General features: G+C 53.0%; 44 protein-coding genes and 1 pseudogene. 25 read left to right on the forward strand and 20 right to left on the reverse strand.

The genetic code is table 11. The features are described from left to right. Positions 1-34 precede the first annotated feature (34 nt). On the forward strand, positions 35-925 hold the full coding sequence (locus tag ACRZ9U_RS20455; protein WP_480902878.1) for an AraC family transcriptional regulator: 891 nt from the start codon (positions 35-37) through the stop codon (positions 923-925). 734 nt (positions 926-1,659) lie between these two features. Here ACRZ9U_RS20455 and ACRZ9U_RS20460 read toward each other — a convergent pair. Then, the gene (locus ACRZ9U_RS20460; RefSeq protein WP_010442296.1) at positions 1,660-1,893 is read right to left on the reverse strand and encodes a hypothetical protein; all 234 of its coding nucleotides are present in this window, start codon (positions 1,891-1,893) and stop codon (positions 1,660-1,662) included. Positions 1,894-2,028: 135 nt separating this feature from the next. Here ACRZ9U_RS20460 and ACRZ9U_RS20465 point away from each other — a divergent pair, with 135 nt between their 5' ends. The 10 genes from ACRZ9U_RS20465 (at position 2,029) to ACRZ9U_RS20510 (ending at position 11,939) form a co-directional block, all read left to right on the forward strand. Beyond that, a complete protein-coding gene (locus tag ACRZ9U_RS20465; RefSeq protein WP_170403708.1) occupies positions 2,029-2,781 on the forward strand; it encodes a Crp/Fnr family transcriptional regulator in 753 nt (250 codons plus the stop codon). A gap of 445 nt (positions 2,782-3,226) precedes the next feature. Next, positions 3,227-3,535, forward strand: a complete 309-nt coding sequence (locus ACRZ9U_RS20470) for a hypothetical protein (protein WP_480902880.1) — start codon at positions 3,227-3,229, stop codon at positions 3,533-3,535. A gap of 3 nt (positions 3,536-3,538) precedes the next feature. After that, positions 3,539-3,892, forward strand: a complete 354-nt coding sequence (locus ACRZ9U_RS20475) for a hypothetical protein (RefSeq protein ID WP_170329075.1) — start codon at positions 3,539-3,541, stop codon at positions 3,890-3,892. Further along, positions 3,882-4,736, forward strand: coding sequence for a hypothetical protein (locus ACRZ9U_RS20480; protein ID WP_480902883.1), 855 nt, complete (start codon positions 3,882-3,884; stop codon positions 4,734-4,736). The genes ACRZ9U_RS20475 and ACRZ9U_RS20480 overlap by 11 nt, the downstream gene beginning before the upstream one ends. 201 nt (positions 4,737-4,937) lie before the next feature. Beyond that, a complete protein-coding gene (locus tag ACRZ9U_RS20485; RefSeq protein ID WP_480902886.1) occupies positions 4,938-6,029 on the forward strand; it encodes an N-acetyltransferase DgcN family protein in 1,092 nt (363 codons plus the stop codon). Next, a complete protein-coding gene (locus ACRZ9U_RS20490) occupies positions 6,026-7,147 on the forward strand; it encodes an alanine/ornithine racemase family PLP-dependent enzyme (RefSeq protein ID WP_170403720.1) in 1,122 nt (373 codons plus the stop codon). Before ACRZ9U_RS20485 ends, ACRZ9U_RS20490 begins: the two co-directional genes overlap by 4 nt. Positions 7,148-7,312: 165 nt before the next feature. Next, positions 7,313-7,447, forward strand: coding sequence for a hypothetical protein (locus ACRZ9U_RS20495; protein ID WP_269149748.1), 135 nt, complete (start codon positions 7,313-7,315; stop codon positions 7,445-7,447). Positions 7,448-8,654: 1,207 nt separating this feature from the next. Then, complete coding sequence (locus ACRZ9U_RS20500; RefSeq protein WP_170403722.1) at positions 8,655-9,287, forward strand: tyrosine-type recombinase/integrase; 633 nt, start codon at positions 8,655-8,657, stop codon at positions 9,285-9,287. 1,639 nt (positions 9,288-10,926) lie between these two features. Beyond that, positions 10,927-11,616: a hypothetical protein gene (locus tag ACRZ9U_RS20505; protein ID WP_170403725.1), complete on the forward strand. Its 690-nt coding sequence runs from the start codon at positions 10,927-10,929 to the stop codon at positions 11,614-11,616. Positions 11,617-11,690: 74 nt separating this feature from the next. After that, positions 11,691-11,939: a ParB N-terminal domain-containing protein gene (locus ACRZ9U_RS20510; protein ID WP_039524390.1), complete on the forward strand. Its 249-nt coding sequence runs from the start codon at positions 11,691-11,693 to the stop codon at positions 11,937-11,939. Here ACRZ9U_RS20510 and ACRZ9U_RS20515 read toward each other — a convergent pair. Further along, positions 11,931-12,944, reverse strand: a complete 1,014-nt coding sequence (locus tag ACRZ9U_RS20515) for a fatty acid desaturase (RefSeq protein ID WP_170403730.1) — start codon at positions 12,942-12,944, stop codon at positions 11,931-11,933. The genes ACRZ9U_RS20510 and ACRZ9U_RS20515 overlap by 9 nt on opposite strands. Before the next feature lie 72 nt (positions 12,945-13,016). Beyond that, positions 13,017-13,223, reverse strand: a complete 207-nt coding sequence (locus ACRZ9U_RS20520) for a cold-shock protein (RefSeq protein WP_170328727.1) — start codon at positions 13,221-13,223, stop codon at positions 13,017-13,019. Between the two features lie 633 nt (positions 13,224-13,856). Between ACRZ9U_RS20520 and ACRZ9U_RS20525 the strand changes: the two genes are divergently transcribed. Beyond that, positions 13,857-14,978, forward strand: coding sequence for a linear amide C-N hydrolase (locus ACRZ9U_RS20525; RefSeq protein WP_170403733.1), 1,122 nt, complete (start codon positions 13,857-13,859; stop codon positions 14,976-14,978). A gap of 261 nt (positions 14,979-15,239) precedes the next feature. Here ACRZ9U_RS20525 and ACRZ9U_RS20530 read toward each other — a convergent pair whose 3' ends face one another. Then, positions 15,240-15,683 carry a hypothetical protein gene (locus ACRZ9U_RS20530; RefSeq protein WP_170403736.1) on the reverse strand — a complete coding sequence of 148 codons (444 nt, stop codon included), beginning with the start codon at positions 15,681-15,683 and terminating at the stop codon, positions 15,240-15,242. A 37-nt stretch (positions 15,684-15,720) separates the two neighbouring features. Next, positions 15,721-16,089: an antibiotic biosynthesis monooxygenase family protein gene (locus ACRZ9U_RS20535; protein WP_170403739.1), complete on the reverse strand. Its 369-nt coding sequence runs from the start codon at positions 16,087-16,089 to the stop codon at positions 15,721-15,723. Positions 16,090-16,192: 103 nt separating this feature from the next. Here ACRZ9U_RS20535 and ACRZ9U_RS20540 point away from each other — a divergent pair, with 103 nt between their 5' ends. Together ACRZ9U_RS20540 and ACRZ9U_RS20545 are read left to right on the forward strand one after the other, a co-directional pair. Further along, a complete protein-coding gene (locus ACRZ9U_RS20540; protein WP_170403742.1) occupies positions 16,193-16,681 on the forward strand; it encodes a MarR family transcriptional regulator in 489 nt (162 codons plus the stop codon). A 186-nt stretch (positions 16,682-16,867) separates the two neighbouring features. Next, positions 16,868-17,326 (forward strand): hypothetical protein, encoded by a 459-nt coding sequence (locus ACRZ9U_RS20545; protein ID WP_170403745.1) that lies wholly within the window; start codon positions 16,868-16,870, stop codon positions 17,324-17,326. Between the two features lie 167 nt (positions 17,327-17,493). Here ACRZ9U_RS20545 and ACRZ9U_RS20550 read toward each other — a convergent pair whose 3' ends face one another. After that, on the reverse strand, positions 17,494-17,907 hold the full coding sequence (locus tag ACRZ9U_RS20550; RefSeq protein ID WP_170403748.1) for a VOC family protein: 414 nt from the start codon (positions 17,905-17,907) through the stop codon (positions 17,494-17,496). A 181-nt stretch (positions 17,908-18,088) separates the two neighbouring features. Continuing rightward, positions 18,089-19,021 carry a VOC family protein gene (locus ACRZ9U_RS20555; protein ID WP_480878263.1) on the reverse strand — a complete coding sequence of 311 codons (933 nt, stop codon included), beginning with the start codon at positions 19,019-19,021 and terminating at the stop codon, positions 18,089-18,091. Between the two features lie 190 nt (positions 19,022-19,211). Between ACRZ9U_RS20555 and ACRZ9U_RS20560 the strand changes: the two genes are divergently transcribed. Next, complete coding sequence (locus ACRZ9U_RS20560; RefSeq protein WP_170403751.1) at positions 19,212-20,522, forward strand: MFS transporter; 1,311 nt, start codon at positions 19,212-19,214, stop codon at positions 20,520-20,522. Between the two features lie 205 nt (positions 20,523-20,727). Here the strand turns inward: ACRZ9U_RS20560 and ACRZ9U_RS20565 are convergent, their stop codons facing one another. The 5 genes from ACRZ9U_RS20565 to ACRZ9U_RS20585 all read right to left on the reverse strand — a co-directional run bounded on the left by ACRZ9U_RS20565 (position 20,728) and on the right by ACRZ9U_RS20585 (position 26,302). Next, positions 20,728-21,279, reverse strand: a complete 552-nt coding sequence (locus ACRZ9U_RS20565) for a 2OG-Fe(II) oxygenase (protein ID WP_170403755.1) — start codon at positions 21,277-21,279, stop codon at positions 20,728-20,730. A 252-nt stretch (positions 21,280-21,531) separates the two neighbouring features. After that, entirely contained in the window at positions 21,532-21,801 is a 270-nt protein-coding gene (locus ACRZ9U_RS20570) for a hypothetical protein (protein WP_170403758.1), read from the reverse strand. A gap of 402 nt (positions 21,802-22,203) precedes the next feature. After that, positions 22,204-23,067: a LysR family transcriptional regulator gene (locus ACRZ9U_RS20575; RefSeq protein WP_170403762.1), complete on the reverse strand. Its 864-nt coding sequence runs from the start codon at positions 23,065-23,067 to the stop codon at positions 22,204-22,206. Between the two features lie 351 nt (positions 23,068-23,418). After that, on the reverse strand, positions 23,419-24,993 hold the full coding sequence (locus ACRZ9U_RS20580; protein WP_170403765.1) for a trypsin-like peptidase domain-containing protein: 1,575 nt from the start codon (positions 24,991-24,993) through the stop codon (positions 23,419-23,421). Positions 24,994-25,432: 439 nt separating this feature from the next. Further along, positions 25,433-26,302: a hypothetical protein gene (locus ACRZ9U_RS20585; RefSeq protein ID WP_480902891.1), complete on the reverse strand. Its 870-nt coding sequence runs from the start codon at positions 26,300-26,302 to the stop codon at positions 25,433-25,435. A 393-nt stretch (positions 26,303-26,695) separates the two neighbouring features. On the opposite strand from ACRZ9U_RS20585, the gene ACRZ9U_RS20590 reads away from it, so the two are divergent. Both ACRZ9U_RS20590 and ACRZ9U_RS20595 read left to right on the forward strand, forming a co-directional pair. Further along, positions 26,696-27,265 carry a peroxidase-related enzyme gene (locus tag ACRZ9U_RS20590; RefSeq protein ID WP_170403770.1) on the forward strand — a complete coding sequence of 190 codons (570 nt, stop codon included), beginning with the start codon at positions 26,696-26,698 and terminating at the stop codon, positions 27,263-27,265. A 68-nt stretch (positions 27,266-27,333) separates the two neighbouring features. Continuing rightward, positions 27,334-27,678 carry a cupin domain-containing protein gene (locus tag ACRZ9U_RS20595; RefSeq protein ID WP_170403774.1) on the forward strand — a complete coding sequence of 115 codons (345 nt, stop codon included), beginning with the start codon at positions 27,334-27,336 and terminating at the stop codon, positions 27,676-27,678. A 401-nt stretch (positions 27,679-28,079) separates the two neighbouring features. Here the strand turns inward: ACRZ9U_RS20595 and ACRZ9U_RS20600 are convergent, their stop codons facing one another. Together ACRZ9U_RS20600 and ACRZ9U_RS20605 are read right to left on the reverse strand one after the other, a co-directional pair. Then, positions 28,080-29,774 (reverse strand): adenylate/guanylate cyclase domain-containing protein, encoded by a 1,695-nt coding sequence (locus ACRZ9U_RS20600; protein ID WP_170403776.1) that lies wholly within the window; start codon positions 29,772-29,774, stop codon positions 28,080-28,082. After that, positions 29,771-30,253, reverse strand: coding sequence for a GFA family protein (locus ACRZ9U_RS20605; RefSeq protein ID WP_170746929.1), 483 nt, complete (start codon positions 30,251-30,253; stop codon positions 29,771-29,773). Before ACRZ9U_RS20605 ends, ACRZ9U_RS20600 begins: the two co-directional genes overlap by 4 nt. 239 nt (positions 30,254-30,492) lie before the next feature. Between ACRZ9U_RS20605 and ACRZ9U_RS20610 the strand changes: the two genes are divergently transcribed. Together ACRZ9U_RS20610 and ACRZ9U_RS20615 are read left to right on the forward strand one after the other, a co-directional pair. Further along, positions 30,493-30,987 (forward strand): DUF6714 family protein, encoded by a 495-nt coding sequence (locus tag ACRZ9U_RS20610; protein WP_170403783.1) that lies wholly within the window; start codon positions 30,493-30,495, stop codon positions 30,985-30,987. Between the two features lie 66 nt (positions 30,988-31,053). Continuing rightward, positions 31,054-31,293, forward strand: a complete 240-nt coding sequence (locus ACRZ9U_RS20615; RefSeq protein WP_170736348.1) for a hypothetical protein — start codon at positions 31,054-31,056, stop codon at positions 31,291-31,293. A gap of 83 nt (positions 31,294-31,376) precedes the next feature. On the opposite strand, the gene ACRZ9U_RS20620 is transcribed toward ACRZ9U_RS20615, so the two are convergent. Together ACRZ9U_RS20620 and ACRZ9U_RS20625 are read right to left on the reverse strand one after the other, a co-directional pair. Beyond that, positions 31,377-32,210 (reverse strand): alpha/beta hydrolase family protein, encoded by an 834-nt coding sequence (locus ACRZ9U_RS20620; protein ID WP_170403787.1) that lies wholly within the window; start codon positions 32,208-32,210, stop codon positions 31,377-31,379. A 328-nt stretch (positions 32,211-32,538) separates the two neighbouring features. Then, positions 32,539-32,973, reverse strand: coding sequence for a hypothetical protein (locus ACRZ9U_RS20625; protein WP_170736350.1), 435 nt, complete (start codon positions 32,971-32,973; stop codon positions 32,539-32,541). 346 nt (positions 32,974-33,319) lie between these two features. Between ACRZ9U_RS20625 and ACRZ9U_RS20630 the strand changes: the two genes are divergently transcribed. Then, positions 33,320-34,231, forward strand: a complete 912-nt coding sequence (locus tag ACRZ9U_RS20630) for a homocysteine S-methyltransferase family protein (protein WP_480902895.1) — start codon at positions 33,320-33,322, stop codon at positions 34,229-34,231. A gap of 323 nt (positions 34,232-34,554) precedes the next feature. On the opposite strand, the gene ACRZ9U_RS20635 is transcribed toward ACRZ9U_RS20630, so the two are convergent. Further along, positions 34,555-36,114, reverse strand: a complete 1,560-nt coding sequence (locus ACRZ9U_RS20635; protein WP_170403795.1) for a winged helix-turn-helix domain-containing protein — start codon at positions 36,112-36,114, stop codon at positions 34,555-34,557. 172 nt (positions 36,115-36,286) lie between these two features. On the opposite strand from ACRZ9U_RS20635, the gene ACRZ9U_RS20640 reads away from it, so the two are divergent. The 5 genes from ACRZ9U_RS20640 (at position 36,287) to ACRZ9U_RS20660 (ending at position 42,000) form a co-directional block, all read left to right on the forward strand. After that, complete coding sequence (locus tag ACRZ9U_RS20640) at positions 36,287-37,639, forward strand: tetratricopeptide repeat protein (RefSeq protein WP_480561244.1); 1,353 nt, start codon at positions 36,287-36,289, stop codon at positions 37,637-37,639. A 74-nt stretch (positions 37,640-37,713) separates the two neighbouring features. Next, a complete protein-coding gene (locus ACRZ9U_RS20645) occupies positions 37,714-38,259 on the forward strand; it encodes a GNAT family N-acetyltransferase (protein WP_170403801.1) in 546 nt (181 codons plus the stop codon). A 190-nt stretch (positions 38,260-38,449) separates the two neighbouring features. Continuing rightward, entirely contained in the window at positions 38,450-39,793 is a 1,344-nt protein-coding gene (locus tag ACRZ9U_RS20650) for a cytochrome-c peroxidase (RefSeq protein WP_480602072.1), read from the forward strand. A 254-nt stretch (positions 39,794-40,047) separates the two neighbouring features. Further along, the gene (locus ACRZ9U_RS20655) at positions 40,048-40,836 is read left to right on the forward strand and encodes a hypothetical protein (RefSeq protein ID WP_170403807.1); all 789 of its coding nucleotides are present in this window, start codon (positions 40,048-40,050) and stop codon (positions 40,834-40,836) included. Between the two features lie 144 nt (positions 40,837-40,980). Further along, a complete protein-coding gene (locus ACRZ9U_RS20660) occupies positions 40,981-42,000 on the forward strand; it encodes a peptidoglycan-binding domain-containing protein (RefSeq protein WP_170403811.1) in 1,020 nt (339 codons plus the stop codon). 270 nt (positions 42,001-42,270) lie between these two features. Here the strand turns inward: ACRZ9U_RS20660 and ACRZ9U_RS20665 are convergent. From ACRZ9U_RS20665 to ACRZ9U_RS20675, 3 genes and pseudogenes are all read right to left on the reverse strand, one after another. Next, positions 42,271-42,420 (reverse strand): annotated as a pseudogene (locus ACRZ9U_RS20665) (ISNCY family transposase); the annotation flags it as partial. 6 nt (positions 42,421-42,426) lie between these two features. Further along, positions 42,427-43,434, reverse strand: coding sequence for an oligopeptide/dipeptide ABC transporter ATP-binding protein (locus tag ACRZ9U_RS20670; RefSeq protein ID WP_170403814.1), 1,008 nt, complete (start codon positions 43,432-43,434; stop codon positions 42,427-42,429). Next, the coding region (locus ACRZ9U_RS20675; RefSeq protein ID WP_480902899.1) for an oligopeptide/dipeptide ABC transporter ATP-binding protein at positions 43,431-44,265 on the reverse strand (835 nt) is incomplete at its 5' end. The genes ACRZ9U_RS20670 and ACRZ9U_RS20675, both read right to left, overlap by 4 nt.

Genomic DNA, 44,265 nt, shown 5'->3' on the forward strand with positions numbered 1-44,265 from the left:
TCTCACCGAACGTAAGATCAATCAGGAACCAGCATTGGAACAGGTCGGCTTGAAAGCTGAACTTATGACTAACCCATCCGTGTTCGTTCACTCCGAGTTGGTTTACGGCTTGGTAAATGCTTTCTCAGAAGTATCAGGGGATCGATACCTAGGACTGAATGTAGGGGAAGCGTTTGACCTGCAAGAGTGGCCGCCCTTCGCTCAAGCCTTGCAATCTACAAAAACGCTGTTCGAGTTTTTTACCCGCTTTGTTGAGCTCGTGCCGCAGGAGTCCAATTCTGTGCGGCACAGCCTTGTCATTGAAGCAGACAAAGCGACTTATCGTATCGAGAGGCAACAGGAACCAACCGTCCCACCCATTCAGGTGACCGGTTTTGGTGCCGCAATCTATGTACGCCTATTGCAGACCGTCGTCGGAGAGTCCTGGGACTCTTCCCGTGTGCGATGGGAAAGCAGATACATCAATGGGCTGCCTATCGACTACAAAGGGATCGAGGTTGGCCTTGGAACCGATCCCGGAATGCAAATTAGTTTTCCTGTGGAATGGTTGTTTTTGCACCATGTCTCTGACGGCTCTGCCAAGCCGATGGCCTCACCGCGACAAGATGAAGAAGTAACTGTGGTGGCTGCTTTGCGCTCTGTGTTGCGCGGCAAACTGGATGAACCCGATTTGGGGCCGGAGATGGCGGCCGAGTTGCTGGGAATACAGCCGGAACGGTTCCTGAAAGCGCTTCATCAACAAGGCACAACGTTACCGCGCGAAATCAAACGGCTGCGTATCGATGTCGCCAAGGAGCACCTCAAACAAAACCAGATGACAATTGCAGAGATCGGACTGATGCTCGGCTATTCTGACAAGTCCCATTTCACTCGCTTTTTCCGAGGTCAGACCGGAATGACACCGACCAAGTTCCGAAGCAAGTAAATGTGGTCGAGCCAAATGAACGCTTCGAAGATTAGGTCCTCGTGGGATCAGTTCGGAGAAGTTGTAGTGCGACGTTGAACAGGTTAGTCGACGACATGAATGGTTGGTTGCCACCGCCGATACAACCTCTGCAACTGGCCGTTTCGTTGTGTATTTCGGAGTTAGCAAAGCTTGGTTGCGAAGGTCCGCTTCGGGCTGACTGCGGTTCTTTGGAGTAATATTGCGGATGTCCGCAGAATGGTCATTCGTCGCAACTCTGTTCAATGTCTGCTTCGCAGGACAAACCGGACTTGTGCGATTGCGGCAATTGCTGACGCGGCATTGATTTGCTGTCGCAGCACATTCATCGCTGCGTTGCAGCTGTTGTCGCCAGACCGGTCATTCAAAGCTATGATGATGCGATACTATCAAACTGTAGTTTCGAGGCACATAGGATCAGCAACTTAGACGCCGAACAAAGCCAACGTTTGCGTTGTCGCAGGCAGTGCAGCAGGACAGGCCATGCGGGCCTTCAGCCAGTAAGAAAATTCTCGTTGTGGCTCATGCAGGTGGCGGGGAAGAGGGAGTAATTCGCGGTCGTGGAATTTTTCATTAAGTTGAGATATTGCAGAGATTGGATCTTTGGTTCTTGCTTCGTGTTTGAATTGATCGGGAACGAAGCACCAATAGTGCTTCTATTTGTTGTTATGCTTTTTTGACGAGCGTATTCTTGTTTTTCTGACAGGAAATTAACGTTACTGCCGAACGCGATAGCCGGAAGCAATGATCTTGTTTATCAGAACAGCGGCGGCCTGGTGCATGTCCTTTTCATCGTTATTGCCGACCGCTGTTTCGTGGACAGCAGCTGCGTCATGCAGAACTCCCACAATTTCATGTTCGGGCAGAAGCTCACGATCTTTAATTGCAAGCAAAAGCGCTTCACAAATTGAGAGTGCGGCCATTCCTGAGTGGTCTTGCCGGTCAGCCATGGTAGACGTCCTTTTTTAACAGGCGTCCAAGCAAGGAAGCGCCACAATGAATTGCATCATACTGGCATAGATTGCTGTATACTTAACTGATCGAAAGCAGTCTTGGCGTCGGATAGTTTCGCGGGCTGCTCATCGATGAAGGAAGAACACTTGCGCACTATCAAAAACAGTCCACTCACCCGAAAGCTTTCAAACTTCGTCGCTCTGACTGAGGTTGAACTTGCGGCATTGGCACGCCTGCACAAGCGTCGCAGAACCTTTGAAGCCGGACGTGACCTTGTGCATCAAGGGCAATCAGAGCAGGCTGCCTACATTCTGGCCTCGGGCTGGGTTTGTTCCTACAAAACCCAGACTGACGGGTCGCGTCAGATCGTCGATTTCCAAATACCGGGTGACTTTCTGGGCTTGCGAAGCGTTCTGCTGCACACCTCGGATCACAGCATAGAACCAATCATGGAAATCCAAGCCATCGAAGTAGTAGTGGATGATCTCCTGGAAGCATTTGCGCAGACGCCCCGGCTGGCGACAGCAATTCTTTGGGCGGTCTCCCGAGATGAAGCGATGGTGGTTGAGCACCTGGTCAACATAGGACGGCGCGATGCGGGTGAGCGCATGGCGCATTTTCTTTTGGAACTTGGTGTGAGGCTGACTCAGGTCGGGATGGCAAACAAGACGGGATACACTTGCCCCCTGACACAATACCACCTTGCCGATGCGCTGGGACTGAGTGCCGTGCATGTTAATCGTGTCCTACGGCAACTGCGGGAGAAGGGGCTGGTTACTTTTCAATCCGGGCAAGTGGTATTTGATGATTATGAAGGACTGGTGACGTTGGCCGGTTTTGACCCCACTTATCTGGATCAGGCCGGGCCACTGTTGAAGCAATAAGTTCACCCCTACAGCGATGCCGGGATTTTGATGATCGTTGCCTGTTAGAGACGGAATTCGCTTCGGCAGATTTGGGATTTCACTGAAAAAGAAGCGCAAGATAAATACAGTCCGATTGCGGTACTGGATTTCCTGCGCTTCTTAAATACTCGTTAAGAACACGCTAGCAAATATCCCGCCAACACACATCACGTTGCCGGAATCCAAACATCGTTGCACTGACGCAGGTTAGTTCGTTTTCGGCGTCACCTGATCCTCGGACACCAAATGCATTTGAGATTCCAATAAAATCTCAGGTCATTGGCCGCCGACTAACATCGATCAGCGCGCGCCTGCCATTTGCACATTATTCTAAATTACAACGCCAGTACTACCGCGGCGCTTACGAGCGTGTACCGCGGCAGACTGCGCGGGGAAGATCCAACAAACTAAATGGAGGACAAAGGTGAGCACAAGATCGTCCAGTTCTTTGGTGACGTTTTCAAATCCGTTCTCTTTGTCCGGCTACCCGGATGTACTTCCTGCAGGCGAGTATGAAGTAGTTGTCGAAGAAGAGCTACTGCAGGGCCTGAGTTTCGAAGCATATCGCAGAACCGGAACCTACCTGACAGTTCGGGGCAAAGGCAGCAAGCCAGGCCGCACGGAAATGCGCACAATTGACCCAGAAGATTTTGAACTGGCGCTCAAGCACGACCAGACCTTGGCCACATCTAACAATGACAGCGATGCGGCGCTTTCACCGCAGGAGGAATAGATTATGAACACGCCCGAATGGCTTAAACCCGGAATCTACGGTGCTCTGATCGGCGGGGTTTTCGTAGGCGTCGTTGGATTTTCATGGGGTGGATGGATGACCGGCGGTAGCGCGGACAAGATGGCCAACGCCATGTCCCGCGATAATGTAATCGCTGCGTTGGTTCCGGTCTGCGTCGACATGGCGAGAACTGACGCCCAACGCGCCGAAAAAATAACGACGATCAAAGAGGCTTCTTCTTTCAAGCAGAAGGATGCCGTCATGGCGGCTGGCTGGGCAACGGTGCCGGGATCCCAAACTCCTAACAAAGACCTGGCGCAGGCCTGTATCGAGGGGCTGAACCTGGATGGATCGTAACTCAATCACTCAACATTCGGACAACGCCGTTTGCATCAGGGCAAATCGAAAAAATCAGTACCGGTTTTGCGCTCACTTAATGGCTGCGTTGTTTGTTGTCGTCTTCAGCAGTTTGGCGGGCTCCTTTATCTCATCAAGTCCCGCATCGGCCGAAACAGATTCGATCCCGGATAACGCGCATCCCAAAAAGCATGGCGACGGTTGGGAATGCGATTTGTCCTATCGGTTGAAAGGCGAAGAATGCGTGGCCATTGTCGTGCCGGGAAATGCCTACCCCACAAACAGAACCTATGGCTCAGGGTGGGCATGTATGCATGGCTTTGTTGAAGTTGGCGGCACCTCATGCACTGAAGTGATTGTGCCTGAGGGTGGATATCTCGATCCATCAGGTGAGAGGTGGCGGTGCCTGCGTGGATACACAAGAGTAGACGATAGCTGCGAGAAAATCGTGGTGCCGGATAATGCTTACCTAACGAATAGCACTTATGGATCTGCATGGCGTTGCAACCGTGGCTACGAAAAAGACGGAGAAGCATGCGTGGCAGTAGCGGTGCCGGAAAACGCTTTTCTGAACGCATCAACCAGCGGGCGTCCCTGGACGTGCGAGCGTGGGTATTTTGAGCGCGACGGACAGTGCGATGCCGTGTTTGTGCCTGAAAATGCTTTCTACGATGACGCGATCCATGGAGTTGGATGGAAATGCGAACGTGGTTACGAGGCGTCCGGTGATCGCTGCAATGCAATCGAGTTACCAGAAAATGCCCATATCGACCGATCCGGTAATAGGTGGGAATGCCACAGAAATTATCATCAGTCAGAAGGTCAGTGTGTTCTGAACAATTGAGGTTTCAGGCAGAGAGCCCATTTTTCCAAACTTCACAATTTGTGCCCGTTCTTACCAAGGACGGCGCGTTTCACACTCCCAAAAGGAACAGATATGAAACCCCTACCCATTGCGTCGGATGACAGGAAGTTCATTGCCAGCAATGCGCAAAAGCTGCCGCCTGAACAAGCAGTTTTTCCAGAGCTTCACCGCAAGACACTTGTGACAGATACACCGACTGCAATTGTGTATTGCGAAGGAAACTTCGCAAAGATCGATGGCAAGACGGCTAATGGTCTCGTTCGACATTCACAGGCCTATCGCGTTCTTTCGGTGATCGACAGCACGTATGGCGGTCGTGACAGTGGCAAAGTGCTTGATAATGTCGCAAATCAGGTTCCCATCTTCGATGATCTTGATGCCGCCGTCGCTAATGAAGCTACTATCCCCGACACGTTTATTTACGGAATGGCGCCGGCCAGCGGCAGAATGTCCCTTGAAGATCGCGAAGCTGTTGTGGATGCGATAACGCTCGGAATGAACATCGTCAGTGGGCTGCATGAATTTCTTTGCGATGACAAAGAGCTCGCCGGATTTGCCAAAATTCACGATGTCACGATACGCGACATTCGCAAGCCGCGGCCTAATCGCGACCTGCGCCTGTTAGATGGCAGTGTTGGAGACGTCCAGGCGATCCGCATCGCGGTGTTCGGCACCGATTGTGCAATTGGAAAGCGTACAACCGCGACAATCCTGACAAGTGCCCTTAACGCGCATGGGATCAAAACAGTTTTGGTCGGTACCGGCCAAACTGGTTTGATGCAGGGCGCCAAGTATGGTGTCGCGATGGATTCGGTGCCGCCGCAATTTTGCTGTGGCGAGCTTGAGCGCGCTGTTGTTGCAGCATCTGAAGATGAACACCCGGATGTCATAGTGATCGAGGGCCAGGGCGCGCTAAGCCATCCGGCCTTTTGCACATCAGCCTTCATTCTGCGAGGCAGTCAGCCACATGCAGTTATTCTTCAACACGCGCCCAAACGAAAACGTCGATGTGATTTCCCCAACATGACAATGCCCGACCCTTGCGATGAAATCACCCTGATCGAGGCTTTTGCGAACACAGAGGTAATTGGCATGACGATCAACCATGAAGGAATGAATGATATTGAGATTTCAAAGGCCATCACAGACTATAACCGCAAATTGTATCTCCCGGTCACTGACGCATTGAACCGTCCTCCAAAAAACTTGGTGAATATGGTTCTATCTGCCTTTCCGCGCTTGCAACCCGTACGTGCTACGACGATTGAATGAGCAAGCTGCGTATTGACGTTGATCTGGACAAAATTCGGTACAACACACGGTTCCTGGTCGACCACCTTAGACCCCGCGGAATTACGGTGACAGGTGTGACAAAAGCCGTTTGCGGTCATCCTGAGATTGCGAATGCTATGCTTGAAGGTGGCGCGACAGGGCTGGCGGACGCGCGGATCAGCAATATCATACGTATGCGCGATGCTGGGATCTCGTGCTCCATATCCTTGATCCGAACGCCCATGCTGAGCCAGGTCGCGCAAGTTGTTGATAACTGCAATGTCAGCTTCAACACAGAAATGGACATTATCGCAAGCCTGGCCGTGAGTGCGCTGGGAAAGAACATTACTCACAGTATTATCCTGATGGTGGAAATGGGGGATATGCGGGATGGCATCTTGCCTGAACACCTTGAGCGCACTGTGTCTCAAATTCTTAGAATGGAAGGGATTTCTCTGAAGGGGATTGGTGCAAATTTTGCCTGTCTGGGTCATGTGGCACCCTCTGCAGGAGCAATGGAATTGCTTTCGTCGCTTGCCGTCGATACCGAACTTGCAAGTGGACCCGCTCTGGAAACAGTGTCAGGCGGCGGTTCTGCCAGTTTGCCATGGGCGCTTGGCAAGGGGGCGACCGGAAAGATCAACAACCTGCGTCTGGGTGAGGCCATCCTGTTAGGTACCGATCCCGTTTCGGGATACGCGATCGACGGGCTTTACACAGATGTTTTTACGCTTTGGGCGGAAGTGATCGAAACGAAGACCAAATCAAATCCAAATCCCTTGCAATTGAATTATCCCATACCTTCAATGCAGTGTGTGACTTTAGACAGTCCTTCGAACACTCGGTCGATCCTTGCCATTGGACTCCAGGACACCGATGCGGCGGGTCTAATTTTCCCTGCTGGCGTCACGTTCGTCGGAGCCACCAGTGATCATATCGTTGTTGAAAACACCAATTGTCTGCTTCGCCCTGGTGGCGAGGTGAAGCTGAAATTGAACTATAGCGCGCTCTCGCGCGGCATGGCTGCACCCGATGTAGCAAAAGTCTTCCATGGTGATGGCGCATTGGTTGACTGCACCGCAGCGAACACTGATCGCCCATATTCGAAGCGAAAGTAGCGCGCCAGGGTTGCCGCCGCCTCGGTTCTGCTTCATCCACCCGTCTTATTCTACGGCTTTACGTAGTAAATTGGGCCACCAATACCTATATTGGTGGTACCCGCATTCACTTTTCACACCCTATCTGGGCTCGTGAGTGTTGCGGACAATCAAAGGATCAAAATGATGTCTTTCAAAGACCTTACGACCAGAGCGGCTGCCGCACTGAAGGAAAACGATGCGGACGCGTCAAAAAAAGAAGTGACGTCGAAAGGGCAGGACGCCGTCCCCGAAAAATCAAAGCCTAAACCTCAAAACTGATAATACCCTGCCGGGAGCGGGTGGCTTGTTCTTGTTTACATCTCCGAGCGAGCGGTATCAGCAAAGGAGAACTACCCAAATGAACCAACTAATCAGCAAGACAATCGCAGTCTTTTCCAGGCCGTTTACTTTCCCTGGCTTTGACGAATTACTCCCGGCGGGCGAATACGACATAGAAACTGAGCTTTCCGCACCACCAGATTATTAGGATCCAGAAGCCTGGAAAGCATCAGTGCTAATCTTTCTGCTTCCACGGAAATCTCACCCCGGTCTGGCGCGAACGTTGACCGTTTCTCTTACTGATTTGGAGAGAGCCCGCGCAAGGGATAAATTGTCTGCGAAGGAGTTGTCGCAATTCCTGCTCGACCAACTCTTGGCCGATCCGATGGTGCAACTGATCATGGAAGCTGACGGTGTGTCTGAGACTCAACTTCGGCACCTCTACTCGGAGTCGCTCATTTCTGAGGCAGACGACGGATCATCAGATCAACGAGCCATACCACGAGGATGCGCAAGCGGTTCTCGGTATGCTTTCGCTGTCCAAGCTGCTGAGAACGAAGGAATGCCAGTTCGTCCTATTAAAACCCCTCGGATTACAGGCCGTCCCATCGGACAGTCTGAACCAGGCAGCTCCTTCAATCTCAAGGCTTAGGGCTCGGAACTTTCTTTTCCAGTCGCTGTATAAACCAAAACAGAAATCGAGGCTAAGAACTGATGGAAGACTTCGACAACGACGCAGATACGATCATGGCTCGCGCCCACAATGACGTGCCGCAAGAACGCCCGTGTCTTCGTTGCAGAACGCCATTCTGGAGCGAAGGGTTCGGAGAGCGGATTTGTCGACGCTGCAAGGGGTTGAGCGCGTGGCGAAATGGCGTATCAGTAAGCCCTGGGTTAGCTCGGCGTCGCTGATAACCTGACGCCGGTCTTTCCAGCTTTTCTGATCATATCTCATTTTATCTTATTGGTGCTGACCCGGGCCTTTTAACGTGGAACCCGATCGTTATCGGTGCTGAAGACGAAGCGTACGCGCGGTTTGGACTCGAACCGTTCTTATGTGTAGTGATATGGGCTCAAGCCGCCTAATGCACACACTAAACCATGCCAGTATTCATAATCGGACAGCAGGCATTCACGCCGCTTGTACTATTCGGTGGTCAGCGCGGTGCTGTTGCTTGGGTGCGGAGGGTGGATCGGAGTGCAAAATATGCCAAGAGTCCAACTACCTGCAGTCACCCCAAAACCCAGAGCTTGGAACAAGGGGCGGATCATCGGTCAGAAACGACCGCTACTCCCAAAACAGGTCTGGGCGATCCGTGCCCGGCTCGAACTTTCTGGAAATCTGCGTGATCTCACAATGTTCAACGTCGCGATTGATAGCAAGCTACGCGGCTGCGATCTGGTCAAACTCGCTGTGACCGATCTTGTCAAAGACGATCGCGTCCGTGAGCGTGTTTCGGTGATCCAGAGCAAAACCAAGCGATCTGTTCAATTCGAACTGACGGAAAACACGCGAGAAACTGTATTGGTATGGGTAAAATCACCGGAAATGTTTGCTAGCCGGTTCATGTTTCCAAGCCGATTCCATGATCGACCACACATCTCGACGCGCCAGTATGGCAGGCTGGTTCGAGACTGGGTGACCGCAATCGGATTGGAACCGAGCGGATATGGCACGCATTCGCTTCGCCGAACCAAAGTAGCTGAGATCTACCGCAAGACAGGAAATCTCCGCGCGGTCCAACTTCTGCTTGGGCACACAAAGGTCGATAGCACCGTGCGATACCTGGGCGTTGAATTGGAAGACGCGCTAAGCATTGCAGAGCGCATAGACATCTGAGACAGTTTGGCGAGCGGCGCTGTCGGTCGCCAATCCATAGTGGTTCTAGTTCTTTTACGCAGGAGTGGGACGTAGCGTGCCCTGAGCGGAAGTGTCAAAATCTTGTTGCGTGCGCTCGCAGCACAGTTTTCTCGGCTCAGGCGCAATTTACAGGGTGCGGGACCGAGCGGCCATTTGATCACGCCGCGAGTACTTGTGCAGAAGCGGCGCGAAAATCGCTGCGTTGCAGCCAATGTTATCAGGCCAGTCATTCATAGTCACGGGGAAGCCTTGATCACATACTCCTCTTTCGCCGCACTCAGGCCAGACAATTTCTTTCGGTAGTTCACCAAGGATCTTGGTCACCGGCAGTTTCAAAAACAACCTGCCCTGGCGGTACTTGCATTGCGACAAGGGAAACTTCCTTGACTCTATTCTGGCTAAGGACCACAAAAGTGCATTGGTGAAAGTTACTCGTCGCCGCGATGCTGCCGGCTTCGATGATCCAATGGCCTTCAGACTAATTGTAGCATGTGCCCCAGCATAGGAACGGGTTTCGCTGGGGTCTTCGCTATGAGCTCGTTCCTCGCAAGCATTCGCAATTGTCACCTGACATGCATCAGTCATTGCGTGACCCATGAAAGAAGGCGCCGTATGAAGAGCACATGGCTCATAAATTGCGTGCCTAATGACCGATAGATCAGGTCTCAGGCTCCGTTTCAATCAGTCTTTCATCGTGTTTACGCGCCGCATTCTTTGTTTGATCCCGACACTTTTGGTGTTGCTCTCAGGAACGCAGCTTCCTGCTCAAACCGCAGGTAATACCGACGGATTAGTTTGTGACGAAGGTTTTGAAAACAAGAATGGATCGTGTCAAAGAACTGACATACCCGAAAACGCGTATTTGACGGGCAGTTCCTATGGCAGTGACTGGGAATGCAATCATGGATTCAAGCAAGTTGGGGAGTTTTGCGATGAAATCTATGTTCCTGAGAATGCCTATCTTGCATCGACCGGAGATCGATGGAAGTGCAATCGCTTGTTCCAACGTGTCGAGGATAGATGTGAAGAAGTGTTTGTGCCTGAAAACGGGTTCGTCGAAACACGATTTGGTGCTCAGGAAGCACATTGCCACTGGGGTTTTCGCAAAGAGGGCCGGGAGTGCGTTACAATAGAAGTTCCCGAGAACGGGCGCTTATCTGACAGGCGAAGCGCTGATGGCTGGGTGTGTCTGAGAGGGTTCAAAGCGACGGAAGGTGGCTGTGACTTTGTGATCGTTCCCGATCACGCATACCTCGCGTCTGACACATATTCTGGATGGAAGTGTGAGCGTGGTTTTCGCGCGAACCAGGACAGGTGCGTTGCGATCCTTGTCCCTTTCAACGCTCACTTAAATCGAAGAGGTGACGGTTGGGAATGTAATCGGCCGTTCACGAGACAGAATGACAAGTGCGCCGAAAATGTGCCGCGACAATAGGTTGGTGGAAATCAATACCGCCTGACAAATCCGGAAGGACTAAGCCGTGAACCATAACTCGATTGACGAAAATCTGGGCAAAAGTCTCAAAGCCGAAAAGGTGCGTCGCCGGTCCTATGGGATTAAGATATCTATTGCGTCAGCAGTGTGCGTTGCAGCGATAATTGTGGTGGTGTTTCTCTGATGCGTAAAAATGCCCCTCAAGTGACCCTTCCGGACTCAAAGATGTCAGCTCGTGGTCAGGACCAAAGAGCATTTCAGGATCGCAGTGTTCGTAAGGCGCGAAACGCTGACGTATCTGGTGTGATTGAGGAAGAATTTGGAAAGTACTTGATTAAGGCTGGCATTCTGAGCGGTAACAGCGTTGCGCGCGCGTTTCCCAAGCCACCAGCCAAAACGCAGACAATGATTGCCGATGCAGTTGGTGAAACACCAGCATTGGCCATTGAAGCGTTAAAAGAAATTCTCGAAGAACGAGACAGGAAACGTAGCGGTCAACGCCGTTTGGAGGGAAACTCTGGCACCCTCGTTCCCAGTGAAAGAGAATATACCGAGGCATTGCGCCAGATCAGGCTCACCCCTGCGCAAGTCACAATGCTCAAAGCACTTACAATCGCTGGTAAGGAAGGTCTGACCATTGGTCACTTATCTCAGGCGGCCGGTTACAAATCGCGCGAGGCCGCCATCAAGGTATTCAAGAAAATCGGACTATTGATTGCGGAATATCTGGAGCTCGAACTTCCTGAAGCCGGATCGGCACACAATGATGGATCCGCGCAGGTCCTGGCATTTTCTCACATCGAAAGTGAAGATGAGCCAGCAACCTGGATCATGCATCAGGAACTTCGCGACGCTGTTCGTTCGGTTCTATGACATACGTTCCAGCCCCAGCTTTTGTAGCGAACTTCGAACCGGAACAAATGCACGAGAGGTTGCTCACTTAGCTTATGTTGGAGAAAAGACCATATCCGCTCGACCTGATCTATGTACCTGTGAAACGGGCGAAAACGCTTGATCAACAAAAAGTTCTGACGCTGGCCGAAGATATCCTGAAGAACGGCCAGAAGACCCCGATCCAGATACGCTCGGACAACAAGAGGTTCGTGCTAATTGAAGGCCTTCACCGATTAGAGGCCATTCGCGCCTTGGGCGGTGATACGGTCGAAGCCTATCTGGTTCGCGCCAGACTACACTAAATACCTATTGGAATTGGCATTCGACAAAGCCTCGGAAAATGTTAGCAGACGTTGACTTTTTTCATCCCAAAGATGCAATCGTGCACAATGAAAGCTCTCATATAGAGTAATACGCTGGCAATTTTCCAACTCAGAATGGTCACGCAAAACCTCGTTTAGCCGATAAAACGGTATGCGGCTGGCAAGGTGGTGAACATGGTGTACGCCGATATTGGCAGAGAACCAACGCAGGATGCCTGGTAGGGCATAATGAGAACTTCCATAGAATGCGGCGTTCTGAAGATTCCAGCTCTCTTCCCGATCCCAGGTCGTGTGTTCAAACTGGTGTTGAATGTAGAAAAGCCAAATACCAATCGACGCGGCGACAATCATGGTTGGCAGGAAAACATACGCCAACACCTCAAAGCCTCCGGCCCAAAAAGCCAGAGCCAATAACCCCGCAATTGCGGCGTTTGTTCCCATCGCACTTGCCCAGTACAGCCAGCCTGATCGCATGAAACCAAGAGGTAAACGGTTTTGAAGAAAGAACGTATAGATCGGCGCAACACCGAATAGGAAGATGGGAATCCGGGTCAGACGATACGCGGCACGCCCGAACCAATTCCGTTTCAGGTATTCCTCAATGGTCAATGTAGGGATATCACCCATACCACGCCGATCAAGGTTACCGGTTGAGGCATGGTGAATCGCATGGCTTTGCCGCCAAACGTCATAGGGTGTCACGGTAAGAACACCTAGAACCCGGCCGGTCCAATTGCATGCGTTGCGGTTTCTGAAGAAAGATCCATGACCACAATCATGCATAATGATGAAGATACGGACCAGAAATGCGGCATTCAGGATGGCCAGCAATATTGCGATCCAGACGCTAAATGACAACGCAAACCACGCTAGGACCCATAGCGCGAATAAGGGAACAACAGTGATCGCAAGTTCAAAAACACTGCGCTTCGCATCGGCAACACGGTATTGCGCGAGCACCCGCGTCCAATCTTTAGGTTGCAAGTTACTTGTTCTCCAACGGCTTATAGTAGCCCATTGTTCAAAAGGGCACCCGAAAAGGGTGCCCTTAAAAGGTCAGGCGAGTGCCAGATTGGCGGCGCTTTCGCGTCCGTCGCGGCCAGCTTCGACGTCAAAAGTAACCTTCTGACCGTCTTTCAATTCGCTAAGGCCGGAACGTTCGACTGCTGAGATATGTACGAACACGTCGCGCTTGCCATCTTCAGGCTCGATAAAGCCAAAACCTTTGGTCGAGTTGAACCATTTTACTGTGCCATTTGCCATGGTGGAAGTCTCCAAATACTTGCCGCCCGCATTATTGCGGCGACTCGGCGTGGTCGGTCTGAATCGAAAGACTGAACGCCGAATTGAGGAGACAGCAGGTCGAAAAAGAAAAACGTAAGCCTTGTGTATATGGACTTCGAGTACCCACGATACAAGTCTTGATGCGGTGGAGGGCAACAGAGAAATCGAGCCTGTCTGGCTTAGAGCCCGACAAGTTGAGATGACGCTGTTGCTCTGCGATCCAAACGCGAAGGCGGCTTGGGTAGGAGGTACAAAAGATCAATGACCGCTTTTGGGAATCTATCCCGCAACATGCGAGACAGCGATAAGCGTCCGTTTTGATGTCAAAGCGGGACTTTGCAAAGTCCGCTTTCTGCGCATTGTAGTCATTGGGACATCACGCAGCATCGGTCAAAATGAGCTCGTTGTCGCCTTTCGTTACTTTTCACATTAATGACAGGTGGCAGCCCAAACCGGTCATTCACAACTAGACTTTGCAAAGTCCGAGGGACGGAATAGGCGGACTTTCTTGCCTATTTGAAGATCATGCAAACTTCATTCAACTTGAGAACCGGTGTGGTAGCTTGGTCGAGTGAGTTCATGAGATCAGATCATTCCAATTGGAGAACGACCATGCGTCATATCGAATTATTTCGGATATTACCAAAGGCGACCATAGCCTTTGTGGCTTCAGTATCGATGGCCTGGGGATGCACTGGCATCATGTTGACAGGGCAGGATGGAAGCATCGTTCGCGCAAGGACCGCCGAATGGGGGCCGTTCGATCTTGAGACAAAGATCAACATTATTCCGCGAGGTTTCACGTATACCGCAGGCGAAATGCCAGATGGGCAAGACGGAGCAAACTGGACCGGCCGATTTGGAATGGTCGGTATCAGCATGTTGGATCATGGGGCTCCCGCAGATGGCATCAACGAAGCTGGGTTGACCGCCGGGCTGTTTTATCTGCCCGGATTTACTGAGTATCAGGAGTACGACCCTGACCTTTCCGACAACACGATTCCCGGCGATTTGCTAGCCAGCTATGTTCTTTCCCAATTTGAGACAGTTGAAGAGGCTGCCACCGGGTTGGCGAATGTCCGTGTTGTCGGGGTCGTAGATGAGACTCTCGGATTTCCCTTCCCATTTCATATGTTGGTTGCTGACCGGTTCGGCGGCAGGATCGTTGTCGAGTACATTGACGGTGAACTGACGATTTTCGATGCTCCGCTTGGCGTGATCACCAATTCGCCAAACTACGATTGGCACATGACGAACCTAAACAACTACGTAAACCTGTCGGCCCTTGGGCTTCCGGAAGTTGAGGCAAGTGGCGTTACTTTCGCGCCCCTTGGCGCTGGGAGTGGAATGATAGGGCTGCCAGGCGACTTCACACCCCCATCCCGGTTTGTCCGCGCAGTCGCCTTTTCCCAGACGGCGCGGGAGACGCAAGGTGGCTATGACACCGTGCGCGAGGCGTTTCGCATTCTGGATAATTTCAACATTCCGGCCGATGCAGCGGAGGGCGCTCAAGACGATGTGCAGTCGGACGACCTGCTTTACAGCGCAACTCAGATCACGACCGCTGCGGACTCCCTCAACCTCGTCTACTACTATCACACGATGTACGACAGAACGGTGCACATGGTCGATATGAAGCAGATTGACTTCGGAGCTATGGGAGACGAGATGATCGTCTTTGAAACCAGCGGTGATCGCGAACCAACGTTAGTCGATGTGACCCCAACGAATTGACGTTTTACCACGCGGGCCGTGGCGGCATCACCGCTGGCTGCGGCCCAATAAAACTTCGGAATGGAGGGTTTATCGCTCCAGCGAATTAACGGCGCTAGGCTCGAAGCCGCGTTCACCACTGTTCGCTCTAGTGACTGGAGCAGCCCTAATCGGACATTCCAAACTGAACTTTGCAAATCCCGACAAGCGGACATAGCATTAGTTCGCTGCATTTGCTCGAATCTCGGCAATTTCGCCAGTGGTTGGACTAGCATCGAGCTTTCAGCGAGACCTTCGAATTTTGCCGGTCATTCGCAAGCCATCACGAATGTTCAGTCCCATCATCGTGAGATTGGTTGCCCCAGCGATCAATTCGATCACCTGTACCGTGTAAAATGTGCTGTCGAATTCGCCAGCGGCAGCCTTGCCGGCCAGAAACCAGGCGGCTGGTACGAGGATCAGCAAACCATTCAACGCAATGATAGGCATTCGGGTTTTCTTGGCTTTCGTAAGCGCATCTTTGCGTTTCCTGCCCATTGCCATGCCCGATCCGCCAGCGATGGCCATTGCCGGGATGAGGATGAACATGCCTTTCAGGATCAATGCCTTGACGGTCGCGACTGTTTCATGGCTCGCAAAGAGCTCGCTGGTGGCTGTTGATGTCCAGAAGAGGAGGATCATCACAAAGCCGATGCCGCCCGCGATGGCGTGAATCTTTGTTTTCATAGCGGTTCACTCAAATTGGCTTTTGGAAAGGATTTCGTCAGGCCGTGCAGCAATTCGGCACGGCAACCTTCTCGAACAGATGGGGGGCGGTCACAGCGCTTGAGGGATAGTGGCTGAGCTGCTGCTGAAACTCGGGGTTTGAAAACGCGGCGCGAAAGTCCGAAACAGACACCCAGACCGCGTAGTTCAGATACATGCTGCCGTCACCAATTGCCTTATGCAGCTGAGTGCTGATGTAACCAGGCTGCTTTTTCATCCATTCGGCATCGCTCTTCCAGGCTTCGACTAAGGCGACTTGGTCAACGGGATCGACTGTGAAGAGATTGACGAGAACGACGGGTCCAGCGTCGATACCCAATTGCCGTTCAATTGGAAACTCGGGGTCGAGGGGTTTGAAACTGACCATTTCGCTGCTCCTTGAAAGTAGCTTCATTTTGGTGTCATGTTGTCATATTTAGGATGCATCAAACACAATGACAACACGTTGTCAAATAAAATGAGGAGCCGATATGCCTAACGAGCAAAGGACCGAAGCAGGAGAAGCCGTGACAACGCTGATACTGGATGTGTTTCGGCTGAACGGTCGATTGCAGCTTGCCGGTGATCGCCTCGTATCAGAACTTGGTCTGACAAGTGCCCGATGGCAGATCCTTGGCGCCATCGCCTATTCTGATCGACCGGAATCCGTTGCCTGGCATGCACGGACGATGGGCGTTCACCGGCAGGGCGTTCAACGGATCATCAATGAAATGAGCAAAGAAGGCATAGTGGAGTTTCAGCCGAACCCACACCACAAGCGGGCACACCTAGTTGTACTGACCCAAAAGGGGCAGGTGTTGTACGAAGCCGCAATTGCGAGGCAAATCCCATGGGTGAATGAACTCTCGGAAGGCCTGTCGCCAGATGATATTGCGACAGCGCAAAATGTTGTTGACCGTCTCAAAACACGTCTCGAAGAAGCCTCAACGCGACAAGATCAGAACCCGACCCAAAGCTAACACTCGTACAGAGTGCAGCATCGAACGTTCTGGGTTCGGAGCAGACATTCGAAGTTCACAATAAGGAGCCAACGTCTGCGTTGCGGACAAAGCTGACTCTGCAGGTCTGGCTACGAGTTCACTTCCTAGCAATAAATTCCGTAGGCTCTATCATGCTGGCTTTGCCCCACTGTCGAAGGAAACAACATGTTGCGTTCAATGCTAATCCCCGCAGTTCTTATTGCACCTCATTGTCTGACTGCTGCAGAGAAAGTGTCGGTAACGAACTTCTATGTCGTCAACCAAGAGCAAATTTCCGCGGGCGAGGACGTGTTCTGGAAAGAGGACAACTATGGGACTTATACCGTTGACGAGGGACCAATCGATCCTGGGTTTGTCCGGTGCGTTGGCTCGGGTTTCGGCGGACCCAGCGGTGTCAGTGGCGGTGGCGTCTGCGTTTATGGTGAAGAAGAAGACACGTTCACCATGAGATGGGAGGTTGTTGCCTTCGGCGTCAACAACTGGCGGATCGTTTCCTCGACCGGCAAATACTCGGGGATGACTGGAAGTGGAACGACCAAAACACGTGTGGCGTCAAAATTCCTGGCGCTACCGCACCGTATTTCTGACTGGGAAGGCGAGGTTGCCTTGCCCGCTAGGGATTGAAACTCGAACTGAAAAGGTCGGGGATGATGGTGATTTGAAAGGTTGGCAAAGCCCGCATTGGGCTCTCGCCGGACCTACACCGCCAGACGTTTGGGAGGACGTAGCGCAGCGCTTTTCGACAGTTTGTCAAAGCTCCGCATTTGGAGCACTGGTGATAGTTTGATGTCTCAACTGCTTTCACCATCTTTGTGGCAGACAACCTCGAGCTTAATGCCGTGTGGGTCGAGCCAATAGGCCGCATAGTGGATCCCGTATTGAGGAAACTCCTGGGGTTCGTCCAGAATATGTGACTTCCGCGAGAGTGCCCAATTGTACGCCTCATGCACGATCTCACGCTTTTCCACCGAGAATGCCAAGTGCTGTAGCCCGGTAGCGTGGCGCAAATAGTGCCCATCGTCCCTCGCCTGGTAGAAGAACAGCTGCGTCCCGAGTTTCCCATCCGGTCCGTAGTTGAATGCCGGTTCGGTTTTGAACCACTCCTTGAGGCCAAGGATCGGCATTAGCTCATCATAGTAGGCCTTCGCCGCCGCAAGATCCGGCACCGCGATGCCGATATGATCTATGAATCCCGTTCTGGGCATGACTGCTCTCCAGTTCTTAGAGCCTCATGGCCCCTACCTTAGCTGTGATCAGCCAGCTGATTTGTGCTCTTGGTTTCGACATCGAGGCTACAATGATTACTCTCTACGATGCAAAATTCGAAAAGCTTTTGCTCGTTCCCGACCCTGGTTGCGTGGCTGACATCGTGTTGCACTCCGTTTATTACGCCAGCCTGTTGCTTACCTCGACCAAATTGTCATCTGGATCGCGGAAGTACACGGACATAAGCCTGCCGACGGCGCCCAGTTTCTCAGAAGGACCTTCCACGATAGTGACGTCATGCGCGCGAAGCGTCGCGGTGATTTCCTCAATTGGTGTGTCGGTCAGTAGGCAGAAATTACCGCTTCCCGGAACGGTTTTATTCGCCAGATCCGGTGCTGTGCCCACACCTTGAAGACTGATTTTGTTTGAACCGAAGTGTAGGGACCATTTGCCGGGGCGTTCCTCTCGCGGGGTCATGCCTAACACTTGTTGATAGAACTCAAGCGTTACGTCGACATTATGAACGCAGAGAACGATGTGATCGAAGCCGTGGATGTTCATGGACAAAGCATACCTTTGGTCAGTTTCCCTGCAAGAGGTGAGCACCGTGATGTCGATCAGACCAAGCTGTCCGACCAAGCGGTTTTGAATTTGCTCGTTTGTCAGAGTTTCAATTGTCTTGCTCAGTATCCAAACATTTCCGAAAGGATCGCGGACGCGGCCCTCTCGCTTACCAGGAGGTCGGTCCTCGATTTCGATGACAACTTCCCCGCCGAGGTCCGTCATCGCCATGGTGATTTCATCCCGGATTTGCGAAACTCGGAGCTGACGCAGCATAAGCCCCTGCCCTGTTTTTCGAGACATTTTCAACGGCCCATTGCCGACTTTGAGCGAGGCCATCAGGTGTTGCAGCAGCAGCCCGCTTTGCCGACATTCGCTGCGGCAGCAAAATCTGGGCGAGCCTGAATTCACAGATCGCGGAAAAAACCGACTTTTGCAGCCACGACTTTTGCTCATGCTGAAAGTGCTCGCATCCGCAGCGGTAGATTTTTCGGTCGTGCAGTGATTTCCCGTTTGCGGCCATTCTACTGGGCGAATCCAGCCCGAGTTCAAGCTATGCTTTCGGTGTAGTCAGCGTTGAGAATTGAACGCCAGCGAAGCGGGCTCCCAAAAAGAGAAAACGAAATTCCGTTTTTGAATTTTTGTAACTTGCACGATTAGCAAAAACGACATCGGGTCGCTGGCAGGAAAGATAAAATGAGGAAACGGGTTTGACTAGTTCCCAGTCCATTGAGCACTTCTCATGCACCAACGTCGAATACCAGAATGGCTTCGCCATGCGCCAGCACCCAGCGTGCGGGGATTCGCCGTTCTGGCGGGAACGGAGGCGATTGCCAGGGGTATTTTGATCTCTGTCTTTCCGGTAGCGATGTACAACGCGCTGAAGGATGCGCGATTTGTATCCGAAATTTATTTCGCCATTGGCGCGGTATCACTCTTGATCGGTCTTCTGGTTCCCTACCTGATCCGGTTTGTCCCAAGGAGATGGGTCTATGTATTCGGCACTCTTTCGTACGTCGCGGGTGCGGTTGTGACGACCGTTGCGACCCCTGCTACCGTTATTGCGGGGCTTGCACTCACGACTTTCGCCGTTGTGACGACATTTGTGTGCTTCAACGCCTATGTGCTCGACCATGTTGCCAGGATTGAACTGGGACGTTTTGAGACATCTCGGCTTTTCTACAGTGCGCTGGGTTGGACGGCTGGCCCTGCACTTGGCGCGATATTGTACGAGTGGTGGCAACCTGCACCGTTCCTGATTGCAGCCGGTGCAGCGATTGTCATGCTTCTCATCTTTCTTGTTATGCGCCTCGGAAACGGCAGGCTCATCACCAGAAGCCAATGCGCTCCCGCAAATCCGTTCGCCTATTTCGGGAGGTTTTTTGCGCAACCGCGATTGGTTGCCGGATGGGTATTCGCAGTCGTTCGTTCCTGCGGGTGGTGGATTTATGTCGTATATCTGCCCATCTATGCGGTTCAGAACGGGCTAGGCAGCCAGCTTGGAGGGATTTCTTTATCGATTTCCAATGCCGCCCTGTTTTGCACCCCGCTGATGCTTAGGTTTATGCAGCGCAGTTCGGTGCGCGCAGCAGTCAGAACCGGATTCCTCATGTCCGGGCTGCTATTTCTTTTTGCTGGAGTTCCATTCGGAATCCCTGAAGTCACAATCGCGTTCTTAATGATGGGCTCGATTTTCCTGATCTTGCTCGATGTTTCCGCAGGTTTGCCGTTCCTTCTCGCGGTCAAACCTTCCGAACGAACTGAGATGTCAGCAATTTACGCGAGCTTTCGCGATGTTTCGGGTATTATTACACCTGGTGCCGCCTGGCTGGTTCTTCTCGTAGCACCGCTCTCTGGCGTGTTCGCCGCGGGTGGCGCAGGTTTGCTTTGGACGTGGATTCTGGCTCGTAAGCTGCACCCCCGGTTGGGTCAGACACGCATATCTGTCGAAAGTACTTCAAAGGCAGCTGGCAAAGTTGCTTCTGATATGGTGAGCCTGCCAAACTTAATCCATGAAAAATCAGTCACCAGTCGCTTGCCGACGGATACATAATAGAGGCCAGCCATTGAGTGACCAAAGCAACTCAGGCGTCAGTCCCGTGCGGATTCCAGAATTTAGCAGAGACGTTGGACTACAAGAAATGCCATTTCAGCGCATATGTGAAAGGCAAGCCTAACTCTTTCGACTCTGTTTCCTACACGAAAGGAATCGTTAGCCTTGTAGTCTCGGACTCTTAATCAATCGAGTACGGAAATCATCACCGAAACGCCGGGCCATGCGCCCAGACCGTCAACGAATACCGATCACCATTCTCGACCGGTGTCACCTGATGCAACAAGAAGCTGGGAAAGATGGTCGCGCTGCCCTGATGCCGACTCGCCGTTACAGCATAAGCCCCCGGCATTATCTCCAAGTCTCCGCCGTCGTACATTCCGGGTTTGCTGAGTTGAACGACCAGCGACAGCTTTCTTTTTTGGGCGACTGGCCCGTCGCCGATATCGGAATGCCACGCAAAATGACCACCATCTGATGCTTTATAGCAGGCAATCTGCGGACTTTCGGCGAACTCGCTCAGATCGAAGCCAAACTTGTCGGTGTTGGAGCGACGGACCACATCGATCAGGCGTGACATCACCCAATCAGAGCCTTCGCCGTCGTCCAGCCAGGTCACATCCGCTCTGCGCAGATTATAATCCTTGTTTTGCCCGACAAGCAGAGCCTCGTTCGCAGGGGCTTTTTGTGATGCAGCAACAATCTGCTCACATTCCCGCGCGGTAAATGCACCGGGAATCGAATGAACTTCCAGCATTCTGTACACCGTTTTTGATTGGTACTGGAATTTGCCAAAACACACAGAAGGCGCTGCGCTGTTTTCGACCTAAGAGGCCGAAAGCGACGTAATTTTTTTCCATAATCTCAAATGTTTTCGGTCACGCTATCCGGAGCGGGATTTCCTCTTCGGGGCGCTCGGATCCCAAACGGTATGCGATGCGGGATCAGGGGACGCGAGTATTGCGTCACCTGTGACTGAAATATCCAATATTCAGGCCTTGGGTTCCCCTCAGCCTCCTTTGAATCGGTGATTGTGCCCGCGCCAAGGAAGTTCGCCGGTTGTGTCCCATTCGTAATCGCTCGGGCGCAAACGTCGTTCCCGGTTTTCTTTTTCCGGGTCGAATTCGGACGGGTCCCATATCTCGGCGGCATCGTCCCAATCTTGTGGGCTTTGCAAATCCTGCTGTTTTGCTGCCGAATGCTTCACGATCCCGAACCGTTGTGACGCAATGAAACGCCTTATGTGTTCGGTAACGCGATTAATCCAACGCCTATCCATCGAAACCTCCTTTCCCTCTGCTTCGATATTTTAGGGGATCAATCTTCGTTTTCGGAGTGCCAAACCTTATGATTTTTTCTCAACTGTGCTATCGATGATCTGAATAGATGTTTGTTTTCAGTATATTGCCTCTTTGAGGGTCAGTCCCCACGATTTGGCAGATTTCTATCCCTCCTTATACTGTTCTGGTCTCGATGGACGACCGTGGAGAGAAAAATGCGTTTGCACAGGTCTTTTGGTTGGAGGTACTGGGCCATCATGGGCGGCGTTTTGATGGTCGGGATTACTGCAGGTCTAATGTTCGAGTCTGGCAAAATGCAACCCGCAGCAACCGAAGCCCTGGAGGCTTCCGAAAACTGACCATTCGCCTTCTACATGGTAAGCCGTGAGTAGTCCGCCATCTCAGGCCGTGACGGGAAACTGTTCTTTTGCAAAGGCACTCAATAGCTGGGCGGCCTTGCAGGGGAGGCTTTCAGGATCATCGTCTGCAAAAACAGCATAGGCGGCATAAGCAAACCGAGGAGCATCCTCAATCACCTTCAACCAACCGGTTTCGACTTCCTGCGCTACTACCCGCCAGGGGAAAAATCCGGCTCCCGGCTGGGCTTTCAAGTAGTTCAGGCCAAGAGTGCCAATTCCAAGCTGCAACATTGGCGTCGGAATTTCCGGAAAGTTCAGCAGGTGATCGGCACGGAACTCCGGCCCCCAGTCGATTAGAACATAGTTTTCTTCAAATGGGCTTCGCGAGGTATCAAAATCGCTGCTTACGAGTACGAAATCATCTTCGAACAACTGCATTGCGGTCAGCCCGACAGTGTTTCGCGGATCATACATCACAGCCAAATCCAGCGCGCCCGCAGTCGTTTGGCTTAGCAGTGTTTCAGTTGAAACCGTAGACCCGTGAACCGCCACATTCGGAAACGCTTGCATAAACTCTGGCATCGCGTCGATCAGGAACCCGTCCCACAAACTGGGCACAGCACCGATTTCCAGAGCAGCTTCCACCGCATCAGGCAGGGAGGCGTCGATCCGGGCCTGTGTCCAGCACCTGACAAGTGCCTGCGCGTGTTTATGAAAGCGGTGCCCGGCCGGAGTAAGTGTAGCACCCGATTTTCCGCGCTCGAACACTGGTCGTCCAAGCTGTTGTTCGAGTGACCGAATACGCATGCTCACTGTTGATTGCGTGACGTAAACCTTGTTGGCAGCCTCCAGAAAACTGCCCGTTTCGACAATCGCCAGAAATGTTCGCGCGAGTTCAATATCCATGGGGTATCTATTCGATTTTCAAATATAATGCATGAAGCAATTTCGCTATTCAACTAAAACAGTATGTGGCAGATTTGGCTCGTAGCATGAAACTGCTGCCGCTGTTCGGTTGCGACCCCAGGGTCTCAGAGTCCCCCATCTCGAAGTGAGTGTCGAAGAACGGCTCCCGGCAGCGCGAAGCATCTTTCATGCTACACGACCTGCCTCAGCTGATCGGGTACGCGTTGGCCTGCGTTCCCGATCCATAACAAGGAATACAATGTTTAGACCCTAGCTAAGCGCAGAACTGATACAATTCTGAGCTATCTCTGTTGACGGTAACAGTCAGCGGGAGTTTCGCCCCAGTGGCTGCTACCGGATTTCCTCCAGAAGCACTTTGAGGTGCGATACAGGAACACCGATGTTGGAGCCGCCAAATTCAGGTAAGATCGCGGCATTGATAGCCACCACCTCGCCATTTCGGTTCAGGGCAGGTCCGCCGCTTCCGCCGGTTGTGGTTTCAGCATCATAAACGACTGCACCGGGACTGGTCTGGGCGACGATTCCCCGGCTGGCCAGAGGCCTGATCTTGTTCTGCTCTGAAAGATTTTTTGCAATCGTCCAGAAGTCGACGGCGCCATCGCTCTCCAGCGTTTTCAGAAAATCCGGCCCGGCCTGCACAATCAAGGCCTTTAGGCCAGTTGGAAATCCAAGCAGGAAAACTTCTTCACCTGCACGCGGCGGGTCAGGTGCCAGTGTAAGCCCAAGCCCTTGAACACGGTTCGCATCAACGGACAGAAGCGCCAGATCGGCCGTTTTGCTTGCCCTAAGCAATACCGCTTCCATTGGCTCGGATTGTTCTGGCAGATAAGCCAGCAGACTAAGTATCTCGGCTTCAAGCCCTGCTGCCTTCAGGGCCTGTGCCCGATCCCCGGTCGTCCAGGGCAAGGCGACATGACGGTTGGTCACCAACAGAGAGGTGTCCTGCAAAAGAAACCCGGTCCCGGTGAACTGAAACTCTGCCGGCGCGCCTGCCGCATCTGGCTCAATCCACGGTTTCCCGAATGGAGTTTTTAGTTTCTCCCCGTCTGGGCCAAGCACATGCCGCAGTAATTTGCCGCTTTCGGTTTGACGCAATCCGTAGGCCCCTTGGATAAAGGCAATGGATCGCGTCGAGCCCGTTATTACCCGCCTGGATGCACCAGCACGCTCTTCCAATGTCCCAAGGCGCTGTTCGGTGGAAAGCACCTGATTGTCAAACGCTTCTCTGAGCGCGACCAGATCATCCGCCGTCAATGCATCTTCTCGCGTCTGCGTAAGCATGACAGCAACCGCCTCGATCTTGAGAGATTCCTGTTTCAGGCTATCCGCCAGCTTCCGATCGTTCTGAAAAAGCAAATAGCCAAAGGCTGTAATCAGTAGAAGTAGACCGATAACGGTAAACCGGAACAAAACCGTGGTTTGTGATGTCAGTCGACGTCCGCCTTCGCGCAGCGCACTGGACATTTTGCTGGCGAAGGGTCGTCGGCTGGAGCGCGCATACACATAAGCGTCACCTATTATGTCTTCGACCGTGTGATGTGCAGGGAATGAGTGGTCACACATCCTGTAGCGCGACATGGGACCCTTTTCACCAAACTCGATCATGTCGCCATGCCTAAGAACTGCCGAAGCAGTCTTTTGACCATTGACCCAGATTTCCCGGCCGGGCAGCGCGTTTAGCGTGTAACCGCCTTGCGACCATTGAAAGGTCGCCACATCTTCGTCATGTGGGGGTACATCCTCTTTCCGCCTTATCTTCAGGATACGGTCTTGACCTAGTGAAGCGGACAAAGCGGTGCCGACAAGCCAGGTTACGGTTCCGCGAGACGGACCGGTCAAGCTTTCCAGAAATGCCCGGACATTGCCCGCTCCATATTCCGTATCGCTTTCATCCGGTAACCGCATGGTTCATCTCTGATCTTATGCGTTGCAAGCAGTTTATCATGCGCAATTGTGAAGCCGCCACAGCTTCCACGGAAAATGTTTGGATCGCGAGAATGGATCGTCAAGTTATAGATGACAACCCCATTTGTCCGGCTCAACTCCGGCTTGATAGACGTTCCCTCTACACGAGCAGCAGTGACCATACTTAACGTTTGCAACACTTCTGGTACTGCGGCTGCACCAAGCGAGAAATTCGAATTCACAGGCTAGGCTCACAGTTGACCTAGGGTGCATCACAGTATCAGCGACAGGGCCAGCAGACGGCCCAGAGCCAACTTTGAACACCACATCGAATTTCTGCGGTCGCAGCCCGCTTTGCGGTCATTCGCTGCAAGAGCAGCGTTTTGACAAGGCCGAGCTCACAGTTTGCGGACAAAACCGACCTTGACTCCGTCGGATTTCACACGTCTTGATTTTTTAGGCACCTAATCACTGAGGCTTCAAGTAGTTCGCGATTCAACGGCATACTTTCGGCAGATGTGCCTAAGAGGACAAAAGCCGTCTTCCAAGTCGCATCGCAAAACCCGGATGCATTCATCCATGCAACAAAGGCAGCGAACCGCATTCCATTGAGTTGTATCTCGTCAGGTTCATAGCTCGTTTCAATCGGAAACAATTCCAAGTTCGGCGGTTGGCCTTGGGCGACGTCCAGAGCAAGCTGTAGCCCAACGCCATCAATCGTATCGTTGATATCACCATCTTTCGTTTCCGAAATCAGATATTCCAAAAACTCTTGAAGTGTTTCCTCTTTGGATTCTGGGCTCTCAAGCAGCTTTGTAAAAGTAAGCAGTCTTCTTTGTTGGTATCCGTCCGGCTCAAGACGTTGTGCGAAGGTGCGAAGTAGTTCGGAATCTCCGACTGCAATCGGCATATAGTATTGGCTTATTAGTGAGTTAGGTGTTGCGGCAAGTAATTCCAGCGCTTTCTCGACGCACCCGTTCAGCCAGTAAGCTGCGATGATCCTGCTTTGGTCTCTGGGGTTTGAGCGGGAAAAATCAATGAGTTGAATGACATCGTAAAGCGACCCGTCTTGTAGTTTCTTTCTTAGTGCCCCTTTATCGCCATCGAACTGCAACAAAGCCGTACGCATCAAAAGACGCTGTAACCCATCCCGCTGTTCGTGGGCGGGTTCTTTAGACATAAGCAACATATTCAAGCTGGCCCGCCTAACGTCTTGCTCCGTGCCATCGCCCAAACCGTCCAAAAATGACTGTGTAAGAGGTTCGTCATGCCATGTTGGCGTATCAAAGCATTCCGCAAACGCGGGCATGGTGGAGCACGTTGTTCCTAGAGCCACCAATAGGGTTCGAAAATTCATAGCGATATCATCCCGAATAAGTTTACCCCTATTACCAATGCGGAGGTTGGTACGCTATGGGCTCATTCCGGACCTCGAAGCAGGTGCAGCAAGTCCCCTGCCCCGCAGTCAGTTGATCGCGTAGAACGGCCCATTCCAGCCATTCATCGTGTAAGCTCACGCTGCAATGCAGCTTCACCGAACCGGACTTTCGCTTCGGGAGCGATGTCCGTCGGTAGTCGAACTCACGGCCTAGCGGACCAAGCTGACATTTGTGAAGACCGAGCGAGATGTTAGTCTGATGCCAATGAGGCGTTTTGGGCAGCACATATTTCTGTCAAGATTTCTTGTCGTGGAGGACACCAAATGAAAAGGCTTTTCCCGTCACTTTCCGACGGCGCTACGCTCGGCGACGTATTTCAGATGTTTCCAAAAAAGTTGGCTCCATGGTGTGAGTATGAAAGCCTAGTAATGCGGGGAGAGAGCGAACTTTCTGCTTCTGAGCGGGAGCTTATTGCCGCCTATGTTTCTGGTTTGAATGCATGCTCATATTGCTACGACGCCCATACAGTCTTTGCCCGTGCTTATGGCATTGATCCAAAGGTGATTGAGGCACTGATGGAGGATCCAAACTCTGCCTCGGTGGATACTCGGATCCGGCCCATTCTCGCCTACGTCGCAAAACTCACACTCTCACCTGCCCGTATGACAGAAGAGGACTCACAGGCGGTCTACGATGCTGGATGGTCAGAAGAAGCATTGTTCGATGCTATTCAGGTTTGCGGCGTGTTCAATTTGGTGAACCGTATCATTGAAGGCTCTGGTATCAGCAAAATTGTGCACGACTCCGGAGCACTCGATGAGCAAACGCGCACAAAACTAACTAGCGATTCCTTCTACACCGATTTTGGCCGAGCCAACGGTCTCAATGTCTGAATTTGGGACGAAGCTGGCATATGGTTGCGCCGTTGTTATACTGCCCGTCTCAAAGAGAGGGACTTTCCATGTCTTGGCGACTTCTCCGAAAAGCTGACTGGGCTTCTAGCGACGGTTGGAACGGAAAGTTCGAAGGGGCGGATGCCGGCGTGGGCGTGTCATTTCTTTTCAATGAAGTCAGCGATGCAGGCAAAGGTCCCCCACTTCACAAGCATCCATACGATGAAGTCTATATCGTCAGGCAAGGCCAGGCACATGTAATTGTTGGAGACGACACAACGGAAGTGACCGTTGGTGATATTCTGATAATCCCGGCCGGCACCGCACACAAAGTCCTGACGGCGGGGTCAGGTCCGACCGAAATAATTAGCGTTCAATTGTCCGGAAAACTCGAGGTGCAATTCCTGGAGTAACGCCGTGCGTTTGAATCTTATTTGGCCTGACATGCTAAAGGCCCGCACCGGGATAATTGCTGCCATCAGTGTAATGGCAGTATCTTAAACCTGGCACTGTCTCGCTCTGTCGAGGACAGCCCGAACTGGACATTGAACATCGCCTCCGAATGCTGCTATTGCAGCCCACGCTCGCGGCATTCGCTGTGACTGCGAAAGTTAGCATCAGTAAAAATTGCCACTTTCCAGGGTTAAGAAATTTTCGCTGAACAAATCGTCATCGACGTCCGCATTGCGAATTGAGCGCTTTCGCTGCCCGCTAATCCAAAACTAGGTTTACGATCATTCGCGTATCTCGTGGAGTTGGAAGACGACCATCGCATCCAGTTTAAAACGCATGTGGCACTATCTCGGACGAACTTCTATTCGGGCAGCCTCACTGCGCGAAGCCCATCTAGAATTGCGTCCCAACGTGCCGGATCCTTAAAATGGAACCGGCGCACACCGCTGATCCGGAAGTACGGATCTGATGCCAAAAGGGCCTCCCGCGCCCTTTCTCCCTGAGCATTTAGACCGGCCTGACCCGCTGCGCTGGCAAGATACAATTGCGCGACCGGCAGCCCCGGCGAGTTTTGTAGAGCCCGGTTGGCATTGGCGATGGCATTCTCGAAGTCGCCCATAACCAGATATGTCTGGGCCAACGCTTGTGGGACACGGTGATATATCCGGTTCTTGGCCAGAGAAAATGAGCCCTTTTTGATGGAGTTCAGCGCTAACTCTGGTTGGCCCATCAGGTTCTGAATCCAGCCCAGTACCATATGTCCCTGGGCAAACTGCGGACTGATTTCGAACCCACGTTCAACACACCGCACCGCCGCATCCAAATCGCCGGTAATGCCGTAGTGAAAAATCCCCCGGATCAGGTGCACGTAGTCGCTTTGATCATTCAACGACACCGCCTTGCTCAGCCCGGCGTCGGCGGCTTCAATATCCTCCGGGCTTATCGGACGGTAACCCCATACCAATTCGCCGATCAACGTGTTCGCCTTCATCCCAACGGCCATGAAATTGCGTGGCTGGACCGTCAGGATCCTGTCCAACAGACGACCCGCCGCCTCCCATTCTTCGGGCTGCGATCCCATCATGTAATGCCCCGCAAGATTCAGCATTACCTCGGGGTCGCTTGTCTCAGTCTCGGCCGCGTGCTCAGCAATTCGTTGCAGAATTCCGTATCGGATCGTTGTCGCGATTTCCCCTGACAACAGATCTTCTGCCACGAAAGGGTCGGAAAGATCACCGTTCATCCGCTGGGTCAGATAGGTTGCTGACGTGCTCGTCTCGCGTAGCTTTAGGGTGGTACGGACCTGGTTGCCGGACGCCTGAAACACCGCCGTGGCGATATGATCCGGGTCCGCGTCGGGGGCGATCAGATCCAAACCCGTCAGATTGGCCAGCGCCGCCTCCACGGTGTGATTGCAGGCTTCTGCCAGCATCTTGGCATCATCATTGCTGCCAAGGGCTTCGAATGCCGCGAGGGCTATGGTCGGTTTCCTGGATGTACCACCGATGGGTGGTGTGCTGACACTGTCCTGCGCACCATCTTGGTCCGGGGGCCAAACAAAGGCGCGGATCGGGCGCGAGATGTTTTTTAATGTCAATTCACCAACATCCGCAAATAGCTCGTCCATTACGCCAACGATCTGGTCACGAACGGCAGCGGAGATGCAAATCCCGCCCGTCGGGGCTGCGCCCTCTAAGCGAACTGCGAGATTCACACCGTCACCATAGATATCGCCGTCATCAACAACCACATCGCCTATGTGAAGTCCCATGCGGTAACTGATCTGCCGATCTTGAGGCACGGATTCTTCGTCTGCGCGAACCGCTTCTTGCGCCGCTATCGCGAACCGCACCGCTTCCACAACGCTTGAAAACTCGGCCAGAAATCCGTCGCCTGTTGACTTGATGATCTTACCCCCAGCCTGCGCAACACCGGGATCAAACACGGACACGCGCAGTTCTTTCTGACGGGCCAGCGTGGCTTCCTCGGCGGTTTCCACAAGCCGCGAGAAGCCGACAATGTCAGCCGCCAAGATCGAAGTGAGTTTGCGTTTCAACCTTCGGCTCGCGTGTTCAAGGAAATCCAACCGGTTTTGTCCGGTTCGGTCACAGCGGCACCATCCCCTCCAAACGATGTCGGAACCGTCTTCCACTTCGGCAGGCCATCAGCCATGTCGAAAACACGCTCGCCGTAGAAGATGTGAAAGGCCGGCTCGAAGCTCAAACCGGATTCGGCCAGCGACATTGCGTAGACCGCTACAATGTCCTTTCCGGGTTTGATATTCACCAATGCACCCCCGCATTTGCCGCAGGAAACACGATGGCTTTCATCATTCTTGTCCGAGTGAACCGTCGGTCCTGACAACGAGACATTGTCTGCCGACCAGAGGCACCAGGCATTGACCGGCGCCGAATGCCATTTTCTGCAAGAGTGGCAATGACAATAAGCCATGACCATCGGCTCACCGGCAGTAGAAACACTACATGCGCCGCAATAACAGATTCCTCGGTAGGTTTCAGAATCGCCGCCCATCATCTTTTTCCCAGATCGATCAGGGGCGCTCTTTGCAATACACTAGGGACGCCCGGCTTCCTCAATACATTTCTACACATACAACCCTATTGTGCTGCCCCAAAGCGGCTTCTTCATCTACGAAGCTGAACTTCGAACGATATCCTGAAAGAGCCTCTGTCCGTTATCCATCGCAATCACTCGAATCCGAATTGTTGCTGATACGCTCGATTTCGAGGTTTCAGCCAGTTTAATATGTGACCATGCCAAAGATAACGACAACAACGGAAGCTCTTGCAACCCAAATCATTGCTGCATTTGACGGCCTAGATCCACCTACTGATTATGAACTTCTTCACCCCGAATGTATGGATGACGTGGATATTCTTGAATTCTATGGCGGGGTCAAATGGCATGAGATGACCGATCAAATGATCGTTTACGGTTACGCTGCCCCCACTGCCTTCAGCGCCAAGGCATTTCAGTATTATTTGCCCGCGTATCTGCTATGGGCTCTGCGAAATTCAGACAGTCCGGAATATGCCAGTGAAAGCATCCTACTTGCACTCGACCCCGGCACGTCGAAAGAACTGCTGCATGAGTTCAGGAAGTCCAAGTTCAACCAATTGACGCCTGCACAGAACGAGGCCGTGTTGAGGTTTCTGTACTATTTTAGCGACCATCCTGATCTCGGTGAGTTAGCGGAAACTGCATTGGTCAACTACTGGATTGACCAAGGCGTGCGGTCACCGGGTTGATTATTTCTACCTATCTGATGTGGCTCTTCGCAGCGCTTTTTTGTCCTAACCGGTTTACTGCTGTCAGTGACTGAGAATGAGCAATGGCAACGGCTATGGGGCGGTTCCAGTGCGCTGTCACTTGGCCTTTTTGCAATATCCATGGCAGCGGGTGGTTTACTCAGAGGCCAGATAAGAATTCATTTTTCGATTATCCGCCGCTCCAGCCAGCCGCGTTTGTTCTTCAGCGCTATCGCATTGGTGTCCGCCGCCTGCGCCGGTGTCATCATTGCTGCTATCTGGGCAATTTCCTTTAAGGGTAAGTGAAGTTCACCCGACACGGTGTGCCTCGGAGCAAATGGGCTAGTTTTGGCTGAGCGATCACCCGACCGCTGTGATTTCGTGGTTCGTCAGTTTTCCAGGCTTTCGAACCAGTCGAGCGCCATCGTTCCCCATTCTTTTGGATAGCCGTGCCCACCGTCGTGCAAAAAGAGTTCAAGACTACCGTGTTCGCATTCCCACCGTTTGCGCCAAAGATTGGCCGTTACTTCGTTTTCTGTCGCGTTGTGTTGGCATTCGTTTCTTCGCCGCCATAACGCAAGACCCTCCCAGACATCGGCCTGGGTAATGTTGATATCGAACTCTTCATTGTGTATTGATCTGCCCTCAAGCGGCACAACCTTGTCAGTGAAACCGTGCGTATGAAGCATATGTACCGGGCCAAAACACTCCTCAGTCATGGGAAGCCAGAAGCCACCGGACGCAGGGGCATAGCCACGCGCCAGGTCAGGCGCGAGGCACGCAACTTCCCACACCATGGAACCACCTCGTGAGAACCCTGTCAGCAGCACCTGGTCCGGGTTTACGTCTGCACGGATCACGAGATCCGCCAGCACGTCACGGAGAAACCTGACATCAGAGCGGGGATAGGTAATCCACCCATCCCTAACCGACCAGTCAGCAGGTTTTCCTTCCAGCCATGGCAATGCGGTCGGTGCCACAAACGCATAACCCCGCGCAGTGAATGTTTCGACGAACTGCTTGTTTTTAAGTACCTTTGCTCCGGACCCGCCATAACCATGCAAGTGCATCACGACCGGCCCGCCCCGCCATTCATCTGGCAGGGCGATGTGGTATTCACCGGTGTCTATTTTGCAGGGATTGGATACATCTCCACAATCAAGCGCAAAGGCCTGCCCCGAAATCAGAAACATGGACAATGCGATTGTTACCTTTTCGAGCATATCTGGATCCCTCCCGATGTCTGACCGTACCATATTACGGAAAGGGCTTTTTTGAGACGGCGGTGGTGCAGAATTCCACTTTGCTGAGCAGCCTCACCTGACTGATCCAAAATGATCGTTAGTGCATCAGCGGCTTTTGCTCCATGGGTATGATGGTTTGAGGTGCTGGCGGACGATACACGAACTCACATTTCGTGGGACTAAGCGGACGTACGCCGCACTAATGCAAGTTATCCCGGAAGGATTGAGGCCAAGCCGCAAAAGCCACTTAAGACCGAATTAGTTCGAGACCAATCGAAACTGGACAGATACTAGATCCGCTGCCGTCCTAGTCCGGGATTTCCACGGTTCCGACAATATGAGTTCGCCTCAGGGGCAGCGCTTGGTATGCTGAGGCGATATCTGTTGTCGCTATGCCGCTGCCAGTCATTCCTTCGTAGCGCCCCGTCCCGGTGACGATTTCCCAAGTGTTTGCCTCGCCTTTTTCCCCGGCCTTCCATCGCATGATAAAAGTGTCATCACCTTCACCGAAAACGCATATTCCATTGATTGAGTTGGTGCCGTCTTCAAATCCAAATCCAGAACCCAAACATCTGGCAGGCCCATCATCCATTGGACCCTCAATTACTTCGAAACCACCCCGATTGTCTGTTAGGTGAAAAATGTGATCCCCAAGGTCAAAGTTCTCTTGATTTAGAGGGTAGACATTGTTGATTTCGATGCGTTGCTCGACAGCACTGGCGGGAACACCGAGTGTCGCCAAAAGCAGGCTAATCCGTAGGACTCTCATCTGGTCCTCCAAAGATTGCCACTCATCTTAAGGGCCTTCAAAGCATTTACAATCAGCAATAACTCTGCGGACCCACCACTAATGGTGTACGGGGTTACGCGGTTCCAGCCAATTGATGGCGGCCCAGATCGGGCATCGGCAAGGGCTTGATGACGCTGCGGTGCAGTCCGCCGAAGGGGACACTCGCTGCAGTAGCGAGTTGCCCGGGAAGATGAGGTCATGCTCGCGGAAGACACTCTGTCGCCGCCCTAAGGTTCACAGGAGATCCGAGACAATGTAGATTTCTATGAAGATTTGACAGCAATAGGCGTGGATCAGAATGGCGCGACAGTTCCCACTCGAAGGTGACAAGACCTTTCTGGTTTATGCCGGCACTGGCACAGACCTGATATTCAATCATGGAGTCGAGCTACCCGGTTTCGCGTCGTTTCCATTGCTGGAAGAACCTGACACCAGGGCAATACTGGCTGGTCAAATGCAGGCACTTGTCGATCTCGCCGGTGAAATGAGTGTCGGATGCATCCTTGATGCGCCCACATGGATGGCGAACGCCGACCGGGCAGCGCCTTTGGGGTACGATGCAGAACGGCTCGTTGAGGTGAACAAAGACGCGGTCAGTCTAATGGAAGACGTGCGCCAAGCTTCCGCTCGCAATGATATACTGGTGTCGGCCTGTATCGGCCCGCGCTATGATCCTTACGCCGACATCCCTCCGGTGACGGTCGAAGATGCACGCCAATACCACGCCGCACAAATGCAAAGCCTGAAAGACACAAGCGTCGACCTGGTCACCGCTTATACGTTCAACCGTTCAAGTGAGGCTGCGGGATGCATCCTCGCCGCCGGAGACGCAGATCTGCCGATCATCATGTCTCTGGTTGTCGAAACGGACGGGTGTCTGGCGGACGGGACCAAACTTGTGGACGGAATTGATCAGATCGACGAGGCAACCGACTCGGCGGCGCTGTTTTTTATGGTCAACTGCGCTCATCCGACCCATTTCGCCGGAGCGCTTGGCAACCACCCCCGGCTGAGAGGCATGGTGGCGAACGCTTCGAGTTGCTCGCATGCGGAACTTGACGAAGCAGATGAGCTGGACGAAGGCGATCCAATTGAACTTGGTAAGCAGATTGCCGCGATTGCGAGGCAGAATCCGTCGATCCAAGTATTTGGAGGATGCTGCGGTACCGACATGCGCCATCTGAAGTCGATTGTCAGCGAATTGGCGTAGCCAACTTGGTACAATCTGAGCGATAGCACTGATATTTAAGGTGATACCGTGATTTTTTCCACAACTTGTTAGGAGACGGCCCAAAGGCGACATCCATCCCGCTCAGCATTGCTGCGTTGCAGCTTCCCTAAAGCGGACCTCTAGAGCGCCCCATCAGATTTGGGCCATTGTTTTGTTTGAGCGTCGGAGGGCACCCCAATCCAGACTTTCGCAACTAGGTTCTACGAATCTCGATCATAAGACCAGACCGACGTCTGCTCATGCAACAAATGCCGAAGATGCACTTTGCAGCTCGCGCCAATTCCAATTTTGCGTCGCGACCACTAGTCGGGAAGACCAAGCGCGATCGCAGCCTCTTCAGTTAAGGCGCGAAATTCGGTGTGACTATTCGGAACCAGAGCCTTTGCTTTTGCTTTGCTGAACCCCGGGTTACGGCGTTTCGTTTCTTTTAACCACCGCGACACACCGTCATCATTGCCAATCAATCGGTTTGTCATCGCCGCAAACATCGCGTGGCCCGCATGCGCACCAGGCGTCAGCGCGGTTTGCTGTGCCCACTGAACGGCAGCATCATAGTCCTTCGCGGCAAGCGCGATCCACATCTTGTTGCAGAGCATGCCGCCTCGAAGCGGGTCAAGCGGGCTAAGAGCAATTGCGAGGTCAGTCATTTCGTTTCCACCTTCGTAGTCCGATGTGAAGACCTTTGCCCAACTGGAAGCGTAACGGCCAAATGCGTAATTCGGACTTTCAAGGACTGCCCGATCAAACCAAGGTTTACTCGCTTCTGTATCTCCTGTCAGCCATAGGCTTCTGCCCATCACAACATTCGAAAACGGGTCACGCGGTTGAAGTAGAACACTTTCCTCGGCGCTGCGCCTGGCAGCCAGTCGGTCCGCGGCGAGGTCGGACGAATACCCCAGAAACACGCGTTGAAAAGTGGTGAACGAAATTCCAGCATGCGCGCGTGCCAATGTTGGTTCCAGTGTTACAGCACGTTCGAACATCTTTCGGGCTATTTCTGTATCTGACTTGTTGAACCGATACATATGACGAATTCCCAGATGCAAAGATGACCATGCATCCAGGTTTTCCGCATCATCCACTTCCAGAAGTCGCGCCTCGTGTTCGGGAAGCTCAAATTCAGAGATATTGAGCACGGCCCCGGCTATTTCGGTTCGCAATCGTTGCACCTCGTCAATCGGGGCTTCTTTTCGAATTGCCCAGACGACCTCACTGGTACGGGTATCGGCCATTTCTACTTCCACATAGAGACGGCCAGCCAACGCCTCCACCATTCCCGAGATGCAGTACTGTGCACCCAGTAGGGACTTTACGTCTTCAAACTCAATCGTCTGTCCTCGGAACCTGAATGACGATCCGTGTGCAATGACACGCAACCAACGCACACTGGAAAGCGATCTGATCAATTCGCGCGGGACTGCATCCGCCAGTGATCTTCCGATCTCCAGGTCGCCGATCGCCGAAAACGGCAATACCGCGATACATGGTGGCGCCCCGACTGTTTTCTGCTCGGCTGTTTCAGACGCTTCCAGTGCCGTGGCACTTTCTACCGATACCAATTTGGCGGGTGCCACAAAGCGAAACCCTTGCCCGCGCAACGTACGAACGTATTTCTGAGCGCTCCCATCATCGCCCAATGCCTGACGTAGCGATTTTACGCGGCCGAGGATGGTCCAGTCCGAAACCACGCGTCCAAACCATACGCGTTGGACAATCTCATCCTTGGAAACCACCCGATGGCGATTTTCAAGCAAAAGAACTAACAGATCAAAGACTTGCGGCTCAAGCGCGACAGCGGTCGCACCATGGCGAAGCTCGCGGGTGTCAGTGTCTAACGTAAAGGCATCAAACTCGTATCGCATTCTCGTACTGCTCCCTCGGTCTTGCCATTTTATCCCAAGTGAAGTCTCAAATACAGATTTCCAATGATCTCCCAAAAATCTCCCAGTTGGCTTCAAGCAGAGCAGGCGGCGGCGCGGTAGAGCCATCGCATTCGGGCAATCCGCCCAGTCAATAAAGAGTTTGGAGAATGACATGTCCCATCAAGAAACGAGATTGTCCGGAAACTGGCCTGCTGCGGGCTCAAAAGAAGTCGCCGCAGACTATTTCAACGCCGCCATGCGCGCGTTCAACATCTACAGGGGCGATCCCGTGGCGCTCGTCGACCAGGCGATTGAGGCCGCTCCGGACTATGCGATGCCGTATATTCTGAAAGCCTATCTGTTCGGATTGGCAACCGAGCCTGATGCCGCGGTCGAGGCACGGAACATTTTGGCGGCAGTCCGCCCACTTGCCAAATCCGACCTGGAACAATCGCATGTCGATGCCCTGAATGCGCTTCTTGCCAACAATTGGACAGAAGCTGCCGTCAAGCTGGATCGTCACAACATGTCGTTTCCACACGACATTCTGGGCTTGCAAGCTGGTCACCTGATGGACTTTTACCGCGCCAATGCTCGCGACATGCGGGACCGAATTGCACGGGTCCTACCGAAGTGGTCGGAAGACCAGCCGGGCTATTCCATCCTCCTGGGCATGTACTCCTTTGGGCTGGAAGAGACTGGTGATTATGGCCGTGCTGAAGCCGTCGGTCGGGAAGCGATTGAACGCGATCCCTTAGACTGCTGGGCGCAGCACGCTGTCGCGCATGTGCTGGAAATGCAGGGGCGTGCTGAGGACGGCATCGAATGGATGGCGTCGCGCGAACTGAATTGGTCGGGTGATGACAACTTCTTTAAAGTCCACAACTGGTGGCACAAGGCGCTTTATCACCTCGACCTTGGTCAGGCCAATGAGGCGATCAAGCTGTACGATGCGCGGATCCGCGAAGGAAAAAGCGACGTGGCACTGGATTTGGTCGATGCCTCGGCCTTGCTGTGGCGCTTGCATCTGGAAGATCACGACATTTCCGACCGCTGGGCCGATGTTGCAGCGTGCTGGGACAACCACGCCGATGGCAAGCTGTACCCGTTCAATGATTGGCACGCAGCCATGGCCTATCTGGGATCCGGTCGCGATGAAGAGGTCGATCGTATCGTTGATCAATATCGCAATGCACCCGCCGGTGGCGGCGAGACATCGCTGTGGGCCGCGGCAACAGGGCTGCCCTTGATCGAAGGGTTCCGGGCATTTTGGCAGGGCCGCTACGAAGATGCGACCGAAGCGCTTCATGGTGCGCGGTTTATCGCGAACTCGTTTGGCGGCAGTCACGCGCAACGCGACATCATCGATTGGACGTTGACCGAAGCTGCGCTGCGTTCTGGTAATCGAAATGCGGCAGAAGCGCTGGCAAACGAGCGGATTGCTGTCAAACCACACAGCCCCATCAACAAACGCTTTTTGGGTCGTGCGAATGCGCAGCCCCAAGGTTCCATGATCGTGGCCTAGAAGCCGACGTCGCAAAGAATCTGGCGCGGGCAAATATTCGCGCGCGCCAGATGACCTGATTGAGAGGACAAAATATGAGAATTGAAATCCGCCATGTCGAAGCACAGGACGTATCGGACATCAAACGCATATTAACTGATGATTCCGTGATGTTGGGCACAATGCGCCTGCCACATGTTGCAAACGCCAATGTCGAAGCGCGTATCAACACGGGACCGGGCGACTACAAACTGGTGGCTGAAGTAGACGGTAGTGTCGTTGGCATCTGCTTTATGTCGTCGACGCCGGACGTGCCACGCCACAATCACGCAGGCGAAATTGATCTGGTCGCGGTCCGCAGCGACTTTCAGGGCAAGGGAATAGCCAAAGCGTTGTTGGGCGCGATGCTGGATCTCTGTGATAACTGGTTGCAGCTGGAACGAACCGGCCTCTTGGTGTGGTCGGACAACACTCACGCCATCGAGCTTTACGAAGCATTTGGATTTGAGCGGGAAGGCGTCATTCGCAAATACGCCCGTCGTCCGGGCGGCTTTGTCGATGCGGTGATGATGGGCCGATTGTCGGATCATCATGCGGCGACTGATTTGCGTGTCGGCCACCAGGCAAACCATTCCAATTAACCAGCGAACCCAAAGCTGCTGCGTTTCAATCGAACGTGGCGAGAGGCGTCAGCTTGCGAAGGGAAAAGACATGACTCTCAAATATTGCGCCAAGCGCTCGGCGAAGCTGATCATCTCGATAGTATGCCTGACAATGGTGATAGCCTGCAGGGCTGCGCGGGCTGACGTTCAACACCTGCCCCCGCCTCTGATGGATACAGATTTTCTGTGGGATGGAAATCCTGACCAGGCGCTCGTCACTCTTGGACAAAATCTCTTCTTTGACCCCATTCTTTCGGGCAATCGCAACATTTCCTGCGGAACTTGTCACGACCCGTCGCTAGGTACTGGGGACGGATTGGCACTGGGTATTGGCGAGGGCGGCCAAGGCGCTGGTCAGAAGCGCGAGACGAAGGACGGCGTTATCGGACGCGTACCACGCAATGCCCAGCCGCTCTACAATATTGGCGCGAAAAGTTACACGCGTATGTTCCACGATGGCAGGCTGGAGCCCGATGATCAAAAGACCTTCCCAAGCGGTTTCTGGAGCCCCGCGCGCGAACACTTGCCCGCCGGACTGCCCAACGCGCTGACCGCGCAGGCAATGTTCCCTGTTCTGTCGCCCATCGAAATGGCAGGCCAAAAGGGTGAAAACCCGATCGCGACCGCAGTAGCCGAAGATCGGGTAACTGATGCTTGGGACCTGATCGCTGAGCGACTGGGCGGTATTCCCGGATATCAGCACCTTTTTGAGGAGGCTTTCGGACCGGGTCAGATAACTTTCAGTCAGGCTGCCGAAGCCCTGGCGGCGTTTCAAAGCGTGGTGTTCCGGTCAGTGGACAGCCCCTTTCATTGGGCTTTGGCATCCTCTGATTCTTCAAGTCTATCGGACAGCTCTCAAAGGGGGATGGATCTGTTTTATGGCTCTGCAGGATGTGCGGAATGCCATGAAGGGCCGCTTCTTACGGATCATGAGTTTCACGCAATTGCGATGCCGCAGATCGGCCCGGGCAAAGGTCACGGAAAGGATACAGGCTACTGGCGGGCCTCTGGTTTTATGGACCGGCTCGAGGATGAGGGGCGCTATCGCGTAACCTACGAGGTTGAGGATCTTTTTCGGTTTCGCACGCCGTCACTGGTCAACGTCGCTTTGACAGGGCCATGGGGACACAGTGGAGCATATGACACGCTTGAAGATGTGGTTCGGCATCACACTAATCCTTTGGAAAGCCTTGAATCCTATGACGCGCCGCCTTTGCAGCGGATCAACGACGTAATCGAGCAGACTGGAAGAGGCTCAGTTCTGATCTTTCAACCGCTGAATCCTGCGCGGCGGCACGCGTTCGATGCGCGGGACGGGTTTGTTCAAGGCTCAGAACGATTGCGAGGTCGCATCGCCGAAGCCAACGATCTTATGCCCAAACCAATGACGGACAAAGAGATCGCCGACATTGTCGCATTTCTCAACGCCTTGACCGACCCAACGATGACTGACTTGTCCGCGCTGGTTCCTGACAGCGTGCCGTCGGGGCTTCCACCACAACCAAAGCGTTGAACCAATAGCAAGTTTCCGATGACACATTGCGCAAAACCCTACTTTTTCTGGTTGGTCAAATCCGAAAGCAATCCGTGCCGCTTAGCTTCCGTTCGTCGTGTGAATGTGACGCGGTGCAAGTATTGCGACCATCTATCCGGCTTTCTGATGCGTGACGCGGGCCTGCCCCACAACGCGCATAGAAAACTACTCAGCCCGCGCTCCCTAGGCGCATTTTGAGAAGTTCATCTGCGAAAATTGAAAAGGAGATTCCCATGCTTCGCATTTTGAAAACCACAACTGTTCTGTTTTCGATGACCCTTACGGGCATCGCTGCGGCAGATGATTTCAGCCACACAGAATACGACTCGGGAGGTGCCGTTGGGCCGATTGAACACGCGCCCGAGGTCAACATCATGATGGCCGCCTATGAAGCAAAGCGGACAATGTCGCTCAGCTTCATGTTCCACATAGACGAAGGGCTGACCGAGCAGGATGTTTTCTTCGAAAAAGTCCCTGGCTCAGGCGAGGTGTTCCGCCCGACGGCCGCAACACGCGATATGAATGCGCCGCTCTTTGCTCCAGCGAATCCAGTGCCACACACACCGCTACAAACGGAAAACACTGGACCGTGGCCGAAAGGCAAGCCGCTTGGTATCACGCTTGGTGAATGGTTCGCCGCCAAAGGTGAGGGTACGTACCGGTGCGAGGACGGCACAGGTGAGGTGGATTTGCGATTTGAGAATCTCGTGCCAAACGGTCTTTACACGATGTGGCACGACTTTGCCGTCTGGCCGCCAACCGATCCGTTCAAAGGGTTTTATGACCTGCCTTTTGGCGCCCGCGATGGTTCGGAAAACGCGTTCAGGGCCGATGCTGACGGGTTCGCACATTTCCAACGCACGATAACGCCTTGCCTTCAGCTTACCGGTGAACAGCTAATTTCAGAACTTGCCATTGCCTGGCACAGTGATGGGCAGACCTGGGGACCGGACACAGGTGAATTTTCGACCAAAACACACGTCCAACTCTATGTTCCGTTACCAAAGCGGCACGGACTTTGATCCTCTGGTGAGTCACTCCTTCAATGCACTCTGCGTAATGCCATTCAAACGCAGAGTGTTCTCTCTCTCAATCCATACACCTCATCCCGCAACCTCGAGTGTCCAGCGGGAAAACCGAAGCTGACTTTGAAAAAGGAATTTACGATGAAGAAATTACAGAATGGATCAAAAGGCTCTGACGTCAAATCCCTTCAGAAAGCCTTGAACACTTCAAAAATTAAGGCGCGCTTAAAGGTCGACGGAAAGTTCGGCGCCAAAACGGAAGACGCGGTTCGAAAATGGCAAAAACACAGTCGTCTGAAAGTGACTGGAGTTGTGGATAAAACAACACTTGCCTCGCTTGGTCTTGGTGGCAGCACATCGCGGCGATCAAGACAAGAATATCCTTTTGTGGCCCCAGACTCGATAGTCATTGATGCCAAGAAACGCCGAAACGAAGGCCGTGCACGAATGCAAAAGGTCATGCGCCTTGCCGCCAAAAGCAAGGTTCCCAAAATGTCATACAGGCAAAAACTCATGCCCAAAGTCTGGAAAACGGCAGAAGCGCGATGGCGTGAGGTCGAAACGCCAACAATTGCATTGGTCTTTGCCGAAGGCGTCTTCATTTCCGCAGATGGTCAAGACCCTCGGACGAAATCCAAACTTCTCAAAGATGGCAAAGCCAACCTGGCTAGGGCGCTGAGGGCTTTGAAGTCCTACAACAAAGCGATGGACGAAGTGGAACGCATCATGGGCGATATGGAGCAAATCGCGCAAGACGAAGTGCTTTACACACCAATTCTGTTGACCGCCCGCAGTTTGCTACGTGACATGAAGAAATGGCGAAAGGACCAGCAAGACAGCGTTCTGCAGAAAATGAAAGTCTGCAACACCTATCGCAGGCCTGAGTTCGAGGCAATCCGTCGGCGCTACTTGCAGATTGAATCGTTGCTGGACAAGAAATTCAAAGCAGTTTGGACTCATCAGGAGATCCTCGCCAACCAAGAGGACATGTATAACAAATACATCAATTCAAAACCCCGCCAATCGCTGATCGATCTCAAGAAACGGATGGAACGACAGAAAAAGAAGGTCGATTCCGTCGTTGCTTCATGGGACGCGGTCAGCCAGCAAAAATACGCTTTGGATGACGAATTGTCAGCTTTGGCGCGAGCGGCGGCGTAAACTTCCACCTCATCGTGAACTGACAAGGGCTGCTTTGGCTGAGTTGGACCAACAACAGACGTGGAAAGCAATGCAACATCCACTCGCAATTCCACCAATACGCCATCACTAACGGCCCACAGCAGCCGTTCACCCAACGTCTCGGTCGCTGCGGTGCGGCTCGTCAAACCGGCCGTTCGCTGCGAGCGCAAAATCGAGCTAAGGTTGAACCTATACATCGTTGGCAAATTTGTTGTTGGCTGAGGTGATGAAGTTCAGAATTGGAAAGTTGGTCGCATCGTAAATGAATACGAGCAGCGTGCAGGTGTCGCTTCGATCCTCGAGCCTTCGGTGATCGGAGCCGTCAATCTGGTTCAACTCGCAATAACCCTCCCGGCGCAAGCGCTGTAAGTGGAATGTCCGTCGCTGTTTACGCAACAGCAAATTTCAGTTGTCGTGTTGGTCAACCCGATGAAAATGACACGCAACACTGTGGCCGTCGAACGATGTTTTTAGTTTCGGCTTGTCAGTACTGCAAATATCCTGGGCCATGGGACATCTCGTACGAAATGGGCACCCGGACGGAGGCGCCAGCGGAGAGGGCAACTCTCCGTCGACCATCAATGACGCCCGGTCTGCCGGGGCGGGCTTGTCCAGATCCGGCACGGCTGCAATCAAAGCGCGGGTATATGGGTGTGACGGGTTCCGATATATGGCTTCGCTTTCGGCCAATTCCACCACATTACCCAAATACAGAACCATCACGCGTGTGGAGATGTGTTTTACAACGCTCAGGTCATGGGCGATGAACATCAGGGAGAGGTTCATCTCTTTCTGTAGGTCCATCAGCAGATTTATTACCTGCGCCTGGATCGACACGTCCAGCGCAGAAACCGGCTCGTCACAAATGATCAGCTTGGGTTCTAGTATCAGTGCTCTCGCAATCCCGATCCGCTGACACTGGCCACCGGAAAACTCGTGCGGATAGCGGTTGACCATGCTGGTCAACAGGCCAACTCGCGCCATCATGGCAGCCACCTTCGAGCGGATCTCGGATCGGGGCATCTTGGGGAAATGTGTTTTCAACGGTTCCGCGATGATCTGCCCCAAAGTCATGCGCGGATTCAGCGAGGCTAGCGGATCCTGAAAGATCATTTGAAGGTCCTTGCGCTGGTCGCGCATGGCGTTTCCATCCAATTCAAGCAGGTCTTGACCCATCCACAACACACGCCCGGAATGCGCAGGAACCATCCGTATGACAGCGCGAGCCAGCGTGGATTTACCGCAACCGCTTTCGCCGACGATCCCCAGCGTTTCGCCGCGTCTAATGTCGAAGCTGATCCCGTCAACAGCCTTGATGTACTTTTGTTCCGTTCTCTTCGCGAGGCCGGTTCCGCCGTACTTGAAATAGACCTTGACGCCATCGACCTTGAGTAATGTTTCGGTACTGGTCATACGAGCTCCTCCAAGGACAGATGACAAGTGCGGCTGCGACCCGCTCTGAATTGTTCCAGCTTGGGCTTCTCGGCGATGCAGCGGTCGTTGGCATACCCGCAGCGCGGAGAAAATGCGCAGCCCTTAGGTGGTTGCTGCATGTTGGGCGGATTCCCGGGGATGGTAGCCAGCTTGGCGTCATTTGACTCCAACCTTGGCACCGCATGCAACAATCCACAGGTATAGGGATGGGTGGGCGCCTCAAAGAGCTGATCCGTCGGGCCGCTTTCCATTACACGCCCGCCATAGAGCACCAGCGTGTTCTCGCACGATCCCTTTACGACTCCAAGGTCGTGGGTAATCAACACGATGCTCATACCAAAATCGCTTTGCAGGTCACTTAACAAATCCATAATTTGCGCTTGCACAGTTACGTCCAGCGCAGTTGTCGGCTCGTCGGCGATGACCAACCTGGGGTGGCATAGCAAGGACATCGCAATCATCACCCTCTGTCGCATGCCACCGGAAAACTCGTGCGGGTACATGTGAACACGTCGTGCCGGGTCGGGGATTTTAACGGCGTCCAGCATCTTTGTGCTATCCTTGATGGCGTCCGTTTTACTTAACCCTTTGTGAAGCATCAGCACCTCAGCCATCTGCTTTGACACTCGGACGAAAGGGTTCAAAGATGTCATCGGATCTTGAAAGATCATCGCAATCTGCGCAGCGCGGTAGGTATTCATCACTTTTTCCGACGCATTAAGAATCTCGGTTCCGTCGAATTTGACCGATCCGGACACCCGCCCGTTGCCGGCGAGCAGCCCCATGATTGAAAACGCCGTCTGGCTCTTC

It is taken from the genome of Ruegeria sp. D7 (assembly GCF_056534355.1).

Bases quoted from the DNA above. Each gene is read 5' to 3' on its own strand.
- ACRZ9U_RS20605 (WP_170746929.1), bottom strand. From the start codon at position 30,253: ATGATGGGCGGCGATTCTGAAACCTACCGAGGAATCTGTTATTGCGGC.
- ACRZ9U_RS20640 (WP_480561244.1), top strand. From the start codon at position 36,287: ATGTCCCATCAAGAAACGAGATTGTCCGGAAACTGGCCTGCTGCGGGC.
- ACRZ9U_RS20505 (WP_170403725.1), top strand. From the start codon at position 10,927: ATGCGTAAAAATGCCCCTCAAGTGACCCTTCCGGACTCAAAGATGTCA.
- ACRZ9U_RS20620 (WP_170403787.1), bottom strand. From the start codon at position 32,210: ATGCTCGAAAAGGTAACAATCGCATTGTCCATGTTTCTGATTTCGGGG.
- ACRZ9U_RS20660 (WP_170403811.1), top strand. From the start codon at position 40,981: ATGAAGAAATTACAGAATGGATCAAAAGGCTCTGACGTCAAATCCCTT.
- ACRZ9U_RS20645 (WP_170403801.1), top strand. From the start codon at position 37,714: ATGAGAATTGAAATCCGCCATGTCGAAGCACAGGACGTATCGGACATC.
- ACRZ9U_RS20480 (WP_480902883.1), top strand. From the start codon at position 3,882: ATGGATCGTAACTCAATCACTCAACATTCGGACAACGCCGTTTGCATC.
- ACRZ9U_RS20465 (WP_170403708.1), top strand. From the start codon at position 2,029: ATGAAGGAAGAACACTTGCGCACTATCAAAAACAGTCCACTCACCCGA.
- ACRZ9U_RS20580 (WP_170403765.1), bottom strand. From the start codon at position 24,993: ATGCGGTTACCGGATGAAAGCGATACGGAATATGGAGCGGGCAATGTC.
- ACRZ9U_RS20540 (WP_170403742.1), top strand. From the start codon at position 16,193: ATGCCTAACGAGCAAAGGACCGAAGCAGGAGAAGCCGTGACAACGCTG.
- ACRZ9U_RS20525 (WP_170403733.1), top strand. From the start codon at position 13,857: ATGCGTCATATCGAATTATTTCGGATATTACCAAAGGCGACCATAGCC.
- ACRZ9U_RS20595 (WP_170403774.1), top strand. From the start codon at position 27,334: ATGTCTTGGCGACTTCTCCGAAAAGCTGACTGGGCTTCTAGCGACGGT.
- ACRZ9U_RS20655 (WP_170403807.1), top strand. From the start codon at position 40,048: ATGCTTCGCATTTTGAAAACCACAACTGTTCTGTTTTCGATGACCCTT.
- ACRZ9U_RS20500 (WP_170403722.1), top strand. From the start codon at position 8,655: ATGCCAAGAGTCCAACTACCTGCAGTCACCCCAAAACCCAGAGCTTGG.
- ACRZ9U_RS20570 (WP_170403758.1), bottom strand. From the start codon at position 21,801: ATGGATAGGCGTTGGATTAATCGCGTTACCGAACACATAAGGCGTTTC.
- ACRZ9U_RS20610 (WP_170403783.1), top strand. From the start codon at position 30,493: ATGCCAAAGATAACGACAACAACGGAAGCTCTTGCAACCCAAATCATT.
- ACRZ9U_RS20575 (WP_170403762.1), bottom strand. From the start codon at position 23,067: ATGGATATTGAACTCGCGCGAACATTTCTGGCGATTGTCGAAACGGGC.
- ACRZ9U_RS20475 (WP_170329075.1), top strand. From the start codon at position 3,539: ATGAACACGCCCGAATGGCTTAAACCCGGAATCTACGGTGCTCTGATC.
- ACRZ9U_RS20560 (WP_170403751.1), top strand. From the start codon at position 19,212: ATGCACCAACGTCGAATACCAGAATGGCTTCGCCATGCGCCAGCACCC.
- ACRZ9U_RS20460 (WP_010442296.1), bottom strand. From the start codon at position 1,893: ATGGCTGACCGGCAAGACCACTCAGGAATGGCCGCACTCTCAATTTGT.
- ACRZ9U_RS20495 (WP_269149748.1), top strand. From the start codon at position 7,313: ATGTCTTTCAAAGACCTTACGACCAGAGCGGCTGCCGCACTGAAGGAA.
- ACRZ9U_RS20635 (WP_170403795.1), bottom strand. From the start codon at position 36,114: ATGCGATACGAGTTTGATGCCTTTACGTTAGACACTGACACCCGCGAG.
- ACRZ9U_RS20550 (WP_170403748.1), bottom strand. From the start codon at position 17,907: ATGCCCAGAACGGGATTCATAGATCATATCGGCATCGCGGTGCCGGAT.
- ACRZ9U_RS20530 (WP_170403736.1), bottom strand. From the start codon at position 15,683: ATGAAAACAAAGATTCACGCCATCGCGGGCGGCATCGGCTTTGTGATG.
- ACRZ9U_RS20520 (WP_170328727.1), bottom strand. From the start codon at position 13,223: ATGGCAAATGGCACAGTAAAATGGTTCAACTCGACCAAAGGTTTTGGC.
- ACRZ9U_RS20510 (WP_039524390.1), top strand. From the start codon at position 11,691: ATGTTGGAGAAAAGACCATATCCGCTCGACCTGATCTATGTACCTGTG.
- ACRZ9U_RS20535 (WP_170403739.1), bottom strand. From the start codon at position 16,089: ATGGTCAGTTTCAAACCCCTCGACCCCGAGTTTCCAATTGAACGGCAA.
- ACRZ9U_RS20490 (WP_170403720.1), top strand. From the start codon at position 6,026: ATGAGCAAGCTGCGTATTGACGTTGATCTGGACAAAATTCGGTACAAC.
- ACRZ9U_RS20565 (WP_170403755.1), bottom strand. From the start codon at position 21,279: ATGCTGGAAGTTCATTCGATTCCCGGTGCATTTACCGCGCGGGAATGT.
- ACRZ9U_RS20670 (WP_170403814.1), bottom strand. From the start codon at position 43,434: ATGACCAGTACCGAAACATTACTCAAGGTCGATGGCGTCAAGGTCTAT.
- ACRZ9U_RS20585 (WP_480902891.1), bottom strand. From the start codon at position 26,302: ATGCCCGCGTTTGCGGAATGCTTTGATACGCCAACATGGCATGACGAA.
- ACRZ9U_RS20630 (WP_480902895.1), top strand. From the start codon at position 33,320: ATGGCGCGACAGTTCCCACTCGAAGGTGACAAGACCTTTCTGGTTTAT.
- ACRZ9U_RS20650 (WP_480602072.1), top strand. From the start codon at position 38,450: ATGGATACAGATTTTCTGTGGGATGGAAATCCTGACCAGGCGCTCGTC.
- ACRZ9U_RS20545 (WP_170403745.1), top strand. From the start codon at position 16,868: ATGTTGCGTTCAATGCTAATCCCCGCAGTTCTTATTGCACCTCATTGT.
- ACRZ9U_RS20590 (WP_170403770.1), top strand. From the start codon at position 26,696: ATGAAAAGGCTTTTCCCGTCACTTTCCGACGGCGCTACGCTCGGCGAC.